The following is a 56753-nucleotide window of genomic DNA, read 5'->3' as shown; positions in this document are numbered from 1 at the left end:
ACTTCGACAACGTCGCCGGCAGCTACGTCGAATACTCCGTGAACGCCGCCCAGGCGGGCACGCACACGCTGACCTTCCGCTACGCCAACGGAACCACCGGCAACCGGCCGGTGAAGCTGACCGTCGACGGCGGCGACAAGGGCACCCTCGACTTCCCCGCCACCGGCGCGTGGACGACCTGGAAGACCGCCACCGCGACCGTCCAGCTCACCGCCGGCGTCAACAAGGTCCGCACCACCGCGACCACCGCCACCGGCGGCCCGAACGCCGACAAGCTCACCGGCACGTTCACCGCCCCGGTCGACGGCGAACCGCCCTCGCCGCCGTCGAACCTCGAGGCGAGCACCATCCTGCCCACCGCGGCGACCTTCGGCTGGACCGCCGCGACGGACAACGTCGGCGTCGTCCGCTACGAGATCAACCGCGGCGGCAACACCCTCAAGACCGTCGACGGCAGCACCACGAGCGCCACCGTCGACAACCTGACCCCGAACACGGCCTACGACATCTCGGTCGGCGCGTTCGACGCCGCGGGCAACCCGTCGCAGCAGAGCAACGTGGTCACCTTCACCACGCCGCCGAGCAACGACACCACCCCACCCAGCGTGCCGGGCAACCTGCGCTCCACCGGCGTCACCGCGAACAGCGTCTCCCTGGCGTGGAACGCCTCCACGGACAACGGCGGCACCGTCGCGGGCTACGACGTCTACCAGGGCGCCACGAAGGTGGCGACCACGACGTCGCTCGCGACGACGATCACGAACCTCGGCCCGGACACCTCGTACACGTTCACCGTCAAGGCCCGCGACCCCGACGGCAACAGCTCGGCCGCGAGCAACGCGGTCACCGCGAAGACCGGTGCGCCGGGCGGCGCGGGCGGCATCCCGGAGTACGACAAGGACATCGCGAAGGTCGATCTCGGCTGGTCGGTGGACTTCCTCCCGAACGGCAACGCGCTGGTGACCGAGCGGGACCGGTTCGAGATCGTGCTCGTCACGCCGTCCGGCCAGAAGACCACGCTGGGCAAGGTGCCGGGCGCGGTCACGACCACCGGCGAAGGCGGCCTGCTCGGCCTGGCGATCTCGCCGAACTGGGCGGCCGACCACGCGATCTACCTCTACCACACGGCTTCCGCCGACAACCGGATCGTGAAGATGACCTACGACGGCAGCACGCTGTCCTCGACGTCGACGCCGGTGCTGACCGGGATCGCGAAGAACCGCTACCACAACGGCGGCCGGATCAGGTTCGGTCCCGACGGCAAGCTGTACGCCACCGTCGGCGACGCGAAGAACAGCGGCAACGCGCAGAACAAGAGTTCTCTCAACGGGAAGGTCCTGCGGCTCAACTCCGACGGCTCCGCGCCGGGCGACAACCCCTTCTACGCCACCGGCGGCAACGCGCGGTACGTCTGGAGCTACGGTCACCGCAACCCGCAGGGCCTGGCCTGGGACTCCCGGGGCCGGCTGTGGGCGGCGGAGTTCGGCGAGAGCAGCCAGGACGAGCTCAACCTGATCCAGCGAGGCGGCAACTTCGGCTGGCCCAGCTGTGAAGGCACGCAAGGCAGCTGCAGCGGCTACCTCGCGCCGAAGAAGACCTGGTCCACTTCGCAGGCCGGGCCGAGCGGGCTGGAGATCGTCAACGACTGGATCTACCTCGCCGGCGTCACCGGGCAGCAGCTGTTCGCCATGCAGATCAACGCCGCCGGCACCGGCGTCGGCACGGTGTCGACGCTGTTCTCCGGCCGCTGGGGCCGGCTGCGCTCGGTCACCAGGACCCCGGCCGGCGGGCTCTGGCTGACCTCGACGAACAACGACAAGAACGGCGGTACGCCGTCGGCGCTGGACAACGTGATCGTGCGGCTGAAGTTCCCGGGCGGCTCGGCGGCGAGTGCCGTGCCGGGCGGCCAGTCCGGCGCGGCCGCCTGAAAGCCGCGGCAGGGGTGACCGGAGCGGCGCCGGTCACCCCTGCCGCCCTTACTGCGTCCCCGCCACCTTGCGCAGGTGGGCGTCGACGTCGAAGCCGTGTTCCTCCAGCCGGCGGCGGGCCAGCAGGAGCTCGTCGGGGGTGAACAGCTCGGCGTACTCCTCGCGGAGCATGACCGCCTCGGAGCTGCGGCCCAGCTGGTTCTTCTCCCAGAGCACGGTGAAGCCGCCCGCGGTGCCGGCCCCGCGCAGGAGCAGGCGGGCCGCTTCGACGCCGCCGTGTTCGCGCACCATGCGTTCGAACTGGGCGGGGCGGTAGCCGTAATCCTTGGCCAGCACCCGGCAGCCGTCGAGCAGGTCCTCGGTGAACCGCGCGGCGAGCCGGGCGTCGGCCGGGAGGGATGCGGCTGGTTCGGGCATGGGGGGCAACCTCTCGACGGGACGACTTCCCAGATTAATCGCGAACCGTACCGGTTTCGCTACGCCATTCGAGCAACGAATCCGCGAAGGGCACTCTCCGTGTCGGCACAAGCGGACAAAAGCGGCAAATCGAGACTGTCGGTGGTCTCTGCCATGCTGACCGCCATGCGAACCGTGGTCCACGGCGACGTTCACGTCCACTATGGACAGATCTACGTCCACGACGAGGCCGGAGAACCGTTCGAGGGTGACCTGACGGCGTGCTTCACCGGGCAACGCAACGGGCTGTGCGGCGCCGCGGTGCCCGGCACCCTCTTCCTCATCACCGGGCTGCACACCGGCGAGGTCGGCTTCACCGCCGAGGTGCACGAAACCGAACCACCGGACAGCGACGCGGAAGACGTCGTCGAGGTCACCTTCCGGGCCGAGGGCCGGACCGTGCTGGTCACCTGGGGCGGCTCGGACTGGTGGGACCTCGAGCTGGCTCCCGGCGACTACCGCGTCCGCTACGGCGGCACGGCGATGGACGCGGGCCGCGAACGCGACACCCGGCTCGGCGGCGAGCCTCGGCTGGACAGCTACCTGCTGCAGTTCTGGCCCGCACCGGCGGCCTCGGACGTCGTCGTCCGCGCATCGAGCGCGATCGCGGCCTACTGGCACGGTTTCGCGCGGGACCTGCCCCCGCCGCCGACCGAAGAGGAGCTCGCCGCCCGGCGGGAGGCGAGCCGACGGGCCGAGGAGGAAGCGCACGCGAAGGCGCGGCACGAGCAGCTGCTCCGCGAGTGGGGCGGGGTGCTGCCGGACGAACCGGTCCTGAACCTGCCGCCGGGCTCGCTGCGGGAGTTCGCCAAGCGCGACCGCGACCTGGCCGGGGCGGCGGTCGCCGCGGGGCCGGAAACCTGCCGCGCGCTCGCCCGCCGGGTGGCCCGCCTCGCGTTCGAGCGGGCCGGGCTCGACGGTGTCGGCTGGATCGCCGACGGCCTGCGCGCGATGGACGAGGGGACGGCCTTGCCCCCGCCGTTCGACGACTGGACCGCGGCGTGGGACCGGCTCCTGTCGGACCCGGAGGTCCCGAACACGCTGGTGCGCACGCCGGACGGACGGCACGACAACGCGTTGCAGCAGGCGATGGCGTTCCCGGCGATCTTCGCGGCGGTCGACGAGGATGCATCGGAAGCACTGGGCCAGGCGTTGTCGGCGGCCGGGTACACCTACGGCGACGATCAGGCGCGGTTGCTCGCGGAGGTGCGTGCAGCCTTGGCCGAGCTGACCGGAAGCGGCTGACGCGGCCGGGCTCACCAGCCGAACAACCCGCCCATGATCCGGGCGCAACGGGCCGTCATCGCGTCCGCGTCTTCCTCCGGGCGGTCGATCCACCAGCCGATCAGCGAGTCGACCACCCCGGTCCACACCTGCGCGACCGCGTCGATGTCGGCCGGGTCGGCCAGGCCGCGGGAGGTCAGCAGCTGGGTGGCGCCGAGCACCGCGAACGCGTCGAGCCGGTGGCGGTAGTCCGCTGCCGCCGCGGCGATGTCGCCCGTCGACGGCACCGTCGCGTCGCGCAGGAGGCGCCACGCGTAGCGGTCGTGGTCGAACGTCGTGAAGATCGCGGAGAGCACCTTCAGCGGCATCTGGTCGGGCTCGCCGCCGGCCGCCATGGTCGTCGCCACGCCTTCGGTGAGCCGGCCGCCCGCGCGGTGCAGACAGGCCAGGTACAGGCCGTCCTTCGAGCCGAAGTACTGGTACAGCAACGGCTTCGTGACCCCGACCCGGCGGGCGATCTCGACCATCGACGCGCCCGCGTACCCCGCCCGGCCGAACTCTTCGGTGCCGGCCACGACGAGCTGGGCCGCGCGCTCTTCGCGCGGCATGCCCTTGGTCCCGACCGCCCTTGACTCCGTCACGCGCGAGAGCCTACCGTGCGTGAAGTGACCCAAGGGTAAGTTACCGCATGGTCAGATCCGAGGAGGCGACGTGGCCGAGTTCCTGGCGCACCTGCGCGACCCCGTGCTGTTCGCGATTCCGGTGTTCCTGCTGTTCGTGGCGATCGAAATCGTCGCGGTGCACGTGCTGGGCCACGACGACAACGTCGTGGGCTACAGCGTCGCCGACACCCGCACGAGCATGCTGATGGGCACGGTCGCCGTCGGGGTCAACGCGCTGTTCCGGCTGGTGATGCTCGTCGTGTTCGCGGCGCTGTTCGAACTGGCGCCGGTCAAGCTCGACCCGCGCGACTGGTGGACGTGGGTGCTCATGCTGCTCGGCCAGGAACTGGTGTTCTACGCCTACCACCGGGCCAGCCACCGCGTGCGGCTGCTCTGGGCCGGCCACCAGGTGCACCACTCCAGCGAGCACTACAACTTCTCGACGGCGCTGCGGCAGAAGTGGACCCCGTACTTCCAGCTGCCGTTCTGGTCGGTGCTGGCGCTGTGCGGCATCCCGCCGTGGATGATCCTGACCGGCCTGTCGATCGACCTCGTCTACCAGTTCTTCGTGCACACCGAGAAGGTCGGCAAGCTGCCGCGCTGGTTCGAGTACGTCTTCAACACCCCGTCACACCACCGGGTCCACCACGGCAGCGACGCGGAGTACCTGGATGCCAACTACGGCGGCATCCTCATCGTCTGGGACCGGCTGTTCGGCAGCTTCGTCCCCGAAGGCAAGCGGCCGACGTACGGGCTGACGAAGAACATCGAGACGTACCACCTGCTCAAGGTGGGCTTCCACGAGTACGGCTCGATCCTGCGCGACCTCCGCGCGGCGCGGACGTGGCGCGAGCGCGCGGGCTACGTGTTCGGGCCACCCGGCTGGCAGCCCGAACACGTGCCCGCGTGAGCTACGCGATGTCCCGCAGCGCGAGGCTGTTCAGGGGCGGCCGCTGCGGTGAGGTCAGGTCGGTCAGCACGATCTCGCGCTCGACGCCGGGGGACGTCCCGCGCCGGAACTGCGCGAGCAGCGTCGCCGGCGGGGCCGCGGTGACCATCCGGCCGTGGCGCTCCAAGCGGTCGAAGAGCGTCTGCATGATCTGCCCGGACATCCGGCCCAGCGCCTGGGTGCTCTGGTGGCGGTGCGCGCGGTGGCCGAGGTCGACCTGGGCGAGCGCGTCGAGGCCGCGCTGTTCGAGCAGGTCGATGAGGTGCCCGACTTCGACGCCGTAGTTCGCGACGAACGGGATGCTCTCCAGCACCTCCCGGCGGCCCGCGTATTCACCGGCCAGCGGCTGGACGAACCCGGCGAGCTCCGGCCAGAACATGTTGAGCAGCGGGCGGGCGACGAGTTCGGTGACCCGGCCGCCGCCGTCCGCCTCGGTGCCGAGCGGGCGGTGGTAGAAACCCTTGACGTAGGCGACCGACGGATCGGTGAGCAGCGGGCCGAGCAGCCCGGTGACGTAGTCCGTGGTGAAGTCGTGCAGATCGCCGTCGACGAAGACGACGAGATCACCGCTCGTCGCCGCGACGCCCTTCCACAGCGCTTCACCCTTGCCGGCCAGCCCGCCGAGCTCGGGGAAGACGGCGTCCTGCGCGACGACGGCGGCCCCCGCGGCGGCGGCCACTTCGGCGGTGGCGTCGGTGGACCGGCTGTCGACGACGATCTCGTCGACGAGCACGCCGTACAACTCGTCCCGGATCGCCGCGACGATCGGACCGACGGTGGCTTCCTCGTTCCGGGCCGGGATGACCACGGACACCGTGGTCCCGCGTTTGGCCGCGACGAGCTCCCGGGTGGTCCAGTCCCCGGCCTTGCTGCTGCGCCGGGTGATCCAGGTGCCGATTTCCGGCGAAACCTGCAGCATGCGTTTCCCCTTCCCTCGTTCGCTTCCGAGGTTCGGGGTGCCGCGTTTCGAGCACCGCTCCACGGCGCTACCGCGGTGTTACGAGATGGCGGGTCGCGTTAACGCGGTGGACGAAAACCGGCTGACCAGCGACGATGCGGGCGGCGACCCGCGGGGGCCCTTCCCCGTCGGCGAAGCCGGCCGCTCGCCCCGCGGTGCGGAAACGGCTCGACCCGCGAACCCGCCATCGCCGAACCGTGGCCGCGGGACCTCGTCAGGCGTCTTCTTCTTCCAGCATCTCCGGCGTGACCGCCGACTCGGTGTCCGGGATGTTCAGGTCCTTGGCCCGCTTGTCCGCCATCGCCAGCAGCCGCCGGATCCGGCCCGCGACCGCGTCCTTCGTCATCTGCGGGTCCGACAGCTGGCCCAGTTCCTCCAGGGACGCCTGCCGGTTGGACAACCGCAGCCGGCCCGCCGCCAGGAGGTGGTCCGGGGCCGTCTCGCCGAGGATCTCCAGTGCCCGCTCCACGCGGGCCGCCGCCGCCACCGCCGCGCGGGCCGAGCGCCGCAGGTTCGCGTCGTCGAAGTTGGCCAAGCGGTTCGCCGTCGCCCGGACCTCGCGGCGCATCCGCCGCTCTTCCCACTGCAGGACGCTCGTGTGCGCGCCGAGGCGGGTCAGCAGGGCGCCGATCGCGTCGCCGTCGCGGACCACCACCCGGTCGGCTCCGCGGACCTCGCGGGACTTCGCCTGGATGCCCATCCGGCGCGCCGCGCCCACCAGGGCCAGCGCCGCCTCCGGGCCCGGGCACGTCACTTCGAGCGACGACGACCGGCCCGGTTCGGTCAGCGAACCGTGCGCGAGGAACGCGCCCCGCCACGCCGCTTCCGCGTCGGCCACTCCCCCGGACACCACGGCCGCGGGCAGCCCGCGCACCGGGCGGCCGCGCTGGTCGATCAGCCCGGTCTGGCGGGCCAGGCCCTCACCGTCCTTCACCACGCGCACGACGTACCGGGTGCCCTTGCGCAGCCCGCCGCTGGCGGTGATGACGTGGACGTCCGAATGGTGGCCGTACAGCTCGTGGATCTCCTTGCGCAGCCGTCGCGCGACCGAGCCCGTGTCCAGCTCCGCCTCCACGACCACCCGGCCGGCCACGATGTGCAGCCCGCCGGCGAAGCGAAGCAGCGACGCGACCTCCGCCCGGCGCGGCCCGATCTTCGTGATCTCCAGCCGGCTCAGTTCGTCTTTCACCGCGGCGGTCATCGCCATTACTGCCCCTCCCTGCCTTTCGCTCCTCCCCCGTGCTCCCCGCCGAGACCGAGAGCCTCCCGCATGCACAACGCGAGCGCATCAGGATCATGCCGTCCCGCCACTTCGGGGTCGGCCACCGCCCCCAGGTGTGCCCGGGCGCCCAGCCGTTCCGCCGCCCGCCGGAGATTCGCCGGGTCGGGCACGGAATCGCGGTCCGCGATCACCGCGTCGACCCGCAGATCGGGGGCGTGTTCGAAGAGTACGTCGAGATGCCGCTCCGGGGAGAATCCCGCGGTTTCCCCCGGCTGGGGGACAAGGTTGAGCACGAGCACCTTCGTCGCGGCCGTGCGCACGAGCGCGTCGTGCAGCCCCGGCACGAGCAGGTGCGGCAGCACACTGGTGAACCACGAGCCGGGCCCGAGGAACACGACGTCGGCGGCCAGCACGGCGTCGACGGCTTCCGTGCACGCCTGCGGCGGCCGCCCCGACCGGCCCGGCGTGTGCAGGCTGACGCGCTGCACCTGCCCCGGCGTCGACGCCACCGCGACCTGGCCGCGGATCGTGCGCACCGCCGCCGGGTCCTCGCTGTCGAGGCCGCTGACCTGCCCCACGATCTCCAGCGGCTCCGGCGACATCGGCAGCACCCGGCCCGAGACGCCCATCAGGCGGCAGGCCTCGTCGAGCGCGGCGACCGGGTCGCCGAGCACTTCGAAGAGCCCGGCCAGCAGCAGGTTCCCCACCGCGTGCCCGGCCAGTGCGCCGTCGCCGCCGAAGCGGTGCTGGAAGACCTCGGCCCACAGGGTGCCGCCGTCCTCCGCGGCGAAGGCGGCGAACGCCTGCCGCAGGTCGCCCGGCGGCAGCAGGCCGAGTTCGCGACGCAGCCTGCCGGACGATCCGCCGTCGTCGGCCACGGTCACGACCGCGGTGACGTCGGGGGTGACCCGGCGCACCGCGGACAGCGTGGCGTGCAGTCCGTGGCCGCCCCCGAGGGCGACCACGCGCACGTTATTCACGACCAAGGTCGCGGTGCACCACCTTCACGGCCATTCCGTCCTCTTTGGACAGACGCTGGGCGAGCTCCACGGACAGCGCCACGCTGCGGTGCTTGCCGCCGGTGCAGCCGACGGCCAGCGTCAGGTACCGCTTGCCCTCGCGCTTGTAGCCGGCGCCGATCAGCCGCAGCAGCTGGTGGTAGCGGTCGAGGAACTCCTCGGCTCCCTCCTGGGAGAGGACGTAGTTGCGGACCTCGCCGTCGAGCCCGGTGTGCTCCCGCAGCTCCGGGATCCAGAACGGGTTGGGCAGGAACCGGACGTCCATCACCAGGTCGGCGTCCATCGGCAGGCCGTACTTGTAGCCGAAGGACAGCACGGTGACGCGGGTCTGCGTGCTCGACTCGGACCCGAACGCGTCCTCGATCTTGGCGCGCAGGTCGTGCACCGACAGCGACGACGTGTCGAGCACCAGGTCGGCCTCTTCGCGCAGCGGCTCCAGCAGCGTCCGCTCCGCGGTGATGCCGTCGGCCAGCCGGCCGTCACCCTGCATCGGGTGGCCCCGGCGGACGGCCTCGAAGCGCCGTACCAGCACGGCGTCGGTCGCCTCCAGGAACAGCACCCGCGGCTTGTAGCCCCGGGCGTCGAGGTCCTTGATCACCGAGGCCAGGTCGTCGGTGAACGCGCGCGAGCGCACGTCCATCACCACCGCCACCTTCGTGATCGCGCCGCGCGCCTGCGCGCCCAGCTCGACCATGGTGGCGATCAGCTCCGGGGGCAGGTTGTCGACGACGAACCAGCCCAGGTCCTCCAGGCACTTGGCCGCCGTGCTGCGGCCCGCCCCCGACAACCCGGACACGACCGCGACCTCCATGCCGGAGCCACGGATCTCCTCTTGCGCACTCACTGTGTTTCCCTACTCCCCTGCTCCTGTGCCGTTGCTCGCGCCGGACTCCCCGGCCAGCGCGGCGACCACGGCTTCCGCGGTGCGCCTGCCGAAGCCGGGCACCGCCTCGATCTCTTCGACCCTGGCCTGCTTGAGCTTCTTCACCGAACCGAAGTGCTTGATCAGCGCGGTGCGGCGAGCCTGCCCCAGCCCGGGCACACTGTCCAATTCGGACGTCACCAGGCGCTTCGAGCGCTTCTCGCGGTGGTAGGCGATGGCGAAGCGGTGGGCCTCGTCACGGAGCCGCTGCAGCAGGTACAGCCCCTCCGACGTCCGGGGCAGGATCACCGGATCGGGGTCGGCGGGCAGCCAGACCTCTTCGAGCCGCTTCGCCAGCCCGATCACCGAGATGTCGGTGATGCCGAGCTCGGCCAGCACGTCGGCGGCCGCGGTGGCCTGCGGGCCCGCACCGTCGACGACCAGCAGGTTCGGCGGGTAGGCGAACTTCTTCGGCCGCCCGGTCTCCGGGTCGAGACCGGGTGTGCTCGACTCTTCCGCGGTTTCCTTGAGGTAGCGGTAGAACCGGCGCCGGACGACCTCGGCGATCGAGGCGACGTCACCCTCCGTGGCCGCCTCCCGCAGGGCGAAGCGCCGGTACTCGGACTTGCGTGCCAGCCCGTCCTCGAACACGACGAGCGACGCGACGACGTCGCTGCCCTGGATGTGGCTGATGTCGATGCACTCGATGCGCAGCGGCGCGGTGTCGAGCCCCAGGAACTCCTGCAGCTCGGTGAGGGCCGCCGAACGTGCCGTGAGGTCGCCGGCGCGGCGCAGCTTGTGCTGGGTGAACGCCTCCCCCGCGTTGCGCTGCACGGTCTCGGCCAGCGCCTTCTTGTCGCCGCGCTGCGGCACCCGCAGCTGGACCCGCGAGCCGCGCAGCCCGGTGAGCCACTCCGCGACCGCCTCGGCGTCCGCGGGCAGCTCCGGCACCAGCACCTCGCGCGGGACGACCGGGCCGGCATCGACGTCGTCGCGGGCGTCGAGCTCGGCCTCGTCGCCGTAGAACTGGGTGAGGAAGTGGTCGACCAGCGCCGGGACGTCCATCTCCTCGGCCTTGTCGATCACCCAGCCGCGCTGGCCGCGGACCCGGCCGCCGCGCACGTGGAAGACCTGGACCGCCGCTTCGAGGTCGTCGTGGGCGAACGCCACGACGTCGGCGTCCGTGCCGTCGCCGAGCACCACGGCCTGCTTCTCCATGGCGCGGCGCAGCGCGCCCAGGTCGTCGCGCAGCCGGGCGGCGCGCTCGAACTCCAGCTCCTCGGACGCGGCCGCCATCTCGGCTTCGAGGCGCTTGATCATGACGTCGGTCTTGCCGGCCAGGAAGTCGCAGAAGTCCTCGACGATGTCGCGGTGCTCGTCGGCCGAGACGCGGCCCACGCACGGCGCCGAGCACTTGTCGATGTAGCCGAGCAGGCAGGGCCTGCCGATCTGGCCGTGCCGCCGGAACACCCCGGCTGAGCAGGTGCGGGCCGGGAAGACGCGCAGCAGCAGGTCGAGCGTCTCCCGGATGGCCCACGCGTGCGCGTACGGGCCGAAGTACCGGACGCCCTTCTTGCGCGCGCCGCGGTAGACGTGCAGGCGGGGGAACTCCTCGCTCAACGTCACCGCGAGCATCGGGTAGCTCTTGTCGTCGCGGTAGCGGACGTTGAACCGGGGGTCGAACTCCTTGATCCAGTTGTACTCGAGCTGGAGCGCCTCGACCTCGGTGGTGACGACGGTCCACTCGACGCTCGCGGCCGTCGTCACCATCTGCCGCGTGCGCGGGTGCAGGCCGGAGAGATCGGCGAAGTAGGAGTTCAGCCTGCTGCGGAGGCTTTTCGCCTTGCCGACGTAGATGACCCGCTTGGTCGCGTCGCGGAATTTGTACACGCCAGGGGCATCCGGGATGCTCCCCGGCGAGGGACGGTAGGTGGTCGGGTCAGCCACCTCCCCAGACTATGGGTCGGCACCGACAGTTCTCGGTGGCCCCCCGCTGTCCGATCCGCCGGAAGTCGGGTCTTCGCACGCTTCCGACCTTCGTCGGTGTCCGTACCTGTGACGCGGTGGTTACTTTCCGACCGGCCGGTCCGGTCCCCCTCCGAAAGGATCACCACCGTGAGCTTTCTCCGTCTCCTCGGCGCCGCTTCCGCCGCGGCCGTCGCGCTGACCCTCGCCGGTGGCGCGGTCGCCTCCGCGGGCGTCCAGCCGAACATCGTCGGCGGCGGCACCGCCCCGGCGGTCTCCTGGGGCGCCCAGGTGTACGTCAACACGCCCGGGCGCGACTACCAGGGCTTCAACTGCTCGGGCACGGTCATCGCGTCGCGCTGGGTGCTGACCGCGGTGCACTGCCTCGACCAGGACGGCTCGGGCATGTACGTCCGGGTCGGCAGCAACACGCTGCTGTCGGGCACGAAGATCGCGGTCGACGGCGAGTACGAGTCCCCGAACGGCGACATCGCGCTGCTGCACCTGGCGTCGGCGGCCGGCACTTCGCCGATCTCCCTGGGCAGCTCGGACCCGGCCACCGGCAGCACCAACCAGATCTACGGCTGGGGCCGCACCACCCCGACCGGCCCGCCGGCGACGTCGCTGAAGACGGCGAACGTCCAGGTGACCGGCCGCTCCACGGACGCCTACGGCGGCCGCGCGATCCAGAGCGTCGGCATCAACGGCTCGGCGTGGAAGGGCGACTCGGGCGGGCCCGAGGTGGCGAACGGCGTGCAGGTCGGCGTCGCGTCGACGGTCCAGAACCAGAGCGGGTCCAACACGCGCGGCACGAACAACTACGCGAGCGTGGCGGCGAGCCGGTCCTGGATCCGGACGACTTCGGGCGTCTGAGGTCCTTCTTCGACGGGGCGGTGCTTCCGGCACCGCCCCGTTCCCGTCGGTGCCGTGTGGGATGCTCGCGGGCATGCGGATCGCCACCTGGAACGTGAACTCCATCATCCCCCGTCTGCCCCGGGTGCTGGGCTTCCTGGAGGAGACGGCGCCGGACGTGCTGTGCCTGCAGGAGCTCAAGAACACGACCGAGGCGTTCCCGGCGGCCGAGATCGAAGCGCTCGGCTACGAGGTCGCGGCGTACGGGCTGGGGCGCTGGAACGGCGTCGGCATCGTGTCGCGGGTGGGCCTGTCGGACGTCGTGCGCGGGCTGCCGGGCGAGCCGCAGTTCGACGGGGCTTCCGAGGCCCGCGCGATCGGAGCGACGTGTGGCGGCGTGCGGGTGTGGTCGGTGTACGTGCCCAACGGGCGTGAGCCGGACAACCCGCACTACGCGTACAAGCTGGAGTGGCTCGAGGCACTGCGGTCGCTGGTCGCGGCGGAGGTGTCTTCGGGTCCGTTCGCGGTCCTCGGGGACTTCAACGTGGCCCCGACGGACGCGGACGTCTGGGACATCGCGCTGTTCGCGGAGTCGACCCACGTGACGAAGCCGGAGCGCGACGCCTTGGCCCGGCTGCGGGACCTCGGCCTGTCGGACGTGTTCCCGCGGCCGCTGAAGTACGACCACCCGTTCACGTACTGGGACTACCGGGCCGGGAACTTCCCGAACAACAAGGGCATGCGGATCGACCTGGTGTACGGCAACGAGCCGTTCGCCGGCGCGGTGACGGATTCCTATGTGGACCGCAACGCCCGCAAGGGCAAGGGCCCGTCGGACCACGCACCGATCGTCGTCGACCTGGACCTCTGACCCGAGCCCCCAGCGCCCCAAGGTGGCCTTCGGTGCGCTCAACGCACCCAAGGTGGCCTTCGGTGCGTTGAACGCAACCAAGGCCACATTGGGGCGCTGGAGAAGCCGGGAGGGCAGGGGTCAGAAGTTGGCGGCGCGGTGCAGTTTCCGCAGGGCCCGCACCGCTTCCACCGCCCGATCGCGGTCCACCGCCTGCACGGCCATCACCGCGTGGTACTCGTCGTCCGGCAGCTCCAGCCGCGCCCACGACGCCCCGTCGGGGAAGCTCACCGACAGCACGTCGCTCCACGCGAAACGGCGGGTGATCAGCACGTTCCGGACCTCGATGCCCTCGGCGTCGGCCCGCACGCGCGCGATCGCGAACAACATCACCCCGCACGCCAGCAGGATCCCGATGCCCACCATCGCCGCCTGGTCGGAACGCTGGAAGCGCACCCCCGTGTCGCCGGTGCGCAGCAGGACCGCCACCACCACGAACACCGCCAGCAGCGCCACCGCCAGCACGCTGCACATGATCATCGCGCGCCGCGGGCGGATCACCAGAAGAGTCTTCACGGTCACACGAAACCCCGCTCGGTCCACGGCTGGCGCAGGCTCCGCAGCACGTGCGCGGAGTCCAGGGCCGCCACCGTCGCCTCGTAGCCCTTGTCCTCTTTCGAGCCCGGACGGCCCGACCGGTCGACGGCCTGCTCGTGCGTGTCGCACGTCAGGACGCCGTTGCCGACCGGGGTGCTCTCGTCGAGCGCCACCCGGGTCAGGCCCGCCGTCACCGCGTCGCACACGTACTCGAAGTGCGGGGTGCCGCCGCGGATGACCACGCCGAGCGCGACCACCGCGTCGTGGGTGCGGGCCAGCGCCTGCGCCACCACCGGGAGCTCGACCGCGCCGGCGACGTGGACGACCGTCGGATCCTCTTCGAGCTCGGCTTCGCGCGCCGCGACCAGCGCCCGCTCCAGCAGGACGCCGGTGATGTCCGCGTTCCAGCGGGTGACGACGATGCCGAGCTTCAGCGACTTGCAGTCGGAAAGGTCCAGCTTGACGTCGGGACGGCCTTCGCCGCTCACAGTGCTCCTCCGTCGGGGTGCTCGGGGCGCGCGCCGACCTGGTCGTAGTGCTCCAGCTGGGCCAGGTCGTGGCCCATCCGGTCGCGCTTGGTCCGCAGGTAGCGCAGGTTCTCCGGGTTCGGCGAGATCGGCAGCGGCACGCGCCCGGTGACGCGCAGGCCGTAGCCCTCCAGGCCGATCCGCTTGGCCGGGTTGTTGGACAGCAGCCGCATGGTGCGGACGCCGAGGTCGCACAGGATCTGCGCGCCGGTGCCGTAGTCGCGGGCGTCGGCCGGGACGCCGAGCGCGAGGTTCGCGTCGACGGTGTCCGCGCCGTCGTCCTGCAGCTGGTAGGCCTGCAGCTTGTGCAGGAGGCCGATGCCGCGGCCCTCGTGGCCGCGGATGTAGAGCACGACGCCGCGGCCCTCGGTGGCCACCGCTTCCAGTGCCGCCTCCAGCTGCGGGCCGCAGTCGCAGCGCAGCGAGCCGAAGACGTCGCCGGTGAGGCACTCGGAGTGCACCCGCACCAGGATGTCCTGGCCGTCGCCGATCTCGCCGTAGACGAACGCGACGTGCTCGATGCCGTCGAGGAGCGAGTCATAGCCCACCGCGCGGAACGTGCCCGCGGCCAGCGGGATGCGTGCCTCGGCGACCCGCTCGACCTGCTTCTCGGTGCGGCGGCGGTAGGCGATCAGGTCGGCGATGGTGATGATCGCCAGGTCGTGGTCGGCGGCGAACACCTCGAGCTCGTCGCGGCGCGCCATGTCGCCCTCGTCCTTCTGCGACACGATCTCGCAAAGCACGCCGGCGGGGGCGAGCCCGGCCATCCGGGCCAGGTCGACCGACGCCTCGGTGTGCCCGGGGCGGCGCAGCACGCCGCCCTCCTTCGCGCGCAGCGGCACGACGTGGCCGGGACGCCGGAAGTCCTTCGCCGTGGACGAAGGGGCGGCGAGCAGCCGGATCGTGTGCGCGCGGTCGGCGGCGGAGATGCCGGTGCTGATGCCCTCGGCGGCGTCGACCGTGACGCTGTACGCGGTGCCCCGCGCGTCCTGGTTGGTGTGGTACATCGGCGGCAGGTCGAGCCGGTCCGCCTCGGACTCGGTCAGCGCCACGCAGACGTAGCCCGAGGTGTAGCGGACCATGAAGGCCAGCAGCTCGGGCGTCGCCTTCTCGGCGGCGAAGATGAGGTCACCCTCGTTCTCGCGGTCCTCGTCGTCGACCACGACGACCGGGCGGCCCGCCGCGATGTCCGAGATCGCCCGCTCGATGGCGTTGGCGTCGAACACCGCTCCGCTGCCGCACGGGGTCCAGCCCGCCTCGGGCTCTGCCGCACTCGTCTCACTCATGCGCACACCTCGCTGACGCTCGGCGCGGCCTGAGCCGAATACGCAGTGTTGGATGATTCGTTCGCAGGCTCACTCATGACCGCTCCTCCGTGCCGCCGTCCCGATTGTGCACCTGGTCGCGGATGTGGGCCTCGGCCAGCTTTTCCACGTACTTCGCGACCACGTCGACCTCGAGGTTGACCAGGTCGCCGGCTTCCCGGCGGCCGAGGGTCGTCACTTCGAGGGTGGTCGGGATCAGCGCCACCGCGAACTGGTCGGCGCTGATCGCCGCGACCGTCAGCGACACGCCGTCGACCGCGATCGAGCCCTTCTCGACCACGTACCGGGACAGGTGCGCCGGCAGCGCGAACGTCGTGACGCCGTTCTCGTCGCGGCCGAGGAAGACGCCGGTCCCGTCGACGTGGCCCTGCATGATGTGCCCGCCGAGCCGGCCGCCGGCCGGGGTGGCGCGTTCGAGGTTGACCCGGTCGCCGACCGCGACCTTGGCCAGGCTCGACCGCTGCAGCGTCTCGTGGACGACGTCCACGGTGAACTCGCCGCCCGCCACCTCGACGACGGTCAGGCAGACCCCGCTGACCGCGATCGAGTCGCCGTGCCCGGCGTCGCTGGTGACCAGCGGGCCGCGGACGCGCAGCCGGGCCGCGTTCGTCAGCTGCTCGACCGCGGTGACTTCGCCGATCTCCTCGACTATGCCGGTGAACACGTGCGCTGCCTCCTTGTGAGCCGGTCCTGCCATCCAACACCCGTCGCGGCCCGGTGGCTTCTCCGGTGCCGCTCCCGCGTCAGCCGGCCCGGCCGCGAGCCGCCTGTTCGCGCAGCGCGGCGACCGCCTTGCCCGGATCGACGGCGCCGTAGACGGCGGATCCGGCGACGAAGCAGTCGACGCCCGCCTCGGCGGCCTGCTCGATGGTGTCGGCGTTGATCCCGCCGTCGATCTCGACGATCAGCTTCAGGTGCCCGGTGTCGACCAGCCGCCGCGCGGTGCGGACCTTCTCGAGCACGTCGGCGATGAACGACTGCCCGCCGAAGCCCGGCTCGACCGACATGACCAGCAGCGTGTCGTAGTGCTTGAGGGCGTCGAGCCACGGCTCGAGCGCGGTGCCCGGCTTGATCGAGAGGCCGGCCTTGGCCCCCGCGGCACGCAGGTTCTTCGCCAGCGCGACCGGGTCCTTCGCGGCCTCGGCGTGCACGGTGACGTTGTAGGCGCCGGCCTCGGCGTACCCGACCGCCCAGCGGTCCGGGTCGTCGATCATCAGGTGGCAGTCGATCGGCAGGTCGGTGCTGTCGATCAGGGCCTTGGCCACGGGCAGGCCGAGGGTCAGGTTGGGCACGAAGTGCGCGTCCATCACGTCGACGTGGACCCAGTCGGCGCGGGTCTCCCCGTCGCCGGCGACGGCGGCGATCTCATCGCCGAGCCGGGCGAAGTCCGCCGCGAGGATGCTGGGTGCGATCAAAGGTCGGTCTGCCACGTCCCGAGTGTAGGAGGGCCGCGCTAACGCTCGCTAACCGGTGACAACCGAGGCTTCGCCCCGGGCCGGGGGCTCCGCCACCCGGACCCCCTAAAAGCGTGGTTGTGACCAGGATCTGGCTCCGGAGAGGGAGGTCACGGACCACCGGCGCCCCATAACCTCGCTGCATGTCCGGATTCCTGGTGTCCCTGGTGCGGGTCGGCAGCTACCGCAGCCTCCCGTACGCCGTCGCGTGTGCCGTCCTCACGGTGCCGATGTCCCCCTTCGCCTTCGCCGCGGCGGTGTCCGTCGAGGCCGACTCCCGCGTGCGGGCCCTGCTCGCCTTGCTCGCCCTGGCGGTGCTGATGGGGCTGCTGGGCCTGCTGGGACCGGTCCGGCGGATCGGCATCGGCCTGGCGAACACCCTGCTCGGCACCGCGATCCCGGCCCCGGGCGGACGTCCCGACGCCGGTTCGCGGCTGCGTTCGGGCCTGTGGCTCGCGCTGCACACGGCGCTGAGCGGCATCCTGCTCACCGTGCTCGCCTTCCTCTGCCTGGGCCTGCTCGTGCCCGCGGTCTGGCTGGCCGGCGGCCAGGACAGCATCGACCTGGTCTGGGACGACGTCCCGCTCGGCGGGTGGACGGTCCCCTTCGGGGTGGTGCTGCTCGTCGTGGCGCTGGTGTTGTCCGTGGGCGCCACCCGCGGCTTCCGGACCGGCGCGGAAACCCTGCTGGGCCCGTCCGGCGCCGAACTCGCGGCGCTGGCCGAACGCCGTACCGCGGTGCTGGCCCAGCGCAACCGGCTGGCCCGCGAGCTGCACGACTCGATCGGGCACACGCTCACGACGTCGACGATCCAGGCGGCGGCCGCGGCCGACCTGGTCGAGGCGGACCCCGCCCAGGTCCGGCGCGCACTCGGCACGATCGAAGAAGCGTCTCGAAGCGCTCTCGAGGACCTCGACCACGTCCTGGGGCTGCTCCGCGACGAGCCGGCCGCGAAGGCGCCGGCCCGCACGCTGGCCGAAGTCGACGTCCTCGCCGTGCGTGCCCGCGAAGCCGGGCTCGACGTCCGGCTGGCCGTCACCGGGCCGGTCGCCGCGCTGCCCGCCACGGTGTCGCGCGAGGGCTACCGGATCGTCCAGGAGGGCCTGACCAACGCGTTGCGCCACGCCGGCCCGGGCGCGGTCGACGTCCGGGTCGAGGCCGGGCCGGACCGGCTCGGCATCGCGGTCGTCAACGCGCTGCCCGGCGACGGGCCGCGGACCGGGCGGCGCGGGCTGGCCGGGCTCGCCGAGCGCGTCGAAGCCCTGCGCGGCGAGCTCGACGCCGGTCCGGACGGGCAGCAGTGGCGGCTGAGCGCGTCCATCCCGCTGCGGGCGGGCGCGTGACGCCGACGGTGCTGCTCGCCGACGACGAGCCGCTGGTCCGCACCGGGCTGCGGGCGCTGCTGGAGCAGCAGGGCCTGCCGGTGGTCGGCGAGGCGGCCGACGGCGGCGAGGTCCTGGAGGCGGTGCGGCGGACCGGGCCGGACGTCGTGCTGATGGACGTCCGGATGCCCGGCACGGACGGCATCGAGGCCACCCGCCAGGTGCTCGCGGCACTCGCGGAACCGCCGAAGATCCTGGTCGTCACGACGTTCGACAACGACGACTACGTGCACGAGGCACTGCTGGCCGGGGCCAGCGGGTTCCTGCTGAAGCGGGCGCGCAAGGAGGAGATCGCGCACGCCGTGCGGACGGTCGCCGCCGGGGAGTCCCTGCTGTTCCCGGAGGCGATCCGGCGGCTGGTGAGCGGGCGGGTCCCGGGCAGCGGCGCGCACGCGCGGGCGGCGAAGACGCTGACCCGCCGCGAAGCCGAGGTGCTGCGGCTCATCGCCACCGGACTGTCCAACCAGGACATCGCGGCGGCGCTGGTGATCAGCCTGGAGACGGTGAAGACCCACGTGGGCAACATCTTCGCCAAGCTCGGCGCCGGCAACCGCAGCCAGGCCGTCGTCATCGCGTACGAAGCCGGCGTGGTGCGGCCGGGCCACCTCGCCGGGCACTGAGGATGGTGGGGTAAACCGCAGGAAGATCCGGTGGTCTGCCCCATCCCCTCCGGCATCGCGGCTCCCTAACCTGGGAATACCGAGACACCAGGGGGTTCTTTCCATGCGGAAGTCGTCACCGGGCAAGCGGATCGTCGCCGTCGGCACACTCGTCGCGCTGCTCGCCGCCACCACCGCCGCACCGGCGCTCGCCGCCACGGCGGATCCGGTGCAGCAGCACCTCGACGTCCTGACGGCGCAGGACGGCGTCCCGGGCGCCGAAGCCGTGCTCCAGGACGGCCGCCGGACGCGCGTGGTCCGCAGCGGCACGGGGGACATCACCACCGGGAAACCGTTCCCGCGCAATGGTTCCTACCGCGCGGGCAGCGTCACGAAGACGTTCGTCGCCGCCGTGGTGCTGCAGCTCGTCGCCGAGGGCCGGGTCCGGCTGGACGCGCCGGTTTCGCGCTACCTGCCGGGGCTCCTGCCCGACCGGCGGATCACGGTCCGGCAGCTGCTCCAGCACACGAGCGGGCTCTACAACTACACCGACGACCTCGACCGGTCGGACCCGGAAACCTTGCGCCACCGAGGAGCGGAGCCGGCCGAGCTGGTGGCGATGGCGCTGAAGCACCCGGCGCTGTTCCCACCGGGCACGAGCTGGTCGTACTCCAACACGAACTACATCGTGGCGGGCATGCTCGCCGAACGCGTCACGGGACGCGCGCTGAGCGACGAGATCGCCCGCCGGATCACCCGCCCGCTGGGCCTGCACGACACGTACCTCCCCCGCCGCGGCGACGAGCGCCTGCCGGCCCCGCACGCGACCGGCTACGTACCGATCGCCGGGAAGCTGGTGGATTTCAGCGACTTCGACGCCACCATCGCCTGGGCGGCGGGCGGTCTGGTCTCGACACCGGCCGACCTGAACCGCTTCTACGCCGCCCTCCTGAGCGGCCGCCTGCTGCGCCCGGCCGAGCTGGCGGAGATGCAGCGAACGGTCCCGGCCGACCTGGGCGTCCCCGGCGCGGGCTACGGGCTCGGCTTGGGCACGATCCCGATGTCGTGCGGCCGGTTCTGGGGCCACCAAGGAGGAATCATCGGCTTCACGAACCTGGCGGGCGTGGGTCCCGATGACCGCGGGGCAACGGTGGTGCTGAACCAGAATCCGCCGCCGGCCGGAGCGAACCAGCACCTGCTCGCCGCCACGGAGGCAGCGGTGTGCTCCTAGCCGAGCGGGGCCGGCTCGTGAGCGGGCGGGCCACTCGCCGGATCGGCCTCATAGCCGGGCGGACGAAACTGTCGGTGGTCACCGGTAGCGTGGAAACCGGGGGGCGCCCCCGCGGCCGGTGCCCGCCCACCGCGGGTAGCTCGACCACCCCGCTCGACGTGGCGCGAACCGCTCAGGGCAGCAAGTCCAGCACCTCGGTCCACGGCTGCCGGATGTCCAGGCGGTGCAGCGTCGCCCCGGCACCCTCCAGGGTGTCGAGGTGGCGCTGCCACGCCGGGTGGTGCGTCCGGGTGTCCTGGATCTGGTACGCCACCACCATCGTGATCCCCGGCGCGCCCAGCACGTCGCCGAGCACCGTCAGTGCCTGGTTGTCCGCGATGCCGAGCGCCAGCTTGGCGACCGAGTTCGCCGACGCCGGGGCGAACAGGAACACCTCCGGATCCGGGTGCGGCCGCGGCTCGCCGGGCAGCCGGGACACGCTGCGGACCGGCAGGTCCGTGCACGCGGCGACGTCGTCGAGGCCGCCGGTCGAGGTCAGCCAGCGCATCGCCGTCGGGGTCAGCGTGATCGCCGTCCGCCAGCCGCGTTCGGCCGCCGGGCGGGCCAGCTCGGCGGCGAACCGGACGTCCAGCCCGCCGCACGAGCCGGCGACCAGCCCGAGGTTCCTCACGGTTTGCGCAGCACGGCGCAGAACATCGCGTCCGTGCCGTGGCGGTGCGGCCACAGCTGGACGTACGGCCCGTCGCCGAGCTGCGGGACGCCGGGGAAGTACTCGCGCGCGTCCAGCACCTCGGCCTTCAGCCGCCGCGCCGTCTCCGCGAAGACGCCTTCGGTCTCCGCCAGGTGCGGAGAGCAGACGACGTAGGTCAGCGCGCCGCCGGGCCGCAGCAGCTCGTAGGCCGCGGTGATCAGCTCGCCCTGCAGCTTCGTCAGGTCCGCGACGTCGGACGGCTGACGACGCCACCGCGCCTCCGGCCGCCGCCGCAGCGCGCCGAGGCCGCTGCACGGCGCGTCGACGAGGATCCGGTCATACCCCGGCTCCAGGCCGCTCTCGCGCCCATCGGCGACGAGCACCTTCACCGGCAACCCGCTCGTCGCCTTCTCGACGAGCTTCGCGCGGTGCGGCGCCTTCTCCACGGCGTCGACGGTCCCCCCGCTCAACGCGGCCAGCGCGCCGAGCAGCGCCGCCTTGCCGCCGGGACCCGCGCACAGGTCGAGCCAGCGTTCGTCGGAGCCGTCGAGCGGCACCTTCGTCGCGGCGATCGCGCAGAGCTGGCTGCCCTCGTCCTGGACCGCGGCCAGCCGCTCGCGGACCGGCTCGACGTCGGCCGGGTCGCCGGCACCGGCGGGCAGGCGGACGCCGTACGGCGAGTACGGCGCCGGGTCGCCGCCGGTGATCGCGGCGAGCTCGTCGGCGCTGATTTCGCCGGGGCGGGCCACCAGGTGCACCTCGGGCCGCGCGTCGTCGGCTTCGAGCGCGGCCTTCAGCTCCGCGCCCTTGTCGCCCAGCGCTTCGGCGAACGACCGGGCGATCCAGCGCGGGTGCGCGGTGCGCAGCGCGAAGGCGCCGATCGGGTCGGCGCCCTCGTCGGGCGCCAGCTCGTCGAGCCAGGTCTGCTCGTCCTTTTCGGACACCTTGCGCATGATGGCGTTCGCGAACCCCGTGGCCCACGAACCAGCTTCCGCGCGCACCATGTCCACAGTGGACGTCACAGCGGCGTGTTCGGGGATGCGCGTGCGCAGCAGCTGGTAGACGCCGAGGCGCAGCGCGTCGAGCACCGCGGGGTCGGTCTTGGCCAGCGGCCGCTCGGCGCAGGACTCGATGATCGCGTCGAGCAGGCCCTGCGCCCGCGACGTGCCGTACGTCAGCTCGGTGGCCAGCGCCGCGTCACGGCCGCTGATCCGCCGCTCGCGCAGCAGGTCGGGCAGGACCAGGTTGGCGTAGGCGTCCTTCGTCCGGACGGCCGCCAGGACGTCGTACGCGGCCTGCCGGGCCGGGTCCACCTCCGGCGGGCGGCGCGGGCCTTCCTTGCGTGGTGCCGGACGGCCGCGCTCCGGCCGTGACGGACGTCGTTCCCTGTGGTCGTTCACCGGAGGCGCTCTCCTTGGTCGATCCTCGTACCGCGCGCCCAGTCGGTGGCCGCCATCCGTTTCTTGCCGGGTGCCTGGACTTCGCCGAGCCGCAACGGCTTCGTCGCCGTCCCGACCAGCACCCGTTTGCGTTCGACCACGATCTCGCCCGGCGGCGGGCCGGGTTCGTCGAGCACCGTGACCGGGCCGAGCTTGAAGCGTTCCCCGCGGAACTCCGCCCACGCGCCCGGTTCGGGGGTGACCGACCGGATCTGCCGGTCGACCGCCGACGCCGGGTCGGCGAAGGACACCCGGGCGTCCTCGACCGTCACCTTCGGCGCGTAGCTGACGCCTTCGGCGGGCTGCTCCCGCGCGACGAGACTGCCGTCGGCCAGGCCGTCCATGGTGGACAGCAGCAGCTTGGCCCCGGACTCGGCGAGCCGCCCGAGCAGCGCGCCGGCGGTGTCGGTGGCCCCGATCGCCTCGGTGACGACGCCGTAGACCGGGCCGGCGTCCAGTTCCTTGACGATCCGGAAGGTCGAGGCGCCGGTGATCTCGTCCCCGGCGCGGATCGCGGCCTGCACGGGCGCGGCCCCCCGCCACGCGGGCAGCAGCGAGAAGTGCAGGTTCACCCAGCCCAGCCGCGGAATGTCGAGGGCGGACTGCGGCAGCAGCGCCCCGTAGGCGACGACCGGGCAGGCGTCCGGCGCGAGCTCGGCCAGCCGCGCGAGGAAGGCCGGATCACCGGCGCGCGCGGGCGTCAGGACTTCGATGCCGTGTTCGTCGGCGAGCGCACCGACGGGCGACCGCACGACCCGCCGGCCGCGCCCGGCCTGCGCATCGGGCCGCGTGACGACGGCGACGACCTCGTGCCGCCCGGATTCGAGCAGGGCACGCAGGGCGGGGACCGCAGGGTCGGGAGTGCCGGCAAAGACGAGCTTCATCGGCCCACCCCCGGCGGAAGCAGGGTTTCAGGTGGCTGGAACATCGGAGCCGAGTCTAGAAGGCCCCCGCCGGCCGGGCGCGCCAGTGCCCCGATGTGCCGATCCGCAGCTCAGGCGGGGGTTGTCCACACCGGGGTCGTGATGTGGACAACCAGGCCGCCGACGCGGCCTTTCCCGCCTTTTCGTCCGCCCCGCTCGATACGCTGGACCCGGGGGGCGCCCCCGGGGCCAGCGGGGCCGGGGGGCGTTCCGGGGCCCCGAGGCGAGCGGGAGCCGGGCCGAACCCCTACCGGTTCGTCGGCCACACCACCTGCGCCGCACCCTGGCCGCGCCGGACCGGCTCGGCCGCCGCCAGCCAGCGGCCGTCCCTCAGCCGCTCCACTCCCGTGGCCGCGCCGATCTCCGCCGGGGCCGTCGAGAAGCCCTGGCCGCGGGCCTTGAGGCCGGCCGTCTCCGGCTGGTCGAGGAAGGCCTGCTCCACCTGGGCCGCCGCCGAGTTGCGCTGCGATGCGCGCGGTGCCGCGATGGCGTCCTCCAGCGACAAGCCGCGGTCGAGGCGGCCGAGGATCACCTGGAGCACCGTGGTGATGATCGACGCGCCGCCCGGCGAACCCGTCGCGAAGAACGGGCGTCCGTGGTCGAGGACGATCGTCGGGGCCATCGACGACCGGGGGCGCTTGCCCGGGCCGGGCAGGTTCGGGTCCGGGACGCCCGGCGTCACCGGCGTGAACGAGAAGTCCGTCAGCTCGTTGTTGAGCAGGAATCCGCGGCCCGGCACGACGATCCCGCTGCCACCCTCCTGCTCGATCGTCAGCGTGTAGGCGACGACGTTGCCCCACTTGTCCGCCACCGTCAGGTGCGTCGTGTTCTCGCCCTCGTACGGCGTCGGCGCGGTGGTCGCGCCCGCGGCGCACGGAACCGGACGCCGGGGGTCGGCCGGGGCGACCGGGCTGGTCGCCGCCTTGTCCTTCGAGATCAGGCACGCCCGCGAGTCGGCGAAGCGCTGGCTCAGCAGCTCGCGCGCCGGGACGTCGACGAACGCCGGGTCGCCGATCCAGCGGTTGCGGTCGGCGAAGGCGAAGCGGGTCGACTCCAGGAAGTACTGCAGGTAGTCGGCCTTGCTCGCGTGCTTCAGGTCGAAGTTCTCGAGAATGTTGAGCGCTTCGCCGACCGTCAGCCCGCCCGACGACGGCGCCGGCATGCCGTAGACGTCGAGGCCGTGGTACGTCGTGTGGGTCGGGCGGCGCTCGATCACGTCGTAGGCGGCGAGGTCGCCGATGGTCAGCTTCCCGGGCCGGACGTTCAGCGTCGAAGCCGGGTCGACCGGCGGCTGCCGCACGGTCTTGACGACGTCCGCGCCGATCGGCCCGCGGTACAGCGCGTCGACGCCGGAGCGCTCGAGCTGCGCGTACGTGGCGGCCAGGTCGGGGTTCTTGAAGACGGTCCCGGGCGACGGCGGCGCGCCGCCCGGCAGGTACAGCGACCGCGTCGACGGGAACGCCGAGAACCGCGCGGCGTTGTTCGCGATCTGCGTCTGGAACGTCCGGTCGACGACGAAGCCGTCACGCGCGAGCTTCTCCGCCGGCTTCAGCGCCTTGGCCAGCGAGCGCGTCCCCCACTTGCGCAGCGCCTCGGCCCAGGTCGCGGGCGTGCCGGGCACACCGACGCCCAGGCCGCTGGTGACGGCGTCGGCGAACGGGATCGGCTTGCCGTTCTCGACGAACAGGTTCTCGTCGGCGGTCTTCGGCGCGGTCTCGCGGCCGTCCAGGGTGTGCACGCGGCGGGTCTTCGCGTCGTAGTACACGAAGAACCCGCCACCGCCGATCCCGGCGGAGAACGGGTCGGTGACGCCGAGCGCGGCGGCCACCGCGACGGCCGCGTCGACGGCGTTCCCGCCCTCGCGCAGCACCCGGGTGCCGATCGCGGTGGCGTCGGCGTCGATGCTGGCCACCGCACCCCCGAAGCCGACGGCGACCGGCGACTTCGGCGTGGGTGTGGCGGCGGTGGCGGGCGCGGCGACACCGGCGGTGAGCACGGTGGCAACGGCCAGGACGAGCGTGGTGCGGCTCCAGTGCGCGGGCATGCGGGCGAGTCTGCCCCCTGCGCCGGGCGGCTTCAAGCCGCAAACCGACTTACGCCGCTACGCGACGCCCCCGCGAACCGGAAGACTGAGCGGAGCTCGCTCGGCGATGTGGAGGGAAACCCGTGCGCCTTTCCACCCTGCTCCCGCTGCTCGCCACCGTGCCGGTGTTCGCGTTCCCCGGCGTCGCCGCGGCCACCCCGGCCCGAGACTGCTTCGACGCCGCCGTCCCGCTGACCGTGGAGGAACAGCGGCTGACCGCGACGATGCCGTCCGGCGGTCCCGCCGTCGGCCCCGAGCTCGTCCGGCTGGCCGGGCTCGCCCCGTTCGTCGCCGAGGTGCAGCGCGACCTCTGCGCGGCGCGCACCCCGCGCCGGGCCGAACGCCTCGTCACGCAGGCCGGCGACCGGTTGTGGCGGACGGCGGTCGACCGCGCCCAGGGCCGCCGGCCCGATCTCGGCACGCTCGACCGCTTCGACGACCGGCCGCTGTACTGGGCGCGGTTGCAGCTCAGCAGCGCGGTGCGCCAGTGGGCGCCGTCCTTCCCGCTTCCGCCTTCGGGGCGGGCGTCCCTGCTCACGGCGTTCGACCGCGGCTCGCGCGGCCTCGACGACGTCCGCTTCCCGCTCGGAACGACGCGGCGGGTCATGGTCAGCGGCTTCGACCCGTTCCAGCTCGACGGCGCCGGTGTCCGGATTTCGAACCCGGCCGGAGCGTCGGCCCTGCAGCTGGACGGCCGGATCCTGGACACGCCGGCCGGTCCGGCGATGGTGCAGGCGGTCAGTTTCCCGGTCGTGTGGGGGTATTTCGACGCGGGCATCGTGGAGGCGGCGTTCGGCCCGGCCCTCCGCGACCGTGCGCGGCGGCCGGACGTGCTGATGACGATCAGCCAGGGCCGCCCGGACCGGTTCGACGTCGAACGCTGGGCCGGTGCGTGGCGTGGCGGCTTCCCGGACAACAACAACGTGTCCGTGACCGGCGGCGTCCCGCCGGCCGCGGGCTGGCCGCAGCCGGACGTCCAGTTCATCGAGACGACGCTGCCGTACGAGCGGATGCTGGCCGCGCCGGCCGGGGCGTACCCGGTGCACTTCAACCAGGCTTTCTGCGTGTGGCCGGACCCGGCCCACCCGGGCACCGGCACGCCGGTGTGCCGTTCCGACGCACCGGCGCCCGGCGAAATCGCGGCCTCCGGCGGCGGCGGCAACTACCTGTCGAACGAGTCGATGTTCCGCAGCAACCGGGTCCGCGTGGGCCTGGGCTCGGCCTCGGTGGCCGGCGGTCACCTGCACACCCCGGTACTGGGCCGGCCCGCGGACCCGGCGGCGCTGACGGACGCGGACTTCGAGGCGCGCCGCCAAGCGATCGCGGCCCAGGTCCGCACCCTGGCGACGGCCGCCGCGGCCGGCCCGGAACCGCAAACCCCGCGCCCCGCCACGGAATCCCCGAGAACGGCGGTGGAATCCCTGCCGGGCACGGTCTTGCCGGGCTGACCCGGCGCCCTCGCCTTGCGGACCGGGCACCGGTGCGCCTCAGTTCCGGCCTGAGATCCTCCCATTTGCCGGCGTACTTTTCTTCAATTCGCCGCGCAGGGCGCCGATGACCTTCGACTTGAAGATGTCCGCGGGCGACAGTTCGACGCCTCGGGAATTCATCACCGAAAAGATCCGGTAAGCGCTCGTCAGGTCCGAGGTACTGACCACGACTCCGAGGTACTGACCACGACGAGGAGGGTCCGCTGCACGATCGTCTTCGCCAGGGCAAGCCGCTCCGGCGCCGGAGCCGCGCTCGGGGTCGCGAAGCCAGTTCCTGGATCGTGTCGCCGCCTAAATGAGGTCCAGCGGGTCCAGCTGGATGCGGATCGGTTCCGTGGCCTTCCGGGCGTCGCGGCGGGCCGCGGCCGCGTGGATCGCGGCTGCCAATGCCCTTCCTTCCGCCCGGTTCACGCGCACCAAGGCCCGCTCGCGTTCCGCGTTGCCTTCCTCGTCCAGTTCGCCGATCGGGACCGGGCCCAGTACTTCACCGGACGAAGGCAACGGCAGGTCCGCCAGCAACGCCGCCACCGCGTCCGGGCTGCCCTCGACGCTCGCCATGCGCATTGCCGGGGGGAAGCCCAGCTCGCGGCGCTCCGCCAGTTCCTGGGCCGCGTGCCAGGCCGGGTCCCAGCGGACCAGGGCCTGGACCACCGCCATGCCCGCTTCGGCGCCGACGATCACTCGGCCGCCCTCCGCGGCCGGGCGGACCAGGGCCGCCGCCGCCATCCAGCGGCGCAGGGTCTCTTCGCCCGCTCGCAGGTCCTGGCGGCCCAGCAGAGCCCAGCCGTCGAGCAGGAGGGCCGCGCCGTAGCCGCCGTCGGCCACCGGCTCCGCTCCCGGGGTGCACACCACCAGCGCCGGTTTGCCCGGCACCGATTCCAGCACCTCCGCCGCTCCCGACGTGCGGATCGGGATGCCCGGGAACGCTCGGCCGAGCTCTTCGGCCGTCCGCTTCGCGCCGACGATCACCGCGCGCAGCCGGACCGAGCCGCACGCCGTGCAGCGGAACGCCGTTTCGGGGACGCCGCACCAGCGGCACGCCGGGGGTTTCGGCTGCCCGTCGAGCGAACCGCCGGGCAGCGCCAGCGGCCCCGCGCACCGGCGGCAGTGCGCGGACGTCCGGCAGTTTCCGCAGGCCAGACCGGGTACGTACCCGCGCCGCGGCACCTGCACCAGCACCGGGAGGTCCGCCGCGAACGCCTGGCGCGCCGCCTCGAACGCCACCGCCGGCAGGCGCGCGACCCGGGCGGCCTCGTCGCGGGCGACGTCGAAGTCCTCGCCGACCGGCGTGACGCGCGGGGCGGCGGAGCGCAGTGTGGCCCGGTCCGCCAGGACCGGTGCGGCCCAGCCGGACTCGACGAGCAGCTGGGCTTCGGCCGTCCGGGCGAACCCGCCGACCAGCAGCGACGCCTTCGCCGTGTGCGCGCGGTCCATCAGGACGTCCCGCACGTGCGGGTACGGCGCGTGCTGGTCGAGGTGCAGGTCGTCGCCGTCGTCCCAGACGGCGAACAGGCCGGGGTCGTGGACCGGCGCGAACATCGCCGCCCGCGTCCCGACGACCACCCGCACCGCGCCGCGCAGCACGGCCAGCCAGCGCCGGTACCGCTCGGCGGGCCCGAGCCCGGCGATCAGCGCCACCACGGCGCCGTCGCCCACGACCGCCGCGCAGGCCGCGTAAACCCGGGCCAGGTCGCGGTGGTCCGGCACCACCAGCACCGCGCCCCGCCCCCGGGCGGCCACGGCACCGGCGGCCTCGGCGAGCCGGCGCGGCCAGTCCTCGCCCGGCAGGGCCTGCCAGACGGCGTTCGCGGGCTTGCCCTCGGCGAGGGCCTCCACGAACGCCGGGCCTCGCTGGTAGCGCGCCCAGGCCGTGGTGTCCGGCGGCTCCGCCGGTCCCGACGGCGGGACCGGCGGCTCGCCCTCGGCCTTGGCGTGCCGCGGCGGGAGGGCGAGCCGCAGCACGTCGGACAGCGTGCCGCCGTAGCGGTCGGCGACCGCCCGGCACACCGCGTGCAGCGACGGCGGCAGCACCGGCTCGGACGACGTCACGCGGTCGAGGAAGGCCAGCTTGCTGCCGTAGTCGCTGGTCTCGCCGCGTTCGATCAGGTAGCCGTCGACCAGCTGCCCGGCGAACCGGACGCGGACGCGGCAGCCCGGCACGGCGGCCTCGTGCAGCTTCTCCGGGACGAGGTAGTCGAAGGTGCGGTCCAGGTGGGCCAGCGGGATGTCGACGACGATCCGCGCGACCGGCTGCTCGGGCGCGGGCGACTGGGCGCCCTTCGCCTTCTGCCCCGGCTTCGCCGGTTTCCGGGCGCGCGAGGGCGCCGCCTTCGGCGAAGGCGGCTTCTCCGGGAGCTCCCAGAGAGCGGCGGGCTCGGAACTGCTCACGCCACGATCTCTACCAGACCCCACCGACACTCCGGACACGAGGAAGGCCACCCCGGGGAAACCCTGGGGTGGCCTTCACCGGATCGTGCGGGTCAGGCGCCCGCCGCGGCCTTCAGGGCCTCGGCGCGGGCCGTGCTCTCCCACGGCAGCCCCAGCTCGGGCCGGCCGAAGTGGCCGTACGCCGCCGTCGGGGCGTAGATCGGGCGCAGCAGGTCGAGGTCGCGGATGATCGCGGCCGGCCGCAGGTCGAAGACCTCGGTGATGGCCTGCTGGATCTTCGAGGGGTCGACCGTCTCGGTGCCGAACGTCTCGACGAACAGGCCGACCGGGGCCGCCTTGCCGATCGCGTAGGCGACCTGGACCTCGGTGCGGGAGGCCAGGCCCGCGGCGACGACGTTCTTGGCCACCCACCGCATCGCATACGCGGCGGAGCGGTCGACCTTGGACGGGTCCTTGCCGGAGAACGCGCCGCCGCCGTGGCGGGCCATGCCGCCGTAGGTGTCGACGATGATCTTGCGGCCGGTCAGGCCGGCGTCCCCCATCGGGCCGCCGATGACGAACCGGCCGGTCGGGTTGACCAGCAGGCGCGCGCTCGAGGTGTCGATGCCCAGGCCTTCGAGCTCGGGGCCGACGACGTGCTCCTTGACGTCGACGCTGAGCATCCGGTCCAGGTCGATGCCGTCGGCGTGCTGCGAGGACACGACGACCGTGTCGAGGCGCACCGGCTGGTCGCCGGCGTACTCGATGGTGACCTGGGTCTTGCCGTCCGGGCGCAGGTACGGCAGCACGCCGTCCTTGCGGACCGCGGTCAGCCGCTTCGAGAGCCGGTGGGCCAGCGCGATCGGCAGCGGCATCAGCTCGGGGGTGTCCGAGCAGGCGTAGCCGAACATCAGGCCCTGGTCGCCGGCGCCCTGGCGGTTGATCTCGTCGTCGTCCGACTCGACCCGCGACTCGTACGCGGTGTCGACGCCCTGGGCGATGTCGGGCGACTGCGAGCCGATCGCGACGTTGACGCCGCAGGAGTTGCCGTCGAAGCCCTTGGCGGAGGAGTCGTAGCCGATCTTGAGGATGACGTCGCGGACGATCGTCGGGATGTCGGCGTACGCCTCGGTGGTCACCTCGCCGGCCACGTGCACCTGGCCGGTGGTGATCAGGGTCTCGACGGCGACGCGGCTGCGCGGGTCCTTCGACAGGAGGCCGTCGAGGATCGAGTCGCTGATGGCGTCGCAAATCTTGTCGGGGTGCCCTTCGGTCACCGACTCCGAGGTGAACAATCTGCTGCTGGACGCGGTCACGGTGGCCGTCACTTCCTCACCTAGTCGTCGGATGCCCAGTGGGTTAGGCACCCCTTACCTGTGCAAGCGTACTGACTATCGCTCGGGGGACGGTCAACGCTTCATGAAGCTCACAACTTCGTCCCACAATGTGGATGCGAGTTCCGCTTTCGCGCCCAGCGGGATCGCGATTTCCGTGCCGTCGGCCCCCAGCAGCCAGCCCGAATTGTCCTCCGTGCCGAAGGCCTTGCCGTTGCCGACGGCATTGACCACCAGCAGGTCGGCGCCCTTCCGCTTGAGCTTGGCGCGGGCGTGGTCCAGGACGCTGCCGTCCGCGTCGCCGGTTTCGGCGGCGAATCCCACGACGACCTGGCCGGGACGCCGGTTCCGCACCAGTTCCGCCAGGATGTCGGCGTTGCGGTCGAGCGTGATGATCGGGTCCGGCTGGTCATCGGACTTCTTGATCTTGTGCTCGGCCCGGTTCGCCGGCCGGAAGTCGGCGACGGCGGCGGCCATCACGACGACGTCCGCGAAGCGGGAAGCGGCGTGCACCGCCTGCCGGAGTTCCTCGGCCGTCGACACGTGCTCCACGGCCGCGCCCGCCGGGTCCGGCAGCGCGACCGTGTGCGCGGTGACCAGGGTGACGTCGGCGCCGCGCTGGGCGGCGACGCGGGCCAGCGCGTAGCCCTGCTTGCCGGACGAGCGGTTGCCCAGGTAGCGCACCGGGTCCAGGGGCTCGCGGGTGCCGCCCGCCGAGACCACCACGCGGACGCCTTCGAGGTCGCGCGGGAGTGCCTGGGGACGGGCCAGCAGCAGCCGCGCGAGGTCGACGATCTCGGCCGGGTTCGCCAGCCGGCCCTTGCCGGTGTCGGCACCGGTGAGGCGGCCGGAATCGGGCTCGGTGACGATCAGGCCGCGCGAACGCAGCAGGGCCACGTTGTCGCGGGTGGCCGGGTGCTCCCACATCTCCGTGTGCATCGCCGGGAAGAAGGCGACCGGGCACCGGGCGGTGAGCAGGGTGTTCGTCAGCAGGTCGTCGGCGAGGCCGTGGGCGGCCTTGGCGAGCAGGTTCGCCGTGGCCGGGACGACCAGGACGAGGTCGGCTTCCTTGCCGACGCGGACGTGCTGGACCTCGGGCACCTCGGTGAACACGCCGGTGTGCACCGGATGCCCGGAGAGGGCCTCGAAGGTGGCCGCGCCGACGAAGTTCAGCGCGGCTTCGGTGGGGACCACGCGGACGTCGTGACCGGACTCGGTCAGTCCGCGCAGCACCTCACAGGCCTTGTAGGCGGCGATCCCGCCGCCCACGCCCAGGACGACGCGGGGTTTACTCACCCTCGGTGTGCTCGAGCAGGCCGCCGTGGATCTCGCGCAGCGCGATCGAGAGCGGCTTCTCGCGCGGGCCCGGCTCGACGAGCGGGCCGACGTACTCGAGCAGGCCCTCGCCCAGCTGGGCGTAGTAGTCGTTGATCTGGCGGGCACGCTTGGCCGAGTAGATCACCAGCGCGTACTTCGAGCTGACCTTCTCGAGCAGGTCGTCGATCGGGGGGTTGGTGATGCCCTCGAGCTCTTCGGTCAAGGCAATCTGGCTGGTCACGCGTGGTGCTCCGATTCGTCGGAAGACTGATCAGTAATCAAGTTTAGCAAGTGCTCGGCGGCTTCCCGCACGTCGGCGTTGACGAGGCGGTGGTCGAACTCCCCCGCCGCCGCCAGCTCGCGCTCCGCTTCGGCCAGCCGGGCCTGCACCGCGGCCTCGTTTTCGGTGCCGCGCCCGGTGAGCCTGCCGACCAGTTCCTCCCACGACGGCGGCATCAGCATCACCAGCCGCGCCTCGGGCATGGCCGCGCGGACCTGGCGGGCACCCTGCAGCTCGATCTCCAGGACGGCCGGGCGGCCTTCGGCGAGGGCCTTCTCGACCGGCTCGCGCGGGGTGCCGTAGCAGTTGCCGGCGAACTCGGCCCACTCCAGCAGCCTGCCGTCGGCGACCATCGCGTCGAACTCCGCGCGGTCGACGAAGTGGTAGTGCGCCCCGTCGACTTCGCCGGGACGCGGCTTGCGCGTGGTGACCGAAACGCTGAACCAGACGTCGGGCTCGAGCTTCCGCAGTTCGCCCACCACGCTCGACTTCCCGACTCCCGAAGGCCCCGATACGACGGTGAGCCGGTGCCGGGGGATCTCCCCCGTCACCGGCTCACTGCCGCGGTCGGCGCCCCGGCTCACCGGGTAGTCCCGACCGACGCCGTTCACTCGCCGCTGAACTCGGCCAGCAGCGCCTTGCGCTGCCGGTCGCCGAGGCCGCGAAGGCGACGGCTGGGGGCGATCTCCAGTCGTTCCATGGTCTGCTGCGCGCGGACCTTGCCGACGCCCGGGAGGGCCTCGAGCAGAGCCGAAACCTTCATCTTGCCGAGGACTTCGTTCTCCTCGGCCTGCTTCAGCACGTCGACCAGAGTGGTACCGCCCCGCTTCAGCCGCTCCTTCAGCTCAGCACGGATGCGGCGGGCGGCGGCGGCCTTCTCCAGCGCCGCAGCGCGCTGTTCCTCTGTCAGCTGGGGAAGTGCCACGTTTTCCTCCGGTAGTTCTCAAAACTGGGTGGGTGACGCGACGGTACCCACCCGTGAGCACCGGCCACAATGCGGGGGTGCCTGGTGGGGGCCCGTTCCGGCCCCTGCTATTGGCCGTTTTCCTGCGGGTCGGCCAGCAGTTCGGCGACCCGTTCGACCGCTTGGCGCAAAGCCGCTTGCTCCGGTCCGTGCTTCAGGATGTCCCGGGACGAGGCGGGCAGCACGCCCGGCAGGGACGTGCCGAACAGGGCCCGCAAATCGGCCACAGTGGCTCCCTGGGCCCCGAAACCGGGCGCCAGCACCGGACCGTTCAACCGCGAGAGGTCGAGCTCTCCCGGCGGAACCGTGGCCCCGACGACGACACCCACATCGCCGAGCGGTTCCGCTTCGTCGTTGAGTGAAGCCGCGGAGTCGACGATCGCCTGCGCGACCGTGCGCCCGTCGGGCAGCTTCGCGTTCTGCACTTCGCCCGCTTCGGGGTTGGAAGTGCGGGCAAGCACGAAGATGCCGCGCCCCGCCGAAACGGCCGTTTCGGCGCATTGGGCCAAAGAGCCGAACCCGAGGTACGGCGAAACGGTGATCGCGTCGGCCGCGATCGCCGCACCCTCGGCCACATACGCGGCGGTGTAGGCACCCATCGTGGACCCGATGTCGCCGCGCTTGACGTCCAAGAGCACCAGCGCCCCGGCGTCGCGGGCGGTCTCGACCACGCGCTCGAGCACCCGGACGCCGTCCGGTCCGAAACTTTCGAAGAACGCCGACTGCGGCTTCACGATCGCCGCGTGCGCCGCCAGGACCTCCGTGGCGGACAGCGCGAACCGTTCCAGGCCCGAGACGTCCACCGGGAGCCCCCAGGCCTCGATCAGGCCCGGGTGGGGGTCGATCCCGGCGCACAACGGGCCGCGGGCCGCGACGGCCTTGGCCAGCCGCGCCCCGAACCGCTCCCGCCCGCTCACGACTTCGCCTTCAGCGCCGCCTGGAGCTCCTGCAGCGACCGGACCCCGATGTCACCCCGGATCAGCGCCTCGATGCCGTGCACGGCCGCCGCGGCGCCCTGCACGGTGGTCACGCACGGGATGTCGCGGGACACCGCCGCGGTGCGGATTTCGTAGCCGTCGACGCGCGGACCGCTGTTCCCGTAGGGGGTGTTGATCACCATGTCGACGTCGCCGTTGAGGATGACGTCCACGATGTTCGGCTCGGCTTCGGTCGAGCCTTCGTAGTGCTTGCGCACCACCGTGCAGGCGATTCCGTTGCGCCGCAGCACTTCCGCGGTGCCGGAGGTGGCGAGGATCTCGAAGCCGAGGTCCGCCAGCCGCTTCACCGGGAACACCAGCGAGCGCTTGTCGCGGTTGGCCACCGAGACGAACACCCGGCCGGACGTCGGCAGCGAGCCGTACGCGCCGCTCTGCGACTTCGCGAACGCCTTGCCGAAGTCGACGTCGACGCCCATCACCTCGCCGGTGGACTTCATCTCCGGGCCCAGCAGCGAGTCGACGCCGTGGCCTTCGGGGGTGCGGAAGCGGTGGAAGGGCAGCACGGCTTCCTTCACCGCGACCGGCGAGTCGGCCGGCATCTCCCCGCCGTCGCCCTCGGCCGGCAGGACGCCGCTCTCGCGCAGGTCCTTGATCGTCGAGCCGGTCATGATCAGCGCGGCGGCCTTGGCCAGCGGCACGGCCGTCGCCTTGGACACGAACGGCACCGTCCGCGACGCACGCGGGTTGGCCTCCAGCACGTACAGGACGTCGTCCTTGAGCGCGTACTGGACGTTCAGGAGCCCGCGCACGCCGACGCCCCGCGCGATCGCCTCGGTGGAGCGGCGGACGGCCTGCAGGTCGGTGTGCCCGAGCGTGATCGGCGGCAGCGCGCACGAGGAGTCGCCGGAGTGGATGCCGGCCTCCTCGATGTGCTCCATGACGCCGCCGAGGTAGAGCTCCTCGCCGTCGAACAGCGCGTCGACGTCGATTTCGATGGCGTCGTCGAGGAACCGGTCGACGAGCACCGGGTGCTCCGGGGTGACCTCGGTGGCGCGGCGGATGTAGCCGGCCAGGGTCTCCTCGTCGTAGACGATCTCCATGCCGCGTCCGCCGAGCACGTAGGACGGCCGGACGAGCACCGGGTAGCCGATCTCGTCGGCGATCCGCTTGGCGCCCTCGAACGACGTCGCCGTGCCGTAGCGCGGGGCGGGCAGCCCGGCGTCGGTGAGGACTTCGCCGAACGCGCCGCGGTCCTCGGCCAGGTGGATGGCCTCCGGCGGCGTGCCGACCACGGGGACCCCGGCGTCGGCGAGCTTCTTCGCCAGGCCCAGCGGTGTCTGGCCGCCCAGCTGGACGATGACGCCGGCGACCGTGCCGGACACCTGTTCGGCGTGCACGACCTCGAGGACGTCCTCGAAGGACAGCGGCTCGAAGTACAGCCGGTCGGAGGTGTCGTAGTCGGTGGACACGGTTTCCGGGTTGCAGTTGACCATGACGGCCTCGAACCCGGCCTCCCGCAACGCGATCGCCGCGTGCACGCAAGAGTAGTCGAACTCGATGCCCTGGCCGATCCGGTTCGGGCCGGAGCCCAGGATGAGCACCTTCGGCTTCTCGGCCTGAGTGGCCACTTCGGACTGGGCGCCGGGGTCGGACTCGTAGGCCGAGTAGTGGTAGGGCGTCTTGGCCGCGAACTCGGCCGCACAGGTGTCGACGGTCTTGAACACCGGCCGCACGCCGAGGCGGTGGCGCAGGGTGCGGACGCCGTCCTCGCCGGCCAGTTCCGGCCGCAGGGCGGCGATCTGGCGGTCGGACAGGCCGGTGCGCTTGGCGCGGCGCAGCAGATCGCCGTCCAGGACCGGCGCGTCCCGGACCTCCGCGCCGACCTCGCCGATGTAGGCGATCTGGTCGATGAACCACGGGTCGATGCCACTCGCCTCGTGGACCTGCTCGACGGTCGCGCCGAGCCGCAGCGCACGCTCCACTTCGTACAGCCGGCCTTCGCGCGGCGTGCGCAGATCGTCCAAAGTGGACTCCAGCGTCGCACCCTCCGGGTCGGGCAGCGTCCAGAAGCCGGTCGCCTTGGTCTCGATGGACCGCATCACCTTGCCGAGCGCCTCGGGGAAGCTGCGGCCGAACGACATCGCCTCGCCGACGCTCTTCATCGTCGTGGTCAGCGTCGGGTCCGCACCCGGGAACTTCTCGAAGGCGAACCGCGGCATCTTCACGACGACGTAGTCCAAAGCAGGCTCGAACGCCGCCGGCGTCTCGCCGGTGATGTCGTTGCGGATTTCGTCGAGCGTGTAACCGATGGCGAGCTTCGCGGCGATCTTGGCGATCGGGAAGCCGGTGGCCTTGCTCGCCAGCGCACTGCTCCGCGAAACACGCGGGTTCATCTCGATGACGACCATCCGGCCGTCGCGCGGGTTGATCGCGAACTGGATGTTGCAGCCACCGGTGTCGACGCCGACCTCGCGCAGCACGGCGATGCCGACGTCCCGCATCACCTGGTACTCGCGGTCGGTGAGGGTCATCGTGGGCGCGACGGTGACCGAGTCGCCGGTGTGCACGCCCATCGCGTCGATGTTCTCGATCGAGCAGACGACCACGACGTTGTCGTGCTTGTCGCGCATCAGCTCGAGCTCGTACTCCTTCCAGCCGAGCACGCTCTCCTCGATGAGCACCTCGGTGACCGGGGATTCCGCGAGCCCGGTGGAGGCCAGCCGCTCGAGGTCCTCGGGCGTGTGCGCCATGCCGGACCCGAGCCCGCCCATGGTGAACGACGGCCGGATGACGACCGGCAGGCCGAGCTCGGCGACGGTCTCACGGACCTCGTCCATGTCGTGGCAGACGCGGCTGCGCGGCACCTCGGCGCCGATGGACCGCACGATGTCCTTGAACTTCTGCCGGTCCTCACCGCGCTGGATGGCGTCGATGTCGGCACCGATCAGCTCGACACCGTACTTGTCGAGCACCCCACGCTCGTGCAGCGCGACGGCGCAGTTGAGCGCGGTCTGCCCGCCGAGGGTGGCGAGGATGGCGTCCGGCCGTTCCGCCGCGATGACCTTCTCGACGAAGTCCGGCGTCACCGGCTCGATGTAGGTGGCGTCGGCGAACTCGGGGTCGGTCATGATGGTGGCCGGGTTCGAGTTCACCAGGGAGACGCGCAGGCCTTCGCTGCGCAGCACCCGGCAGGCCTGGGTGCCGGAGTAGTCGAACTCCGCGGCCTGCCCGATCACGATCGGCCCGGAGCCGATCACCAGCACGTGCTGGATGTCCGTCCTCTTCGGCATCAGTTTCCTTCTTTCACCAGGCGCCGCAAGCCGTCGCGGAAGACCTGAAGGCTTTTGGATCGGTTGTTCTCGATGTCCATGTGGGGCGCGATCTCGCTCGCCGCCCGGACCTTCTGGAGGCCCTTCTTGTGGTAGCCGTGCTTCTGCAGGACGTGTTCCAAGCCCTCCCACGCACCGCCCGTGATGTTCTCCGGGTCGCGGAACTTCGTCTGGCTTCCCAGGCTCGGAGGCACCTTGGGATACGCCGCGTGCAGCGCGGGCACATCGCCGAGGAACCAGGCTTCGAGCTCTTCGATCACGATGCGGAACAGAGTCGCTTCAGCCGGCAGTCCTGCTTCACGCGCGATCTCGACGAGCCGGCTCTTGAGCTCGGTGCAGTCGTCGTCATCCCGGTCGAGCAGGACGACGACCCGCAATCCCATCTCGGCCCAGTAGTACGTGTAGTCCCGGAGCCGAACAGGCAGTTTGCGCAGCAGATCGGTCTTGCCGTTGAAGGGGATGATCTGGAAGCCGACACCAGGAACGATCTTCGGGAGAAGGGTCTTCAGCGCTTCTTCCGCGGACGGTTCCTCGACGAGCACTTCGAGGCGACAGGGAGCCAGCACGGTCACGGGCGCTCCCCGAGCGGGTCACCGAACCGGAAGTACCCCTCGGTCCACAAGTCGCCGAGTGCTCCGCCGGACTCGACCATGCGGACGACCGGCGCTTCGTCGGAAGCCCGCTTGGTCTCGGCGTAGCCGTCGTTTCCTCTGGCGAACGTCCAAACCTCGTCCGGTCGCAACGCGTCGACGAAGCGAGGCGCGTGGGTCGCGATGATGACCTGGTCGGCTCGCGTGCCTCGGGCGTCCTCGGCGAGCGAATAGTGGAGCCGCGGGTGGACCTGGTTCTCCGGCTCCTCGATGAGGAGGACCGAGGTATCCGTGCGCAAGGCCACCAGGTAGCCGAGCAGCAGTAGCGTGCCGTCGGAAATGTTCTCCGGGGCGATGAGGTCGTCCTTGCCCTGCTCGCGCAGGCGGACGATCCAGGATCCGTTGCCTTGCTGGAACGGCTCGAAGTCTTCGAATCCTGGGACATACTTCCGCAGCGAAGCCCTGATGTCCTCCCACTCGGGGGGAAACCCGTCGCGGAGGCGCTGAACAATAGCCCCCACGTTCCGGCCATCCGGCTTGAGCCGGGACGTTTTGTCGTCCTTCGCTCCGTTGCGCATCGCGTCGAGATTCAGGTCCGAAAGGCCGATTCCGGCTATGAACCGGTGGAACTTGCCAACTTCGGCCGCTGTGGCGAGCTGGCTGACCACACCTACGCCGAGCACGTCCCGGGAGTTCAACACGAGTTGCTCCCCGACAGCGCCCAGACCGGCGACGTTGCCGATCCCATCCCGGAATTCCAGGGCTTCGGAAGGCTTGTCGGAGCCCGCCGGCTGCCATGTCAGCGTCTCCTCGGCCACCACCGGACCCTCATCGTCGTGCTCGATGACAAGCCGATACACAGCCACCGCGCCTTCGACACGACAGCTCACCTCGATCTCGATCGGACCAGCCTCGGCATGGGTGGCGATGTCGGCGGCACCTCCGCGCTGGTCCCACGCCGCGCGCAGCCCGACCCGAAGCGACTCGGAGAGGAAGTCCAGCGCGTCGAACACCGTGGACTTACCACTGCCGTTCGGGCCCAGCAGCGCCGTCACCGGCGTCAGACCGTCCAGCTCGACGTCCCGGAGCACCCGGTAGTTCCGGATCCGGATCCGCTCGATACCGGTCGTGAGGGTCACGACCGCTTCTCCATAAGGGAAACGAAATCGTCGAACAGGGGAGCCGCGTCGTGGGGGCCGGCGGCGGCTTCGGGGTGGTACTGGACCGAGAACGCCGGGACGTCCAGGGCCCGGACGCCTTCGACCGTGTCGTCGTTGGGGCAGTAGTGGCTGATCTGCGCCGCTCCGAAGGGCGACTCGAAACGCTGGCCCGGCTCGCCTTCGAGCGCGAACCCGTGGTTCTGCGCGGTGATGGCCACGGACCGGGTGGCGACGTCGATCACCGGGATGTTGATGCCGCGGTGGCCGTAGCGCATCTTGTACGTCCCGAGGCCCAGTGCGCGGCCGAGGACCTGGTTGCCGAAGCAGATGCCGAACAGCGGGATCTCGCGGCCGAGGACCTGCTTGGTCAGCTCGGTGGCGTGGGTCGTGGTGGCCGGGTCGCCCGGGCCGTTGGACAGGAACACGCCGTCCGGCTCGATCGCCAGCAGGTCCTCCAGGGACGACGTGGACGGCAGCACGTGCACCTCGATGCCGCGCTTGACCATCTGGCGCGGGGTGTTGGACTTGATGCCCAGGTCCAGCGCCGCCACCCGGAACCGCGTCCCACCCGTGGGCGAGACCACGTACGGCTTGGGCGTCGAAACCTGGCCGGCCAGGTCGGCGCCCTCCATCTTCGGGCTCGCCAGCACCGAAGCGACCATCTCGTCGACGCTGCCCAGCGCGTCGCCGGAGAACACCCCGGCCCGCATCGCGCCGCGCTCGCGCAGGTAGCGCGTCAGCGACCGGGTGTCGACTTCGGCGATGCCGACGATCCCCTGGCGCACCAGCTCGTCGTCCAACGTCCGGCGAGAGCGCCAGTTGGACGGCGTGCGCGCGGGGTCGCGCACCACGTAGCCGTTGACCCAGATCTTCGAGGACTCGTCGTCCTCGTCGTTCCAGCCGGTGTTGCCGATCTGCGGCGCCGTCTGCACCACGATCTGCCCGTGGTAGGACGGGTCGGTCAGCGTCTCCTGGTAGCCGGTCATGCCGGTGCAGAACACCGCCTCGCCGAGGGTTCGCCCCTGCGCGCCGTAGGCAGCGCCGCGGAACACCCGGCCGTCTTCGAGCACCAGTGCGGCCTGAGCGCGCGCGTTCACTGGGCACCTCCCTTGATCTTGAGCTGTTCGATCCACTGTGGATAGTCATCGAGGTCGTCGCCGCGGAAGCCGGTGTCGAGCTCGGTTTCGCCGAGCCGCCAGGTGACGACCAGCAGCGCGTCCGTGCCCATCACCTTCCCGGCGATCTTCGTGTCGCGCCGGACGCCGGTGACCGCCTCGCGCGGGATCCAGAAGTCGGGTGCCCCGCCGCGTTCGACGGCGATACCCCCGACGTGCAGGCGCCAAACCGCGCCGGTGCGCAACCCCGCGCCGCGGGTGACGATCCGGTCCTGCCAGTTCCCGGCGGTCGTGGTGGACAGGTAGACGCCGGTGGACTCCAGCAGCACCTCGCCCGCGTCCGCGGGGATGGCCGGGAACGGTGGCACCCGAGCGCTCTGCGAGCGGGACTTGCGCCGCCAGCCCAGGTACATGCCCCAGAGGCAGAGCAGGAAGAAGGCGACGATCGCCAGCACGAGCCAGAAGCGCTCCATCAGCCGATCTTCCCGTCCCGCGCGGTGATCCGCCCGCGCAGCAGCGTCGCGGTCACCACGCCGGGCAGCCGCATTCCCTCGTACGGGGTGTTGGCCGCGATGCTGGCCAGCTCCGCGCCCCGGACGGTCCACTCGGCGTCCGGGTCGACCAGGGCCAGGTTCGCCGGCTCGCCGACCGCGATCGGACGCCCCTGGTCGGCGAGGTTGCCGATCTCGGCGGGCCGCTCGCTCATGACGCGGGCGACGCCGCGCCAGTCGAGCAGCCCGGTGCGGACCATCGTCTCGGTGACGATCGAGAGCGCCGTCTGCAGCCCGAGCATGCCCGGCCGGGCCGCGCTCCACTCGGTGTCCTTGTCCTGCACCGCGTGCGGCGCGTGGTCGGTGGCGACGCAGTCGATGGTCCCGTCGGCGAGCGCCGCGCGCAGCTTCTCCGCGTCGGACTCCGTGCGCAGCGGCGGGTTCACCTTGTTCACCGGGTCGTAGGTGGCCAGGCGCTCGTCGGTGAGCAGCAGGTGGTGCGGCGTGACCTCGGCCGACACCTTCGTGCCGCGGTCCTTGGCCCAGCGCAGCACGTCCGCGGTGCCCGACGTCGAGACGTGGCAGACGTGCAGCCGCGCGTTCGCGTGCCGCGCCAGCAGGCAGTCACGGGCCACGATGGACTCTTCCGCCGCGGCGGGCCAGCCGGTGTAGCCGAGGCGGGCCGCGCGCTCGCCCTCGTGGGCCTGGGCGCCGACGGTCAGCCGCGGTTCTTCGGCGTGCTGCGCGATGACGACGTCCAGCGCCGTCGAGTACTCCAGCGCGCGGCGCATCAGCAGCGGGTCGGCGACGCAGAGGCCGTCGTCGGAGAACACCTTCACCCGGGCCTGCGAGTTCGCCATCGTGCCCAGCTCGGCGAGCTTCTCGCCCTTGAGCCCGACGGTGACCGCCCCGACCGGGTGGACGTCGGCCAGGCCGACCTCCTGCCCGCGGCGCCAGACGTGCTCGACGATCACGGCGTTGTCGGCGACCGGGTCGGTGTTGGCCATGGCGAACACCGCGGTGTACCCGCCGAGCGCCGCCGCGGCCGAGCCGGTGTCGATGGTCTCGGTGTCTTCGCGGCCGGGTTCGCGCAGGTGGGTGTGCAGGTCGACGAAGCCCGGCAGCAGCACCTGCCCGTTCGCGTCGATCACTTCGGTGTCTTCGGGGACGTCGACGGCGCCGATCGCGGTGATCACGCCGTCCTCGATCAGGACGTCGACCGGGTCGCCTTCGCCGTAGGGCCGGGCGCCCTTGATCAGGGTGCTCACGCGGCGGCTCCTTCGCTGGCCAAGAGGTGGTAGAGGACCGCCATGCGGACGTGCACGCCGTTGCGGACCTGTTCGGTGATGGCCGAGGCCGGGGAGTCGGCGACCGCGCTCGCGATCTCCATCCCGCGCAGCATCGGGCCGGGGTGCAGGACGACCGCGTGGTCCGGCAGCAGCTTCAGCCGCCGTTCCGACAGGCCGTAGGAGATCGAGTACTCGCGTGCGCTCGGGAAGAACCCGCCGTGCATGCGTTCGGCCTGGACCCGCAGCATCATCACCGCGTCGACCGCCGGCAACTCGGCGTCCAGGTCGTGCGAAACGGTCACCGGAAGGCTCTCGACGCCGTAGGGCAGCAACGTCGGCGGCGCCACCAGCACCACCTCCGCGCCCAGGCCGGAGAGCAGGTGGATGTTCGAGCGGGCGACCCGGCTGTGCAGGACGTCCCCGACGATCGCGATCCGCCGGTCCTTGAGGGACCCGAGCCGCTCCCGCAGCGTCGCCGCGTCGAGCAGCGCCTGCGTCGGGTGCTCGTGGGTGCCGTCGCCGGCGTTGACCACGGACGTTCCGGGCTCGGCCAGCCACTCCGAGAGCCGCTGGGCCGCGCCGCTGGCGGGGTGCCGGACGATCACGCAGTCGGCGCCCGCGGCGGCCAGCGTCAGCGCGGTGTCCCGCAGCGACTCCCCCTTGTTCACCGAGGAGCTGGACGCGGAAACGTTGATCACGTCCGCGCTCATCCACTTCCCGGCGATCTCGAACGACACCCGGGTGCGGGTGGAGTTCTCGTAGAACAGGGTGATCACCGTGCGGCCGCGCAGCGTCGGCAGCTTCTTGACCTCACGGCCGAGCAGGGTGTGCTTCAGCTCGTCGGCGGTGTCGAGCACGGCCGTGGCGACCGCCGGGTCCAGGCCGTCGGTGGCGAGCAGGTGCTTCACGAGTCCTCTCCAGCAGCTTCGGACGGACGCAGCAGGACGGCGTCGCGGCCGTCGATCTCGGCCAGCAGGACGGACACGCCCTCGGAGCGGGCGGTCGGCACGTTCTTGCCCACGTAGTCCGCGCGGATCGGCAGCTCGCGGTGACCGCGGTCGACCAGCACGGCCAGCTGCACCGCGCGGGGACGGCCGTGATCACGCAGGGCATCGAGCGCGGCCCGGATCGTCCGGCCGGAGAAGAGGACGTCGTCGACCAGGATCACGACGCGGTCGTCGATGCCGCCGGCCGGCAGCTGCGTCTGTTCGAGCGCGCGCGGCGGGCGGCGGCGGAGGTCGTCCCGGTAGAGGGTGACGTCGAGGGCGCCGGTGGGCGGGCGGACCCCGGAGAACTCGCCGATCCGGTCGGCCAGGCGGACCGCCAGCGGCGTGCCCCGGGACGGGATGCCGAGCAACACGGGCGGGGTAGTGCTCTCCGCACCGTTCGCGGTCTTTTCGATGACCTGATGGGCCATTCGGGCGATCGTGCGCGCGACATCGCCGGCCGTCAGGAGCTCGCGCTCCCCGGCCGAACCAGCCGCGTCACGCGGGCGTGACGACAAACCGGACTCCTTCCCCGCCTCACCGGACGGGTCCTTAAAGGACGTCTGTTCCCCTGCTGGTCGGGGCTTTCGCACCGACAGTAGCAGGCACTTTGCTCAGTCTTCCGGGTGGTGTGGCGTGATTCGCGACAAGCTTCTGCTTGACCTGGTGACAACAATGCGTAACCATTACTCTGAGTATTCGACTCAGCGAGTCCCCCGGCCCGGTCACCCCGACCGGGAGGGGGTGAAGAACGGAGAACGACCAGATGGGCGATTACGCCAAGGCGCTCGGGGCCAAGCTCCGCGGGATCCGCCAGCAGCAGGGCCTCTCCCTGCACGGGGTCGAGCAGAAGTCCGGTGGGCGCTGGAAGGCCGTCGTCGTCGGCTCGTACGAGCGTGGCGACCGCGCCGTCACCGTGCAGAAGCTGGCCGAGCTGGCCGACTTCTACGGTGTACCGGTGGTCGAGCTGCTGCCCGAGGGCCGGGTCCCCTCCGGTGCGGAGCCCGCCACCAAGATCGTGATCAACCTCGAGCGCCTGCAGCAGCTGCCGGCCGAGAAGGTGGGCCCGCTGGCCCGCTACGCGGCGACGATCCAGAGCCAGCGTGGCGACTACAACGGCAAGGTGCTCTCGATCCGCACCGAGGACCTGCGGTCCCTGGCGATCATCTACGACATGACCCCGGGCGAGCTGACCGAGCAGCTCATCGACTGGGGCGTCCTGCCGCCGGAGGCGCGTCCTTCCAAGGAGGACTGATCGGGCTCGTTCGGGGGCGAGCCCTGCTCGCGGAAAGCGCGAGCCGAGCCTCTCTCCGCTGTGTCTTGTGGGGGCGCAGCCCCCACACCCCGCCCGGGGGCAAGCCCCCGGACCCCCCGGTCGTGGTCACCTTGACCGGAACCGCCTGACCGGGGGGCCAGGCGGGCCTTACAGAACCGCGCGGAGGCGGTCGGCGATCGTGCCGATCCGGCCCAGGACGCCGTTGACGAACCGCGGCGAGTCGTCCGTGGACAGTTCCTTCGCCAGGCCGACGGCCTCGTCGATCGCGACCGGGTCCGGCACGTCCTCGGCCCAGAGCAGCTCGTAGACCCCGACCCGCAGCACCGCGAGGTCGACCTTCGGCATCCGCTCCAGGCTCCAGCCCTGCGCGTGCTCGGCCAGCAGCTCGTCGATCTGGGTCTTCCGGCTGGTCACGCCCTCGACCAGGCTGATCGTGTAGTCCGCGATCGGGTCGACCTCCGTCGCGCCGACCCGGTCGGCCAGCAGCGTCACCGCGTCGGTGTCGCGCTGCACGGCCTCGTACAGCATCTCGACCGCGCGGCGGCGCGCCTGACGGCGGCTGATCGCGCCGCCGCGGTTCGGGTGGGGTTTCGACGTCGGCATCAGCTGGAGACGCGGCCCAGGTAACGGCCGTCGCGGGTGTCGACCTTGATCTTCTCGCCGGTGGACAGGAACAGCGGGACCTGGATCTCCGCGCCGGTCTCCAGCGTCGCCGGCTTGGTGCCGCCGGTGGAGCGGTCGCCCTGCAGGCCCGGGTCGGTGTGCTGGACGACCAGCTCGACCGACGTCGGCAGCTCGACGTACAGCGGCTCGTTCTCGTGCACCGCGACCTGGACCTCGGTGTTCTCGAGCATGTAGTTGGCGTTGTCGCCGACGACCTCGGGCGGCACGGTGATCTGGTCGTAGGTGTCACCGTCCATGAACACGAAGTCCTGGCCCTCCTTGTAGAGGTAGGTCATGTTCCGGCGGTCCACCGTGGCCGTCTCGACCTTCGTGCCCGCGTTGAACGTCTTGTCGACCACCTTGCCGGTGAGCACGTGCTTGAGCGTCGTGCGCACGAAGGCGCCGCCCTTGCCCGGCTTGACGTGCTGGAACGCGGTGACGGTCCACAGCTGGCCCTCGAGGTTGAGGACGAGCCCGTTCTTCAGGTCGTTGGTCGTGGCCACGAGCTTGCAGTCTCCTGTGTCGAATCTTCGGGTTCGGGCCGCTGTCAGACGACCACGAGGTTCTTGGTGCTCAGGGTGAGGAGTTCGGGCTCCCCAGCCCGCACGACGAGCGTGTCCTCGATGCGCACGCCACCGCGCCCCGCCAGGTACACGCCGGGCTCGACGGTGACCGCCATACCGGCGGCCAGTGTACCGACGCCCGTCGCGGCGAAGCTGGGCGCCTCGTGGATCTGCAGGCCGACGCCGTGCCCGAGGCCGTGCGCGAAGTGCTCGCCGTGGCCCGCGTCCGCGATCACCGTCCGGGCCGCGGCGTCCACATCGGACACCTCGGTGCCCGGCACGACGGCGGCGACCCCGGCCGCCTGGGCCGCGTGCACGAGCGCGTAGACCTCCCGCTGCCAGTCCGCGGGTTCGCCGAGGACGAAGGTGCGGGTCATGTCGGAGTGGTAGCCGTCGACGGTGGCGCCGAAGTCCAGCTTGACGAAGTCACCGCGCTTGAGCTCGGCGTGCGTCGGCTGGTGGTGCGGGATCGCCGAGTGCGCGCCGGCCGCGACGATGGAGGCGAAGCTGGGTGCGGACGAGCCGTGCTCCAGCATCCGGTTCTCCAGGTCACGGGCGATTTCCAGCTCGGTCCGCCCGGGCCGCAGCCCCCCGGCGGCGACCAGGTCGTCCAGCGCCCGGTCGGCGGCGGCGCACGCCTGGCGCAGCGCCTCGATCTCGGCTTCGTCCTTGACCTCGCGCAGCTGCTCGACCAGGCCGGGGGTCCGCTTCAGGGGCACCCGCTGCCGGAGGGCTTCATAGGTCTCGACGCTGACGTGCTGGCTCTCGAACCCCAGCCGCCCGTAGGTCCCGGTGTCCTCGGCGACCCGGGCGACGAGGGCGGCGGCACTGGCCCGGTCGACGACGGTTTCGAGATCGGGCACCTCGGCGGCCGACTGGGTGGTGTAGCGGCCGTCGGTGCAGAAGAGCGTCTTGTCGTCGCCGCCGGCGTGCAGGAGCACGGCGGCGTTCGAACCGGTGAACCCGGTCAGGTAGCGGATGTTGAGCAGATCGGTGACCAGCAGCGCATCGACACCGGCACCGGTCAGGAGCCCGCGCAGCGCGGCACGACGTCGTCCATGGGTTTCGGGCACCCGGCCAGCCTAGTTCCTCGGTGGCTCAGTGACTCGCCAGTAGGCGGCCTACACTCCGCAGGATGAGCACCTGGGTGATCCGCGGACTGGTGATGGCGGTGCTGCACGGCGTGGCGTTGACCCTGCTGGCCAAGTACGCCGTGTACCACCCGACCGAGCAGACCCTGGCGGTGTCGCTGACGTTGGCGGTCCTGGTCGGCGCGGCGGCGCTGTGGGCGGCACTCGACGCCTGGCGAGGGGTCCCCGACGGCGGCCGGGCGTGGTTCATCGCGGCGCTGGTGGCGGGGGTCGTCTCGGGCATCCTGTACGTGATCGGACGCGCGGTGTTCGTCGACCAGACGGGGGTCTCGGAACTGGGCGGCGCCCTCACCGGCGGAGCGGCGTTCTCGGCGCTGCTGGTGCTGGTCCCGGCCGGGCTGGGGCTGTTCGTCGGAGGGCGGATCAGCCGTCCCCGGCCGGTCGAGGAGGACGAGCCGCGGGAGACGCCTTCGCCACGGCCTCGGCGGCCTCGGCGGCTTCAGGAACCCCGCGGGTAACCCCGCTTCACCCGGCCAGTGCGGGACCCGGCCGGTAACCGTCCCACCGGGCATCGGTCACCGGGTGCGGTGCCGACGCGTTGCCCGCCGCGACCAGCGGGTCCGGGATCGGCCACAGCCGGTGGTCGTCGAGGACCATCGCGAGCCCGCGGCCCGGCGCCTGGACCGCCTCGGCCCCCGAGCGCAGCCGGGCCGTCACCGGCAGGACCGCCACCTCCGGCGGCGCCTTCTCCAGCAGCTCGCCCGCCAGGGCCGCGGCGACCGCGCGCCGGTCGATGCGGACCCGCTGCCCCGCGCGGACCAGGTCCATCGTCCGCTCCGGCGACGGCATCGTGACCCCGTCGAACGTCGCGGCCACCCGGTCGGGGTTCGCGCAGGCCTGGGTGCCCAGCAGGTCCAGCCCGAAGTGCCGCAGGTCGGTGGGGGCGCCGGCGCCGCCGAGGCCGGTCGCGCGCACGAGGTCGAACGGCACCCGGTCGCACGGGCCGGCCGACGACAGGGGCGCGTGCCCGTCGGCGCGGCGCACCAGTCCCGGCCCTTCCCGCCACGGACCGGGCACGACCACGGGCTGGAACGGGTGCTCGGTGAAGTCCGCGGTCCAGAACGTCAGCGTCGTCCCGCCGTCGGTCTCGTGCGCGACGACGAACGCGGCGAGCGCGCCCACCCACATCAGGTCCGCGCTGAACCCGTCGACGACCGACCGGGCCCGCGGCGCCGAGGTCGACGCCACCGGCACGAACCCGCCGACGTCCAGGGCCTGCACACCCGACCCGAACGCCGGGTCGCGCGAGCGGAGCACGAACTGCCCCGCGCCGTTGGTGCCCGCGGCGCGGCCGGTGGTGTCGGTGAACATCAGGTAGAACCAGCCGTCGAGGTGGACGACCGACGGTTGCCCGGCGCCGTAGACGTTCGCGCGGTGCACGTCGTGCGACGGCCCGAGGATCGGCCGCCCGCCGGCCGCGCGGGTCCAGTGGATCCCGTCGGTGCTGGTCGCGAGCCCGATCGAGTTGCCGAGCGCGTGGTCCCCGGCCGCGCCGGTGTAGTACAGGTAGTACGTCGAGCCGACGCGCAGCACGGACGGATCGCAGGTGTGCATGCCGTCGAACTGCCCGGGCGCCCCGGAGAACACGGCGGCGGGGATCCCGCCCCCGGGCCCGGCGAACGGCCCGTCCAGCGACTGCGCCTGTGCGTAGAGGATGTCGTCCCCGGCGGGCCCGGCACCCCCGTACTGGCTGCACCACCACATCCGGGTCTGCCCCCGGTCGAGCATCACGGACGGACCGTAGTTGTAGACGGCATCGGCCCCACCGGCGGCGATGACACCGCCACTCTGCCGGGGGTCACCCGAAGCGAGTTTGACGTCGGTGGGCCGCGGCGGCGCGGCGGTCTTCCCGCCCGCGATCGCCGGCTGCTCCCCCGCCGCCTGGGGTTGGGCGTAACCCTGGGTACAGCCCGCGAGCACCAGCCCCGCCAGCACACTGGCGAGGAAGGCACGAGCGGGTCGCCGACCCCCACGACGAAACGGGTGCACGGCATCGGAGTGTAGCGAGGGACCTCACCCGTCCGAGCGACCCTCACCCGTCCGAGCGAGCGCGCTCCTGTTCGATGCTGCCGCGGCTCCGAACGTCATGAACGACTCTTCGTGACGTCGGACGCCATGAAGAGCCGTTCATGACACCGGCGGCCCGGCCACGGCAACCAGTTCGACCTCGAACCCGGCCTCGTTCTCCAGGTACGCCGCGTAGTGCGCGGGCCCGCCCGCGTACGGGTACCGGTCCGCGAACAACGGTCGCCACCCGTGGTCGGCCGCGCGCTCGGCCAGCTCATCGACCTGTGCCCGGCTTCCCACGTGCAGCGCCAGGTGGTTCAGGCCCGGCCGCGTGCGGTCGTGGTCCGCCGCGCCCAGTGCCGGTGAAGCTTCGACCACCAGGTACGTGCCGCCGAGCCGCCAGCTGACTCCCGCCGGCCAGCGCTGGAACTCGCGCCAGCCGAGCTCGCCGAGCAGCCAGCCCCAGCTGCGCTCGGCTCCGGCGAGGTCCGGCACCCACAGCTCGATGTGGTGCGGCCGCCCGTGCACCGCGGGCAGCGCCACCAGCACGCGGTGCAGGTCGCCGTAGTGCACGCCGCTGCCGACGTCGAGGAAACCCAGGCGCCCGGCCACCTTCCGGCTCGCCGCGTTCCGCTCGTGGACCAGCGCCCACACCGCCGGGAGGCCGAGCGTGCCGAGCCCGTGGTCCAGCACCGCCCGGACGGCCTCGGTGGCCAGGCCCTGCCCCGCGTGCGCGCTCGCCACGTAATAACCCAGCTCGGCCACCCCGCCCGGCAGCTCCGACGACGGACGCAGGTGCGCGACGCCGATCACCTCGCCGTCGCGCTCGATCACCCAGTGGCCCTGGCCGGCCGGGCCGCGGTAGGCCAGGCGGCGGTCCACCATCGCGCCCGCCACGGCCGGGTCGGCGAAGTCCGCGGCGAAGTACCGGCTCATCTCCGGGTCGGCGAACACCTTCACCACGGCTTCGCGGTCGGTCCCGGCCAGCGGCCGCAGCGTCAGCCGCGGAGTGCTCAGCGCGGGCAGGGTCATCCCGCGTGGGTGGCGAGCCAGCGCAGGGCGAGCGGGTAGCCGTCCACGCCGAGGCCCGCGATCACGGCCGTCGCGATGTCCGACAGCACGCTGTGGTGCCGGAATTCCTCCCGCTTGTGCACGTTCGAAATGTGCAGCTCGATCAGCGGCGCGGTCAGCTGCGCCGCGGCGTCGCGCACCGCGATCGAGTAGTGCGTCCACGCGCCGGCGTTGAGGACCACCGGGTGGCCGCCGTCGGCGGCTTCGTGCAGCCAGCCGACCAGCTCGCCCTCGTGGTCGGTCTGGCGGACCTCGACCTCGATCCCCAGCTCGTCGCCGGCCTTGACGCACAGCGCCGCGAGGTCGTCGTGGGTGGTCGAACCGTAGACCGACGGCTCGCGCTTGCCGAGCCGGCCGAGGTTGGGTCCGTTGAACACGAACGCCTTCACAGCAGAACGCTCCCGCTGCTGCTCTTCGCCTCCGCCGCGATCGCCGAGTACGCGGCCGCGAGCAGCGCCGGGTCCGGGCCCTCCAGCCGGCCGGGCCTGGCGAGGCCGTCGAGGACGACGAACCGCAGCGCCCCGGATCGGGTCTTCTTGTCGCCCTTCATGGTGTCCAGCAGCTGCGGCAGCGCGTCGGCGTCGTACGTCGTCGGCAGGCCGATCAGCTTCAGCACCGAAGCGTGGCGCTCGGCCGTGGCGTCGTCGAGCCGCCCGGCCAGCCGGGCCAGCTCGGCGGCGAACACCAGTCCGACGCTGACCGCGGCGCCGTGCCGCCACCGGTACCGCTCGCGGCGCTCGATGGCGTGGCCGAGGGTGTGGCCGTAGTTGAGGATCTCGCGCAGGTCGGACTCGCGCAGGTCGGCGGCCACGACGCCGGCCTTCACCCGGATCGACCGCCGGACCAGCTCGGCCAGGACGTCGCCGGCCGGGTCGAGCGCACCCGCCGGGTCGGCCTCGATCAGCTCGAGGATCCGCGGATCGGCGATGAAGCCGGTCTTGACGACCTCGGCCATCCCGGCGACGAGCTCGTTGCGCGGGAGCGTCTCCAGCGTCGCGAGGTCGACGAAGACCGCGCTCGGCTCGTGGAACACCCCGACGAGGTTCTTGCCGGCCTCGGTGTTGATGCCGGTCTTGCCGCCGACCGAGGCGTCGACCATGCCCAGCAGCGTCGTCGGCACGTTGACCAGCCGGACCCCGCGCATCCACGTGCCCGCGACGAACCCGGCGAGGTCGGTGACCGCGCCGCCGCCGAGGCCGACCACGGCGCCGCGGCGGTCCAGCCCGATCCGGCCGAGCACCTCCCAGCAGAAGCCCGCGACGGTCAGCGCCTTGCCGTCCTCGGCGTCCGGGATCTCGACGCGGTGGGCGTCGAGGCCCGCCGCGGTCAGCTCGTCGCGGACGGCCTCGGCCGTGGCGGTCAGCGTCGGCGGGTGGATCAGCGCGATCTTCGAAGCGCCGGCCAGGTGCTCGGCGAGGTCGCCGAGCAGGCCGCGCCCGACCACGACGTCGTAGGGCTGGGCGGTGGCGACCGGGATGCGCACCGGATCGGACTGCGCCGGTTCGGACACGGGGAAACTCACTCCTTGGCTTCGGCGGGAGCGGCGAGCTCCGCCACGAGGTGCGCGACGATGTCGGGGGGCGTCCGGTCGTCGGTGACGATCTCGACGGTGGCGACCGCGCGGTAGACGGGTACCCGCTCGTCGAGCAGTTTCTTGAAGGTGGCGCGGGGGTTCACCCCGGCCAGCAGCGGCCGTGCGGAGGACAGCCCGGTGCGCTGCACCCCCGCGGCCAGGCCGACGTTGAGGAACACGACGGTGTGCTCGGCCAGCCGCGCCCGCGTGCCGGGCGTGAGCGGCGCCCCGCCGCCGAGGGAAAGTACGCCGTCGTGCTCCGCCAGCGCCGTGGCGACCGCTTCTTCTTCCAGCGCGCGGAAGGCGGGTTCCCCGTCTTCCGCGAAGATGTCGGAGATGCTGCGCCCGGTGCGCGCGACGATGTCGTCGTCACTGTCCCGGAACGTGACGCCGAGGGCGGCCGCCAGCAGCGGCCCGACCGTGCTCTTGCCCGAGCCGGGCGGCCCGACGATCACCGCGCGCGGACTCACCACCGCTCCTCGAGGGCCTTGAGGTAAGCCTCGGCGTTGCGCTTGCTCTCGGCGAGCGAGTCGCCGCCGAACTTCTCGAGCGCGGCGTCGGCGAGGATCAGCGCCACCACCGATTCCAGCACGACCCCGGCGCGGGGCACCGCGCAGACGTCGGACCGCTGGTGGATGGCCACCGCGGGCTCACCGGTCTTGACGTCTACTGTGGACAGTGCTTTGGGGACGGTCGAAATCGGCTTCATGGCCACGCGGACGCGCAGCGGCTCGCCGTTGGTGATGCCACCTTCCAGGCCGCCCGCGCGGTTGGACCGGCGGGTGACGCCGACCGGGCCGGTGCCGCGGTCGATCTCGTCGTGCGCCTGGCTGCCCCAGCGGCGTGCGGTCGTGAAGCCGTCACCGACCTCGACGCCCTTCATCGCCTGGACGCCCATGAGCGCGCCGGCCAGCCGCGCGTCGAGCCGTCGGTCCCAGTGGACGTGGGAGCCCAGGCCCGGCGGGAGGCCGTAGGCGAGGACCTCGATCACGCCACCGACGGTGTCGCCCGCCTTCCGCACGGCGTCGACCTCGGCGACCATCGCGTCCGTGCCCTCCTGACTGAAGGCGCGAACCGGGCTCTCGTCGATGGACGGCAGGTCGGCGGCGACGGGCAGCGGGCCTTCGGGCGCGTCGGCACCGCCGATCGAGACGACGTGGCTGAGGATTTCGACGCCGAGCAGCTGCTTGAGGAAGTTGCGCGCGACGGTGCCGAGCGCGGTCCGCGACGCCGTCTCGCGGGCACTCGCGCGCTCGAGGACGGGACGGGCCTCGTCGAAGCCGTACTTCTGCATGCCGGGCAGGTCCGCGTGGCCGGGGCGGGGACGGGTGAGCGGTTCGTTGCGCGCGAGACCTTCGAGGATCTGGGGGTCGACCGGGTCGGCCGCCATGACCTGCTCCCACTTGGGCCACTCGGCGTTCTCGATCTGCACCGCGACCGGGCCGCCCTGGGTGAGGCCGTGGCGGACGCCGCCGAGGAACTCGATGTGGTCGGTCTCGAAGCCCATCCGCGGGCTGCGGCCGAAGCCGAGGCGCCGCCGGGCCAGCTGCTCGGTGACGTCGGCGGTGGTGACGGCAACGCCCGCGGGCATCCCTTCGAGCACGGCGGCCAGCGCGGGTCCGTGCGATTCACCTGCGGTGATCCAGCGCAACATGGGCTCAATCCTGTCACGGACGCGCCGCGGGCCGGGACACGCCTCCGGTCATCCGCACGGGGCAAGAACGCACGCGGCCGAAGAGCGCGTGGCGCCGGTCACGCCGACGGCGGCCAGGGCGACGGTGAGGGCGGCGGAAGGGTCGGCCGGCGTGCCGGGACGGTCGGTTCGCGTGCCCGGAGGGTCGGCCCACGTGACTGCAGAGTCGACTCGCGTGATTCAAGAGTCGACTCGCGCACCCGGACGGTCGGCCCGCGTACCCAGAGCGTCGGCCCGCGTACCCAGAGGGTCGACCAGCGTGACTGGAGGCGGAACTCGCGTGACTGAGGCCGGAACTCGCGTGATTGGGAGCGGAACTCGCGTGACTGGGGGCGGAACTCGCGTGACTGGGGGCGGGACTTGGGTGATGGGGGGTGGGACTTGGGTGATGGGGTGGGTGGCTCATCCGGGGCCCCCTGCGGTCCGGATGAGCCACCGGTCTCACAGGGTCAGCCGGAGCAGGGGCAGGCCGGTGGCCAAGCGGATCTCCAGGGCGGCCAGGTCCGGTGTCTTGAGCGCCGTGCCGATGGACAGGCGGGCGGTGTTGTCCGGGACCGCCTTCCACGTGGCCAGCTGCGTCTCGGCGCCGGACCGCGAGATCGCCACGAGGAGGTACTCGCCGCCGCTGCGGCCGCCCGTGTAGCTGCACGACATGTCGACCTGCGTGCCCCAGTCGAACGCCGCCAGGCGGGCGTCCGCGCGGACCGGGAACTGGCCCAGCGCCGTCATCGCCACCGAAGGGGGTGAAGCCGGCGACGGCCAGGCCGTCACCACGCCCAAGGCGACGCAGGCCGCCACCGCCACCGCCACCGACCCCGTCGTCACCGCGAACCGGATCCGGCGGCCGCGCCGGACGCGGCGGAGCACCGACGGCAGCAGGTCCGGCGGGGGCGGTCCGGCGTCCGGAACGGCCGTCGGGGCGTCGACCCTGGCCAGCAGCCCGGGCAGGCCCGCCAGCTCGCGGACCGAAGCCGCGCACCGGTCGCACGTCCGCAGGTGCTCCTCGAAGCGCTGCCGGTCCTCGGGGGCGAGCGCCCCCAGCACGTACGCGGCGTCGAACGCCGCGAAGGGGTCCTCGCTCACTGGGTCACTCCCCTCTCCTCGAGCACCAGGCGAAGCGCGCGCAACGCGTAGTGCGTGCGCGACTTGACCGTCCCTTCGGCCACGCCCAGCTTCAGCGCCGCGTCGGCGACCGAATAGCCCTGGAAGTAGCACAGCAGCAACACCTGGCGGTGCCGTTCCGACAATTCGGCCAGCGCCTCGGCGACCAGCCAGCCCTGCACCGCGCGGTCGCTGCCGTCGGCGACCACGCGGTCCGGCGGCCGGTCGGTCGTCACCTCCGACCGGGCCGACGCCGACCGCCAGCCGTCGATGGCGATCCGCCGGGCGACGGTGAACAGCCACGCCCGCGCCGAGCCCTGCGACTGGTCCAGCACCGACGGCGACCGCCAGGCCCGCAGCAGCGTCTCCTGGACGACGTCCTCGGCCCGGATCCGGTCACCGGAGGTCAGGTGCAGGGCGTAGGACCACAGCGCGGCCGCGTGTTCCTCGTGCAGCGCGCGCATGAGCGCCTCTTCGGCGACGTCCTTCACCGGACGGCCTCAGGCCGCCGCGCGGCGCCGGTCCTTCACGAACAGCAGCGCGAGGCCACCCACGATGCAAACCGCCTCGGTGATGACGCCCCAGTACTCCGGCTGGCTGTTGAACTGGTCGTGGTTGCCCATGAACCCGACCGTCGCGGCCAGCACGTACGCGCCGAGCGTCAGCGCCCCGAAGCCGACCGCGCCCAGCGCGGGCAGCCAGTGCCGCCACGCGAGGACCGCGATGGCCAGCACCAGCCCGGCGATCGCGTCGAGCAGGAACAGCGTCCCGGTCAGTCCGGGGTAGTCCTGCGTCCACAAGAAGTAGTGCACGCCCGCCGAGCCGAGCAGCGCGGCCGCCACGACGATGCGTAGAACCCAGTTCACCATGATCGTTCCTCCACTCCACACCCACTCCGGTACATACACGGAGCAGGGGGCGATCCGGTTCACCGGGAATTGAACCGAACGGGTGGCGATCTCGTTACTTGGGGCATGACAGCCGAACTGCACTCCCGCCGCACCGTCCTGTCCACGGGTGCCGCCGTCGCCGGTGCCGCCGTCGGCGCCGTCGCCCTCACCGCCTGCTCGTCGGAGCCGAACGGCAAATCGGGCACCGCGCAGGCCCCGATCGCCGCCGGAACGCCGCTGGTCGCGCTCGCCGAGGTCCCGGTCGGGGAGGCGAAGGCGGCGAAGGCCCCGGACGGTTCCGACGTGATCGTGGTCCGGACGTCCGACTCGGCCGCCGCCGCGTTCAGCGCCGTGTGCACGCACCAGGGCTGCACGGTCACCCCGAAGGGCGCCGACCTGGTCTGCCCGTGCCACAACTCGGTGTTCAACGCGCTCACCGGCGAGGTCAAGCAGGGCCCGGCGAACAAGCCGCTGCCGAGCGTGCCGGTCAAGGTCGAGAACGGGCAGGTCGTCACCGGCTGACGAGCCGGACGCGGGAACGGGCCCTGGTGGATCACCGTCCACCAGGGCCCGTTCGCGTGCCACGGAGGACTCAGGCGTCCCAGGCGAACAACCGGTCGCCGGCGGCGACTTCGCGCTCGGTGTCCAAACCGGACAAAACCTCCGCCGACGCGTCCAGCGCGACGACCGGGACGATCGCCGAGTAGCCCGCCGCGGTCACCGCCTCGGGGTCCCAGCTGACGATCGGCTGGCCGGCCCGCACCTGCTCGCCCTTGACGACGTGCAGCGTGAAGCCCTCGCCCTTCTCCTTGACCGTGTCGATGCCCAGGTGGACCAGCACGGCCTTGCCGTCCTCGGTCGCGACGACGTAGGCGTGCGGGTGCAGCGTCGCCACCGTGCCGTCGACCGGCGCGACCGCGTCCGACCGGCCACCCGCGGGCTGCACCGCGATGCCCGGGCCCACCATGGCCTGCGCGAACACCGGGTCGGGGACCTCGGTGATCGGCACCACGCGCCCGGCGACCGGGCTGAGGATGTCGAACGTCACAGCAGGTCCTCGATGTCGCTGGCGATGGTGTCCGCCTCCGGCCCGACGATCACCTGCAGGGCCGTCGACCCCATCTTGACCACGCCCATCGCACCGGCCTTCTTCAGCGCGCCCTCGTTGACGAGACTCATGTCCTCGACCTCGCAGCGCAGCCGCGTGATGCAGCCCTCGACCTCGGTGAGGTTGCCCGCGCCGCCGAGTGCCGCGAGGATCTTTTCGGGCCTGTCATCCGCCATCGCGGTCTCCTTGCTCACTGTTTGTTCCCAACCTGACGCGAACCGCGTGTCCACCTGTACTACGCCGATCGTCGGCATGCACCCCGCCGCGGGCCACGAACGGATAACGGTGGTTGACACCCGTCCGCGCGGCGGAGCATCCTGCCCCATCAGATCATTGGTCTAGACCGGAACGTACCAATGTTCCGGACCGGACGCGAGCACCGGTCCCCCGGTGAAGCGAGAACGAGGAGGGTGACGCCGATGAGCGCGGCCGCGCACGTCCCGCCACCCGACCGGGTCGTCAACGGGCCCACGCCCAAGCACGCCCAGCTGCGGGAGATCCTCCGCCGCACGGTGGAGCGCGAGCTCCCGCCGGGTGCGCCGATCCCGTCGGAACGCGAGCTGGCCCAGCGCTACGGCGTGTCGCGGCTCACGGTCCGGTCGGCGATCGGCAAGCTGGTCGAGGAGGGCCTGCTCGCCCGGGTCCGCGGCAAGGGCACGTTCACCGCGGCCCGGCGGATGGAGCTGCAGCTCTACCTGATGTCGTTCACCGACGACATGCGGAGGCGGGGGCTGACCCCGACGACCGAGGTGGTCTCGGCGGCCACCGCGGTGCCGCCCACCGCCTCGGCACACGCCCTCGGCCTGGCC

Annotated in this window: 57 protein-coding genes and 1 pseudogene (2 of these 58 only partly in view); 13 read left to right on the top strand and 45 right to left on the bottom strand. The window is 72.1% G+C overall.

The window, feature by feature from the left end; genetic code table 11:
- Positions 1-1907: pseudogene (locus tag ACLJQE_RS16540) on the top strand (PQQ-dependent sugar dehydrogenase); its annotated part reaches 193 nt to the left of the window's first position; the annotation flags it as partial.
- Positions 1908-1976: 69 nt separating this feature from the next.
- Here ACLJQE_RS16540 and ACLJQE_RS16535 read toward each other — a convergent pair.
- On the bottom strand, positions 1977-2345 hold the full coding sequence (locus ACLJQE_RS16535; protein WP_410640096.1) for a hypothetical protein: 369 nt from the start codon (positions 2343-2345) through the stop codon (positions 1977-1979).
- Between the two features lie 165 nt (positions 2346-2510).
- Here ACLJQE_RS16535 and ACLJQE_RS16530 point away from each other — a divergent pair, with 165 nt between their 5' ends.
- On the top strand, positions 2511-3629 hold the full coding sequence (locus tag ACLJQE_RS16530; protein ID WP_410640095.1) for a hypothetical protein: 1119 nt from the start codon (positions 2511-2513) through the stop codon (positions 3627-3629).
- Between the two features lie 11 nt (positions 3630-3640).
- Here the strand turns inward: ACLJQE_RS16530 and ACLJQE_RS16525 are convergent, their stop codons facing one another.
- On the bottom strand, positions 3641-4249 hold the full coding sequence (locus ACLJQE_RS16525; RefSeq protein ID WP_410640094.1) for a TetR/AcrR family transcriptional regulator: 609 nt from the start codon (positions 4247-4249) through the stop codon (positions 3641-3643).
- Between the two features lie 70 nt (positions 4250-4319).
- Between ACLJQE_RS16525 and ACLJQE_RS16520 the strand changes: the two genes are divergently transcribed.
- Positions 4320-5180, top strand: a complete 861-nt coding sequence (locus tag ACLJQE_RS16520; RefSeq protein WP_410640093.1) for a sterol desaturase family protein — start codon at positions 4320-4322, stop codon at positions 5178-5180.
- A gap of 1 nt (position 5181) precedes the next feature.
- Here ACLJQE_RS16520 and ACLJQE_RS16515 read toward each other — a convergent pair whose 3' ends face one another.
- From ACLJQE_RS16515 to uvrC, 5 genes are all read right to left on the bottom strand, one after another.
- Positions 5182-6138, bottom strand: a complete 957-nt coding sequence (locus ACLJQE_RS16515) for a glucosyl-3-phosphoglycerate synthase (RefSeq protein WP_410640092.1) — start codon at positions 6136-6138, stop codon at positions 5182-5184.
- 253 nt (positions 6139-6391) lie between these two features.
- Positions 6392-7384, bottom strand: coding sequence for a DNA-binding protein WhiA (gene whiA / locus ACLJQE_RS16510; RefSeq protein ID WP_410640091.1), 993 nt, complete (start codon positions 7382-7384; stop codon positions 6392-6394).
- Positions 7384-8370: a gluconeogenesis factor YvcK family protein gene (locus ACLJQE_RS16505; RefSeq protein ID WP_410640320.1), complete on the bottom strand. Its 987-nt coding sequence runs from the start codon at positions 8368-8370 to the stop codon at positions 7384-7386. Before ACLJQE_RS16505 ends, whiA begins: the two co-directional genes overlap by 1 nt.
- A 1-nt stretch (position 8371) precedes the next feature.
- The gene (gene rapZ, locus ACLJQE_RS16500) at positions 8372-9229 is read right to left on the bottom strand and encodes an RNase adapter RapZ (protein ID WP_410640319.1); all 858 of its coding nucleotides are present in this window, start codon (positions 9227-9229) and stop codon (positions 8372-8374) included.
- A 42-nt stretch (positions 9230-9271) separates the two neighbouring features.
- A complete protein-coding gene (uvrC, locus tag ACLJQE_RS16495; protein ID WP_410640090.1) occupies positions 9272-11227 on the bottom strand; it encodes an excinuclease ABC subunit UvrC in 1956 nt (651 codons plus the stop codon).
- Positions 11228-11395: 168 nt separating this feature from the next.
- On the opposite strand from uvrC, the gene ACLJQE_RS16490 reads away from it, so the two are divergent.
- Both ACLJQE_RS16490 and ACLJQE_RS16485 read left to right on the top strand, forming a co-directional pair.
- Positions 11396-12118, top strand: a complete 723-nt coding sequence (locus ACLJQE_RS16490; RefSeq protein ID WP_410640089.1) for a S1 family peptidase — start codon at positions 11396-11398, stop codon at positions 12116-12118.
- A 73-nt stretch (positions 12119-12191) separates the two neighbouring features.
- Positions 12192-12968, top strand: coding sequence for an exodeoxyribonuclease III (locus ACLJQE_RS16485; protein ID WP_410640088.1), 777 nt, complete (start codon positions 12192-12194; stop codon positions 12966-12968).
- 120 nt (positions 12969-13088) lie between these two features.
- Here ACLJQE_RS16485 and ACLJQE_RS16480 read toward each other — a convergent pair whose 3' ends face one another.
- From ACLJQE_RS16480 to rpe, 5 genes are all read right to left on the bottom strand, one after another.
- Positions 13089-13529, bottom strand: coding sequence for a PH domain-containing protein (locus tag ACLJQE_RS16480; protein ID WP_410640087.1), 441 nt, complete (start codon positions 13527-13529; stop codon positions 13089-13091).
- Positions 13526-14032, bottom strand: coding sequence for a 6,7-dimethyl-8-ribityllumazine synthase (gene ribH, locus ACLJQE_RS16475; protein ID WP_410640086.1), 507 nt, complete (start codon positions 14030-14032; stop codon positions 13526-13528). Before ribH ends, ACLJQE_RS16480 begins: the two co-directional genes overlap by 4 nt.
- The gene (locus tag ACLJQE_RS16470) at positions 14029-15357 is read right to left on the bottom strand and encodes a bifunctional 3,4-dihydroxy-2-butanone-4-phosphate synthase/GTP cyclohydrolase II (RefSeq protein ID WP_410640085.1); all 1329 of its coding nucleotides are present in this window, start codon (positions 15355-15357) and stop codon (positions 14029-14031) included. Before ACLJQE_RS16470 ends, ribH begins: the two co-directional genes overlap by 4 nt.
- Before the next feature lie 73 nt (positions 15358-15430).
- Positions 15431-16060, bottom strand: coding sequence for a riboflavin synthase (locus tag ACLJQE_RS16465; protein ID WP_410640084.1), 630 nt, complete (start codon positions 16058-16060; stop codon positions 15431-15433).
- A gap of 79 nt (positions 16061-16139) precedes the next feature.
- Positions 16140-16811, bottom strand: coding sequence for a ribulose-phosphate 3-epimerase (gene rpe / locus ACLJQE_RS16460; protein WP_410640318.1), 672 nt, complete (start codon positions 16809-16811; stop codon positions 16140-16142).
- Between the two features lie 182 nt (positions 16812-16993).
- On the opposite strand from rpe, the gene ACLJQE_RS16455 reads away from it, so the two are divergent.
- The 3 genes from ACLJQE_RS16455 to ACLJQE_RS16445 all read left to right on the top strand — a co-directional run bounded on the left by ACLJQE_RS16455 (position 16994) and on the right by ACLJQE_RS16445 (position 20062).
- Entirely contained in the window at positions 16994-18193 is a 1200-nt protein-coding gene (locus ACLJQE_RS16455) for a sensor histidine kinase (protein ID WP_410640083.1), read from the top strand.
- Positions 18190-18852 carry a response regulator gene (locus ACLJQE_RS16450; protein WP_410640082.1) on the top strand — a complete coding sequence of 221 codons (663 nt, stop codon included), beginning with the start codon at positions 18190-18192 and terminating at the stop codon, positions 18850-18852. Before ACLJQE_RS16455 ends, ACLJQE_RS16450 begins: the two co-directional genes overlap by 4 nt.
- Positions 18853-18955: 103 nt before the next feature.
- A complete protein-coding gene (locus tag ACLJQE_RS16445) occupies positions 18956-20062 on the top strand; it encodes a serine hydrolase domain-containing protein (RefSeq protein ID WP_410640081.1) in 1107 nt (368 codons plus the stop codon).
- Positions 20063-20234: 172 nt separating this feature from the next.
- Here ACLJQE_RS16445 and ACLJQE_RS16440 read toward each other — a convergent pair whose 3' ends face one another.
- The 4 genes from ACLJQE_RS16440 to ggt form a co-directional block, all read right to left on the bottom strand.
- Complete coding sequence (locus tag ACLJQE_RS16440; RefSeq protein WP_410640080.1) at positions 20235-20732, bottom strand: flavoprotein; 498 nt, start codon at positions 20730-20732, stop codon at positions 20235-20237.
- Entirely contained in the window at positions 20729-22153 is a 1425-nt protein-coding gene (locus tag ACLJQE_RS16435) for an RsmB/NOP family class I SAM-dependent RNA methyltransferase (RefSeq protein ID WP_410640079.1), read from the bottom strand. Before ACLJQE_RS16435 ends, ACLJQE_RS16440 begins: the two co-directional genes overlap by 4 nt.
- Positions 22150-23076 carry a methionyl-tRNA formyltransferase gene (gene fmt / locus ACLJQE_RS16430; protein ID WP_410640078.1) on the bottom strand — a complete coding sequence of 309 codons (927 nt, stop codon included), beginning with the start codon at positions 23074-23076 and terminating at the stop codon, positions 22150-22152. Before fmt ends, ACLJQE_RS16435 begins: the two co-directional genes overlap by 4 nt.
- A 286-nt stretch (positions 23077-23362) precedes the next feature.
- On the bottom strand, positions 23363-25159 hold the full coding sequence (ggt, locus tag ACLJQE_RS16425) for a gamma-glutamyltransferase (RefSeq protein ID WP_410640077.1): 1797 nt from the start codon (positions 25157-25159) through the stop codon (positions 23363-23365).
- Between the two features lie 122 nt (positions 25160-25281).
- On the opposite strand from ggt, the gene ACLJQE_RS16420 reads away from it, so the two are divergent.
- On the top strand, positions 25282-26646 hold the full coding sequence (locus tag ACLJQE_RS16420) for a hypothetical protein (RefSeq protein WP_410640076.1): 1365 nt from the start codon (positions 25282-25284) through the stop codon (positions 26644-26646).
- A gap of 333 nt (positions 26647-26979) precedes the next feature.
- Here ACLJQE_RS16420 and ACLJQE_RS16415 read toward each other — a convergent pair whose 3' ends face one another.
- From ACLJQE_RS16415 to pyrR, 15 genes are all read right to left on the bottom strand, one after another.
- Complete coding sequence (locus ACLJQE_RS16415) at positions 26980-29076, bottom strand: primosomal protein N' (protein ID WP_410640075.1); 2097 nt, start codon at positions 29074-29076, stop codon at positions 26980-26982.
- 92 nt (positions 29077-29168) lie between these two features.
- Positions 29169-30371 carry a methionine adenosyltransferase gene (gene metK / locus ACLJQE_RS16410; RefSeq protein ID WP_410640317.1) on the bottom strand — a complete coding sequence of 401 codons (1203 nt, stop codon included), beginning with the start codon at positions 30369-30371 and terminating at the stop codon, positions 29169-29171.
- Positions 30372-30464: 93 nt separating this feature from the next.
- Positions 30465-31685: a bifunctional phosphopantothenoylcysteine decarboxylase/phosphopantothenate--cysteine ligase CoaBC gene (gene coaBC / locus ACLJQE_RS16405; RefSeq protein ID WP_410640074.1), complete on the bottom strand. Its 1221-nt coding sequence runs from the start codon at positions 31683-31685 to the stop codon at positions 30465-30467.
- Complete coding sequence (rpoZ, locus tag ACLJQE_RS16400; RefSeq protein WP_086671175.1) at positions 31678-31947, bottom strand: DNA-directed RNA polymerase subunit omega; 270 nt, start codon at positions 31945-31947, stop codon at positions 31678-31680. The genes coaBC and rpoZ overlap by 8 nt, the downstream gene beginning before the upstream one ends.
- Positions 31944-32597 carry a guanylate kinase gene (gene gmk / locus ACLJQE_RS16395; RefSeq protein ID WP_410640073.1) on the bottom strand — a complete coding sequence of 218 codons (654 nt, stop codon included), beginning with the start codon at positions 32595-32597 and terminating at the stop codon, positions 31944-31946. Before gmk ends, rpoZ begins: the two co-directional genes overlap by 4 nt.
- Positions 32594-32911, bottom strand: a complete 318-nt coding sequence (gene mihF, locus ACLJQE_RS16390) for an integration host factor, actinobacterial type (protein ID WP_003096398.1) — start codon at positions 32909-32911, stop codon at positions 32594-32596. Before mihF ends, gmk begins: the two co-directional genes overlap by 4 nt.
- 107 nt (positions 32912-33018) lie before the next feature.
- Positions 33019-33867 carry an orotidine-5'-phosphate decarboxylase gene (gene pyrF, locus ACLJQE_RS16385; RefSeq protein WP_410640072.1) on the bottom strand — a complete coding sequence of 283 codons (849 nt, stop codon included), beginning with the start codon at positions 33865-33867 and terminating at the stop codon, positions 33019-33021.
- Positions 33864-37178 (bottom strand): carbamoyl-phosphate synthase large subunit, encoded by a 3315-nt coding sequence (gene carB, locus ACLJQE_RS16380; RefSeq protein ID WP_410640071.1) that lies wholly within the window; start codon positions 37176-37178, stop codon positions 33864-33866. The genes pyrF and carB overlap by 4 nt, the downstream gene beginning before the upstream one ends.
- Positions 37178-37789, bottom strand: coding sequence for a DUF4276 family protein (locus tag ACLJQE_RS16375; protein WP_410640070.1), 612 nt, complete (start codon positions 37787-37789; stop codon positions 37178-37180). Before ACLJQE_RS16375 ends, carB begins: the two co-directional genes overlap by 1 nt.
- Positions 37786-38946 (bottom strand): AAA family ATPase, encoded by a 1161-nt coding sequence (locus ACLJQE_RS16370; RefSeq protein WP_410640069.1) that lies wholly within the window; start codon positions 38944-38946, stop codon positions 37786-37788. Before ACLJQE_RS16370 ends, ACLJQE_RS16375 begins: the two co-directional genes overlap by 4 nt.
- A complete protein-coding gene (carA, locus tag ACLJQE_RS16365) occupies positions 38943-40064 on the bottom strand; it encodes a glutamine-hydrolyzing carbamoyl-phosphate synthase small subunit (RefSeq protein WP_410640068.1) in 1122 nt (373 codons plus the stop codon). Before carA ends, ACLJQE_RS16370 begins: the two co-directional genes overlap by 4 nt.
- Complete coding sequence (locus ACLJQE_RS16360) at positions 40061-40555, bottom strand: transporter (protein WP_410640067.1); 495 nt, start codon at positions 40553-40555, stop codon at positions 40061-40063. The genes carA and ACLJQE_RS16360 overlap by 4 nt, the downstream gene beginning before the upstream one ends.
- Complete coding sequence (locus ACLJQE_RS16355; RefSeq protein ID WP_410640066.1) at positions 40555-41841, bottom strand: dihydroorotase; 1287 nt, start codon at positions 41839-41841, stop codon at positions 40555-40557. Before ACLJQE_RS16355 ends, ACLJQE_RS16360 begins: the two co-directional genes overlap by 1 nt.
- Entirely contained in the window at positions 41838-42770 is a 933-nt protein-coding gene (locus ACLJQE_RS16350; RefSeq protein ID WP_410640065.1) for an aspartate carbamoyltransferase catalytic subunit, read from the bottom strand. The genes ACLJQE_RS16355 and ACLJQE_RS16350 overlap by 4 nt, the downstream gene beginning before the upstream one ends.
- The gene (pyrR, locus tag ACLJQE_RS16345) at positions 42767-43366 is read right to left on the bottom strand and encodes a bifunctional pyr operon transcriptional regulator/uracil phosphoribosyltransferase PyrR (RefSeq protein WP_410640064.1); all 600 of its coding nucleotides are present in this window, start codon (positions 43364-43366) and stop codon (positions 42767-42769) included. The genes ACLJQE_RS16350 and pyrR overlap by 4 nt, the downstream gene beginning before the upstream one ends.
- A 248-nt stretch (positions 43367-43614) precedes the next feature.
- On the opposite strand from pyrR, the gene ACLJQE_RS16340 reads away from it, so the two are divergent.
- On the top strand, positions 43615-44103 hold the full coding sequence (locus ACLJQE_RS16340) for a transcriptional regulator (protein WP_003096372.1): 489 nt from the start codon (positions 43615-43617) through the stop codon (positions 44101-44103).
- Positions 44104-44271: 168 nt separating this feature from the next.
- Here the strand turns inward: ACLJQE_RS16340 and nusB are convergent, their stop codons facing one another.
- From nusB to ACLJQE_RS16325, 3 genes are read right to left on the bottom strand one after another with little or no spacing between them, the layout of a single operon-like run.
- On the bottom strand, positions 44272-44727 hold the full coding sequence (gene nusB / locus ACLJQE_RS16335) for a transcription antitermination factor NusB (protein ID WP_410640063.1): 456 nt from the start codon (positions 44725-44727) through the stop codon (positions 44272-44274).
- Entirely contained in the window at positions 44727-45290 is a 564-nt protein-coding gene (gene efp, locus ACLJQE_RS16330) for an elongation factor P (RefSeq protein WP_410640062.1), read from the bottom strand. The genes nusB and efp overlap by 1 nt, the downstream gene beginning before the upstream one ends.
- Positions 45291-45334: 44 nt before the next feature.
- Positions 45335-46423 (bottom strand): M24 family metallopeptidase, encoded by a 1089-nt coding sequence (locus ACLJQE_RS16325; protein ID WP_410640061.1) that lies wholly within the window; start codon positions 46421-46423, stop codon positions 45335-45337.
- A 62-nt stretch (positions 46424-46485) separates the two neighbouring features.
- Here ACLJQE_RS16325 and ACLJQE_RS16320 point away from each other — a divergent pair, with 62 nt between their 5' ends.
- Positions 46486-46959: a B-4DMT family transporter gene (locus ACLJQE_RS16320; protein WP_410640060.1), complete on the top strand. Its 474-nt coding sequence runs from the start codon at positions 46486-46488 to the stop codon at positions 46957-46959.
- A gap of 7 nt (positions 46960-46966) precedes the next feature.
- On the opposite strand, the gene ACLJQE_RS16315 is transcribed toward ACLJQE_RS16320, so the two are convergent.
- The 9 genes from ACLJQE_RS16315 to ACLJQE_RS16275 form a co-directional block, all read right to left on the bottom strand.
- The gene (locus ACLJQE_RS16315; protein ID WP_410640059.1) at positions 46967-48436 is read right to left on the bottom strand and encodes a beta-xylosidase; all 1470 of its coding nucleotides are present in this window, start codon (positions 48434-48436) and stop codon (positions 46967-46969) included.
- Between the two features lie 192 nt (positions 48437-48628).
- A complete protein-coding gene (locus ACLJQE_RS16310; RefSeq protein WP_410640058.1) occupies positions 48629-49540 on the bottom strand; it encodes a GNAT family N-acetyltransferase in 912 nt (303 codons plus the stop codon).
- Positions 49537-49968, bottom strand: a complete 432-nt coding sequence (aroQ, locus tag ACLJQE_RS16305; RefSeq protein WP_410640057.1) for a type II 3-dehydroquinate dehydratase — start codon at positions 49966-49968, stop codon at positions 49537-49539. The genes ACLJQE_RS16310 and aroQ overlap by 4 nt, the downstream gene beginning before the upstream one ends.
- The gene (gene aroB / locus ACLJQE_RS16300; RefSeq protein ID WP_410640056.1) at positions 49965-51089 is read right to left on the bottom strand and encodes a 3-dehydroquinate synthase; all 1125 of its coding nucleotides are present in this window, start codon (positions 51087-51089) and stop codon (positions 49965-49967) included. The genes aroQ and aroB overlap by 4 nt, the downstream gene beginning before the upstream one ends.
- Positions 51090-51097: 8 nt before the next feature.
- Entirely contained in the window at positions 51098-51622 is a 525-nt protein-coding gene (locus ACLJQE_RS16295; RefSeq protein WP_410640055.1) for a shikimate kinase, read from the bottom strand.
- The gene (gene aroC / locus ACLJQE_RS16290; RefSeq protein ID WP_410640054.1) at positions 51619-52806 is read right to left on the bottom strand and encodes a chorismate synthase; all 1188 of its coding nucleotides are present in this window, start codon (positions 52804-52806) and stop codon (positions 51619-51621) included. The genes ACLJQE_RS16295 and aroC overlap by 4 nt, the downstream gene beginning before the upstream one ends.
- 480 nt (positions 52807-53286) lie before the next feature.
- Positions 53287-53928, bottom strand: coding sequence for an anti-sigma factor family protein (locus ACLJQE_RS16285; RefSeq protein WP_410640053.1), 642 nt, complete (start codon positions 53926-53928; stop codon positions 53287-53289).
- The gene (locus ACLJQE_RS16280) at positions 53925-54437 is read right to left on the bottom strand and encodes a sigma-70 family RNA polymerase sigma factor (RefSeq protein ID WP_410640052.1); all 513 of its coding nucleotides are present in this window, start codon (positions 54435-54437) and stop codon (positions 53925-53927) included. Before ACLJQE_RS16280 ends, ACLJQE_RS16285 begins: the two co-directional genes overlap by 4 nt.
- Before the next feature lie 9 nt (positions 54438-54446).
- Positions 54447-54815 (bottom strand): hypothetical protein, encoded by a 369-nt coding sequence (locus tag ACLJQE_RS16275; RefSeq protein WP_410640051.1) that lies wholly within the window; start codon positions 54813-54815, stop codon positions 54447-54449.
- A 105-nt stretch (positions 54816-54920) separates the two neighbouring features.
- Here ACLJQE_RS16275 and ACLJQE_RS16270 point away from each other — a divergent pair, with 105 nt between their 5' ends.
- Positions 54921-55358: a ubiquinol-cytochrome c reductase iron-sulfur subunit gene (locus tag ACLJQE_RS16270; RefSeq protein WP_410640050.1), complete on the top strand. Its 438-nt coding sequence runs from the start codon at positions 54921-54923 to the stop codon at positions 55356-55358.
- A 70-nt stretch (positions 55359-55428) separates the two neighbouring features.
- Here the strand turns inward: ACLJQE_RS16270 and ACLJQE_RS16265 are convergent, their stop codons facing one another.
- Together ACLJQE_RS16265 and ACLJQE_RS16260 are read right to left on the bottom strand one after the other, a co-directional pair.
- Positions 55429-55884: a PTS glucose transporter subunit IIA gene (locus ACLJQE_RS16265; RefSeq protein ID WP_410640049.1), complete on the bottom strand. Its 456-nt coding sequence runs from the start codon at positions 55882-55884 to the stop codon at positions 55429-55431.
- Complete coding sequence (locus ACLJQE_RS16260) at positions 55881-56198, bottom strand: glucose PTS transporter subunit EIIB (protein WP_410640048.1); 318 nt, start codon at positions 56196-56198, stop codon at positions 55881-55883. Before ACLJQE_RS16260 ends, ACLJQE_RS16265 begins: the two co-directional genes overlap by 4 nt.
- 165 nt (positions 56199-56363) lie before the next feature.
- On the opposite strand from ACLJQE_RS16260, the gene ACLJQE_RS16255 reads away from it, so the two are divergent.
- Positions 56364-56753, top strand: partial view of a GntR family transcriptional regulator gene (locus ACLJQE_RS16255; protein WP_410640047.1) — the start only. 399 nt of this gene lie beyond the right edge of the window; the window shows 390 of its 789 coding nt (coding positions 1-390); its start codon is at positions 56364-56366; its stop codon lies beyond the right edge, outside the window.

Source organism: Amycolatopsis sp. lyj-346, from assembly GCF_046548975.1.
GTDB lineage: Bacteria > Actinomycetota > Actinomycetes > Mycobacteriales > Pseudonocardiaceae > Amycolatopsis.
The sequence above is the reverse complement of the archived record's forward strand: the minus strand, read 5'-3'. Positions and strand labels throughout refer to the sequence as shown.

Excerpts from the sequence above, each read along its gene's own strand:
- ACLJQE_RS16535 (WP_410640096.1), bottom strand. The coding sequence starts at position 2,345 with ATGCCCGAACCAGCCGCATCCCTCCCGGCCGACGCCCGGCTCGCCGCG.
- ACLJQE_RS16530 (WP_410640095.1), top strand. The coding sequence starts at position 2,511 with ATGCGAACCGTGGTCCACGGCGACGTTCACGTCCACTATGGACAGATC.
- ACLJQE_RS16515 (WP_410640092.1), bottom strand. The coding sequence starts at position 6,138 with ATGCTGCAGGTTTCGCCGGAAATCGGCACCTGGATCACCCGGCGCAGC.
- whiA (WP_410640091.1), bottom strand. The coding sequence starts at position 7,384 with ATGGCGATGACCGCCGCGGTGAAAGACGAACTGAGCCGGCTGGAGATC.
- rapZ (WP_410640319.1), bottom strand. The coding sequence starts at position 9,229 with ATGGAGGTCGCGGTCGTGTCCGGGTTGTCGGGGGCGGGCCGCAGCACG.
- ACLJQE_RS16485 (WP_410640088.1), top strand. The coding sequence starts at position 12,192 with ATGCGGATCGCCACCTGGAACGTGAACTCCATCATCCCCCGTCTGCCC.
- ACLJQE_RS16470 (WP_410640085.1), bottom strand. The coding sequence starts at position 15,357 with ATGAGTGAGACGAGTGCGGCAGAGCCCGAGGCGGGCTGGACCCCGTGC.
- ACLJQE_RS16455 (WP_410640083.1), top strand. The coding sequence starts at position 16,994 with ATGTCCGGATTCCTGGTGTCCCTGGTGCGGGTCGGCAGCTACCGCAGC.
- ACLJQE_RS16445 (WP_410640081.1), top strand. The coding sequence starts at position 18,956 with ATGCGGAAGTCGTCACCGGGCAAGCGGATCGTCGCCGTCGGCACACTC.
- fmt (WP_410640078.1), bottom strand. The coding sequence starts at position 23,076 with ATGAAGCTCGTCTTTGCCGGCACTCCCGACCCTGCGGTCCCCGCCCTG.
- ggt (WP_410640077.1), bottom strand. The coding sequence starts at position 25,159 with ATGCCCGCGCACTGGAGCCGCACCACGCTCGTCCTGGCCGTTGCCACC.
- carB (WP_410640071.1), bottom strand. The coding sequence starts at position 37,178 with ATGCCGAAGAGGACGGACATCCAGCACGTGCTGGTGATCGGCTCCGGG.
- ACLJQE_RS16360 (WP_410640067.1), bottom strand. The coding sequence starts at position 40,555 with ATGGAGCGCTTCTGGCTCGTGCTGGCGATCGTCGCCTTCTTCCTGCTC.
- ACLJQE_RS16340 (WP_003096372.1), top strand. The coding sequence starts at position 43,615 with ATGGGCGATTACGCCAAGGCGCTCGGGGCCAAGCTCCGCGGGATCCGC.
- nusB (WP_410640063.1), bottom strand. The coding sequence starts at position 44,727 with ATGCCGACGTCGAAACCCCACCCGAACCGCGGCGGCGCGATCAGCCGC.
- ACLJQE_RS16320 (WP_410640060.1), top strand. The coding sequence starts at position 46,486 with ATGAGCACCTGGGTGATCCGCGGACTGGTGATGGCGGTGCTGCACGGC.
- ACLJQE_RS16310 (WP_410640058.1), bottom strand. The coding sequence starts at position 49,540 with ATGACCCTGCCCGCGCTGAGCACTCCGCGGCTGACGCTGCGGCCGCTG.
- aroC (WP_410640054.1), bottom strand. The coding sequence starts at position 52,806 with ATGTTGCGCTGGATCACCGCAGGTGAATCGCACGGACCCGCGCTGGCC.
- ACLJQE_RS16275 (WP_410640051.1), bottom strand. The coding sequence starts at position 54,815 with ATGGTGAACTGGGTTCTACGCATCGTCGTGGCGGCCGCGCTGCTCGGC.
- ACLJQE_RS16270 (WP_410640050.1), top strand. The coding sequence starts at position 54,921 with ATGACAGCCGAACTGCACTCCCGCCGCACCGTCCTGTCCACGGGTGCC.
- ACLJQE_RS16260 (WP_410640048.1), bottom strand. The coding sequence starts at position 56,198 with ATGCCGACGATCGGCGTAGTACAGGTGGACACGCGGTTCGCGTCAGGT.